The organism is Phaeobacter sp. JH20_08, assembly GCF_048056635.1.
Classification (GTDB): domain Bacteria; phylum Pseudomonadota; class Alphaproteobacteria; order Rhodobacterales; family Rhodobacteraceae; genus Phaeobacter; species Phaeobacter bryozoorum.
Genome location: NZ_JAYMVV010000011.1, coordinates 398,766 through 455,021 on the forward strand (window position 1 = coordinate 398,766; position 56,256 = coordinate 455,021).

General features: G+C 63.8%; 51 protein-coding genes and 1 riboswitch (1 of these 52 cut by a window edge). Of the genes, 19 read left to right on the forward strand and 32 right to left on the reverse strand.

Annotated elements, in window-relative coordinates; translation table 11 throughout:
• The 9 genes from VWY75_RS12420 to VWY75_RS12460 all read right to left on the reverse strand — a co-directional run.
• Window positions 1-123 carry the 5' portion of an aspartate kinase gene (locus tag VWY75_RS12420; protein WP_340546110.1) on the reverse strand. The gene continues 1,116 nt to the left of window position 1, outside the view, so the window shows 123 of its 1,239 coding nt (coding positions 1-123); the start codon lies at window positions 121-123; the stop codon falls past the left edge of the window.
• A 157-nt stretch (window positions 124-280) separates the two neighbouring features.
• A complete protein-coding gene (locus VWY75_RS12425) occupies window positions 281-1,729 on the reverse strand; it encodes a TrkH family potassium uptake protein (protein ID WP_340546111.1) in 1,449 nt (482 codons plus the stop codon).
• A 64-nt stretch (window positions 1,730-1,793) separates the two neighbouring features.
• Complete coding sequence (locus VWY75_RS12430) at window positions 1,794-2,558, reverse strand: hypothetical protein (protein ID WP_416535066.1); 765 nt, start codon at window positions 2,556-2,558, stop codon at window positions 1,794-1,796.
• A gap of 370 nt (window positions 2,559-2,928) precedes the next feature.
• A complete protein-coding gene (folE2, locus tag VWY75_RS12435) occupies window positions 2,929-4,032 on the reverse strand; it encodes a GTP cyclohydrolase FolE2 (protein ID WP_416535065.1) in 1,104 nt (367 codons plus the stop codon).
• Between the two features lie 212 nt (window positions 4,033-4,244).
• The gene (metZ, locus tag VWY75_RS12440; RefSeq protein ID WP_416539077.1) at window positions 4,245-5,435 is read right to left on the reverse strand and encodes an O-succinylhomoserine sulfhydrylase; all 1,191 of its coding nucleotides are present in this window, start codon (window positions 5,433-5,435) and stop codon (window positions 4,245-4,247) included.
• Between the two features lie 60 nt (window positions 5,436-5,495).
• Window positions 5,496-5,574: riboswitch (SAM riboswitch) on the reverse strand.
• Window positions 5,575-5,673: 99 nt separating this feature from the next.
• Window positions 5,674-6,288, reverse strand: a complete 615-nt coding sequence (locus tag VWY75_RS12445) for an inner membrane-spanning protein YciB (RefSeq protein ID WP_416535063.1) — start codon at window positions 6,286-6,288, stop codon at window positions 5,674-5,676.
• Between the two features lie 69 nt (window positions 6,289-6,357).
• Window positions 6,358-7,260, reverse strand: coding sequence for an EamA family transporter (locus VWY75_RS12450; RefSeq protein ID WP_340546116.1), 903 nt, complete (start codon window positions 7,258-7,260; stop codon window positions 6,358-6,360).
• Between the two features lie 97 nt (window positions 7,261-7,357).
• Window positions 7,358-8,572: a signal recognition particle-docking protein FtsY gene (gene ftsY, locus VWY75_RS12455; protein ID WP_416539078.1), complete on the reverse strand. Its 1,215-nt coding sequence runs from the start codon at window positions 8,570-8,572 to the stop codon at window positions 7,358-7,360.
• Between the two features lie 125 nt (window positions 8,573-8,697).
• On the reverse strand, window positions 8,698-9,351 hold the full coding sequence (locus tag VWY75_RS12460) for a lysoplasmalogenase (RefSeq protein ID WP_416539079.1): 654 nt from the start codon (window positions 9,349-9,351) through the stop codon (window positions 8,698-8,700).
• Between the two features lie 266 nt (window positions 9,352-9,617).
• On the opposite strand from VWY75_RS12460, the gene VWY75_RS12465 reads away from it, so the two are divergent.
• Complete coding sequence (locus tag VWY75_RS12465) at window positions 9,618-10,031, forward strand: hypothetical protein (protein WP_416539080.1); 414 nt, start codon at window positions 9,618-9,620, stop codon at window positions 10,029-10,031.
• A gap of 19 nt (window positions 10,032-10,050) precedes the next feature.
• On the opposite strand, the gene xseA is transcribed toward VWY75_RS12465, so the two are convergent.
• On the reverse strand, window positions 10,051-11,643 hold the full coding sequence (xseA, locus tag VWY75_RS12470) for an exodeoxyribonuclease VII large subunit (protein WP_416539081.1): 1,593 nt from the start codon (window positions 11,641-11,643) through the stop codon (window positions 10,051-10,053).
• Window positions 11,644-11,777: 134 nt separating this feature from the next.
• On the opposite strand from xseA, the gene purD reads away from it, so the two are divergent.
• The 3 genes from purD (at window position 11,778) to VWY75_RS12485 (ending at window position 15,121) form a co-directional block, all read left to right on the forward strand.
• Complete coding sequence (gene purD / locus VWY75_RS12475; protein ID WP_416539082.1) at window positions 11,778-13,043, forward strand: phosphoribosylamine--glycine ligase; 1,266 nt, start codon at window positions 11,778-11,780, stop codon at window positions 13,041-13,043.
• Window positions 13,044-13,403: 360 nt separating this feature from the next.
• A complete protein-coding gene (locus VWY75_RS12480; protein WP_340546122.1) occupies window positions 13,404-14,285 on the forward strand; it encodes a bestrophin family protein in 882 nt (293 codons plus the stop codon).
• 221 nt (window positions 14,286-14,506) lie between these two features.
• Window positions 14,507-15,121, forward strand: coding sequence for a LuxR C-terminal-related transcriptional regulator (locus tag VWY75_RS12485; protein ID WP_416539173.1), 615 nt, complete (start codon window positions 14,507-14,509; stop codon window positions 15,119-15,121).
• A 286-nt stretch (window positions 15,122-15,407) separates the two neighbouring features.
• On the opposite strand, the gene VWY75_RS12490 is transcribed toward VWY75_RS12485, so the two are convergent.
• The 3 genes from VWY75_RS12490 to VWY75_RS12500 form a co-directional block, all read right to left on the reverse strand.
• Complete coding sequence (locus VWY75_RS12490; RefSeq protein ID WP_416539083.1) at window positions 15,408-17,183, reverse strand: DUF1217 domain-containing protein; 1,776 nt, start codon at window positions 17,181-17,183, stop codon at window positions 15,408-15,410.
• 191 nt (window positions 17,184-17,374) lie between these two features.
• Window positions 17,375-18,244, reverse strand: a complete 870-nt coding sequence (locus tag VWY75_RS12495; protein WP_416539084.1) for an FG-GAP repeat domain-containing protein — start codon at window positions 18,242-18,244, stop codon at window positions 17,375-17,377.
• Window positions 18,244-18,567 (reverse strand): 2Fe-2S iron-sulfur cluster-binding protein, encoded by a 324-nt coding sequence (locus VWY75_RS12500; protein ID WP_340546125.1) that lies wholly within the window; start codon window positions 18,565-18,567, stop codon window positions 18,244-18,246. Before VWY75_RS12500 ends, VWY75_RS12495 begins: the two co-directional genes overlap by 1 nt.
• Before the next feature lie 333 nt (window positions 18,568-18,900).
• On the opposite strand from VWY75_RS12500, the gene VWY75_RS12505 reads away from it, so the two are divergent.
• Window positions 18,901-19,476, forward strand: a complete 576-nt coding sequence (locus tag VWY75_RS12505) for a peptidoglycan-binding domain-containing protein (RefSeq protein WP_416539085.1) — start codon at window positions 18,901-18,903, stop codon at window positions 19,474-19,476.
• A 39-nt stretch (window positions 19,477-19,515) separates the two neighbouring features.
• Window positions 19,516-20,268, forward strand: coding sequence for a Crp/Fnr family transcriptional regulator (locus tag VWY75_RS12510; RefSeq protein ID WP_340546127.1), 753 nt, complete (start codon window positions 19,516-19,518; stop codon window positions 20,266-20,268).
• A 617-nt stretch (window positions 20,269-20,885) separates the two neighbouring features.
• On the opposite strand, the gene VWY75_RS12515 is transcribed toward VWY75_RS12510, so the two are convergent.
• The 7 genes from VWY75_RS12515 to VWY75_RS12545 all read right to left on the reverse strand — a co-directional run bounded on the left by VWY75_RS12515 (window position 20,886) and on the right by VWY75_RS12545 (window position 28,275).
• Window positions 20,886-22,400 (reverse strand): Do family serine endopeptidase, encoded by a 1,515-nt coding sequence (locus VWY75_RS12515; protein ID WP_416539086.1) that lies wholly within the window; start codon window positions 22,398-22,400, stop codon window positions 20,886-20,888.
• Window positions 22,401-22,655: 255 nt separating this feature from the next.
• The gene (gene hflC, locus VWY75_RS12520) at window positions 22,656-23,546 is read right to left on the reverse strand and encodes a protease modulator HflC (RefSeq protein ID WP_340546129.1); all 891 of its coding nucleotides are present in this window, start codon (window positions 23,544-23,546) and stop codon (window positions 22,656-22,658) included.
• Window positions 23,546-24,700 (reverse strand): FtsH protease activity modulator HflK, encoded by a 1,155-nt coding sequence (hflK, locus tag VWY75_RS12525; protein WP_416539087.1) that lies wholly within the window; start codon window positions 24,698-24,700, stop codon window positions 23,546-23,548. Before hflK ends, hflC begins: the two co-directional genes overlap by 1 nt.
• 68 nt (window positions 24,701-24,768) lie before the next feature.
• A complete protein-coding gene (gene gor / locus VWY75_RS12530; protein ID WP_340546130.1) occupies window positions 24,769-26,124 on the reverse strand; it encodes a glutathione-disulfide reductase in 1,356 nt (451 codons plus the stop codon).
• A 165-nt stretch (window positions 26,125-26,289) separates the two neighbouring features.
• Window positions 26,290-26,856, reverse strand: coding sequence for a hypothetical protein (locus VWY75_RS12535; protein ID WP_416539088.1), 567 nt, complete (start codon window positions 26,854-26,856; stop codon window positions 26,290-26,292).
• 61 nt (window positions 26,857-26,917) lie between these two features.
• On the reverse strand, window positions 26,918-27,706 hold the full coding sequence (rpiA, locus tag VWY75_RS12540) for a ribose-5-phosphate isomerase RpiA (protein ID WP_340546131.1): 789 nt from the start codon (window positions 27,704-27,706) through the stop codon (window positions 26,918-26,920).
• A gap of 176 nt (window positions 27,707-27,882) precedes the next feature.
• Window positions 27,883-28,275, reverse strand: coding sequence for a hypothetical protein (locus tag VWY75_RS12545; RefSeq protein WP_416539089.1), 393 nt, complete (start codon window positions 28,273-28,275; stop codon window positions 27,883-27,885).
• A 200-nt stretch (window positions 28,276-28,475) separates the two neighbouring features.
• Here VWY75_RS12545 and VWY75_RS12550 point away from each other — a divergent pair, with 200 nt between their 5' ends.
• From VWY75_RS12550 to VWY75_RS12560, 3 genes are all read left to right on the forward strand, one after another.
• Entirely contained in the window at window positions 28,476-29,207 is a 732-nt protein-coding gene (locus VWY75_RS12550; RefSeq protein WP_416539090.1) for a glutathione S-transferase family protein, read from the forward strand.
• Window positions 29,207-30,580 carry an L-serine ammonia-lyase gene (locus VWY75_RS12555; RefSeq protein ID WP_416535053.1) on the forward strand — a complete coding sequence of 458 codons (1,374 nt, stop codon included), beginning with the start codon at window positions 29,207-29,209 and terminating at the stop codon, window positions 30,578-30,580. The genes VWY75_RS12550 and VWY75_RS12555 overlap by 1 nt, the downstream gene beginning before the upstream one ends.
• Window positions 30,581-30,689: 109 nt before the next feature.
• Window positions 30,690-31,652, forward strand: coding sequence for a DMT family transporter (locus VWY75_RS12560; protein WP_340546135.1), 963 nt, complete (start codon window positions 30,690-30,692; stop codon window positions 31,650-31,652).
• Window positions 31,653-31,662: 10 nt separating this feature from the next.
• Here VWY75_RS12560 and VWY75_RS12565 read toward each other — a convergent pair whose 3' ends face one another.
• Entirely contained in the window at window positions 31,663-32,325 is a 663-nt protein-coding gene (locus tag VWY75_RS12565; RefSeq protein WP_416539091.1) for a thiamine diphosphokinase, read from the reverse strand.
• A gap of 139 nt (window positions 32,326-32,464) precedes the next feature.
• Between VWY75_RS12565 and VWY75_RS12570 the strand changes: the two genes are divergently transcribed.
• Window positions 32,465-34,783, forward strand: coding sequence for a chemotaxis protein CheA (locus VWY75_RS12570; RefSeq protein ID WP_416539092.1), 2,319 nt, complete (start codon window positions 32,465-32,467; stop codon window positions 34,781-34,783).
• Between the two features lie 170 nt (window positions 34,784-34,953).
• Here the strand turns inward: VWY75_RS12570 and VWY75_RS12575 are convergent, their stop codons facing one another.
• The 5 genes from VWY75_RS12575 to nthA all read right to left on the reverse strand — a co-directional run bounded on the left by VWY75_RS12575 (window position 34,954) and on the right by nthA (window position 38,864).
• Window positions 34,954-35,199: a DUF2842 domain-containing protein gene (locus VWY75_RS12575; RefSeq protein ID WP_340546138.1), complete on the reverse strand. Its 246-nt coding sequence runs from the start codon at window positions 35,197-35,199 to the stop codon at window positions 34,954-34,956.
• Window positions 35,199-36,512 (reverse strand): adenylosuccinate synthase, encoded by a 1,314-nt coding sequence (locus VWY75_RS12580; protein ID WP_416535050.1) that lies wholly within the window; start codon window positions 36,510-36,512, stop codon window positions 35,199-35,201. The genes VWY75_RS12575 and VWY75_RS12580 overlap by 1 nt, the downstream gene beginning before the upstream one ends.
• Window positions 36,513-37,174: 662 nt before the next feature.
• On the reverse strand, window positions 37,175-37,516 hold the full coding sequence (locus VWY75_RS12585; RefSeq protein WP_416539093.1) for a nitrile hydratase accessory protein: 342 nt from the start codon (window positions 37,514-37,516) through the stop codon (window positions 37,175-37,177).
• On the reverse strand, window positions 37,513-38,241 hold the full coding sequence (nthB, locus tag VWY75_RS12590; protein WP_416539094.1) for a nitrile hydratase subunit beta: 729 nt from the start codon (window positions 38,239-38,241) through the stop codon (window positions 37,513-37,515). Before nthB ends, VWY75_RS12585 begins: the two co-directional genes overlap by 4 nt.
• Entirely contained in the window at window positions 38,238-38,864 is a 627-nt protein-coding gene (nthA, locus tag VWY75_RS12595) for a nitrile hydratase subunit alpha (protein ID WP_416539095.1), read from the reverse strand. Before nthA ends, nthB begins: the two co-directional genes overlap by 4 nt.
• A 245-nt stretch (window positions 38,865-39,109) precedes the next feature.
• Here nthA and secG point away from each other — a divergent pair, with 245 nt between their 5' ends.
• From secG to VWY75_RS12610, 3 genes are all read left to right on the forward strand, one after another.
• Window positions 39,110-39,472, forward strand: coding sequence for a preprotein translocase subunit SecG (gene secG / locus VWY75_RS12600; RefSeq protein WP_340546143.1), 363 nt, complete (start codon window positions 39,110-39,112; stop codon window positions 39,470-39,472).
• A gap of 262 nt (window positions 39,473-39,734) precedes the next feature.
• The gene (locus VWY75_RS12605; protein WP_416539096.1) at window positions 39,735-41,378 is read left to right on the forward strand and encodes a CTP synthase; all 1,644 of its coding nucleotides are present in this window, start codon (window positions 39,735-39,737) and stop codon (window positions 41,376-41,378) included.
• 249 nt (window positions 41,379-41,627) lie between these two features.
• Complete coding sequence (locus VWY75_RS12610; protein WP_416539097.1) at window positions 41,628-42,530, forward strand: fructose bisphosphate aldolase; 903 nt, start codon at window positions 41,628-41,630, stop codon at window positions 42,528-42,530.
• Window positions 42,531-42,633: 103 nt separating this feature from the next.
• On the opposite strand, the gene VWY75_RS12615 is transcribed toward VWY75_RS12610, so the two are convergent.
• Window positions 42,634-43,419 carry a crotonase/enoyl-CoA hydratase family protein gene (locus tag VWY75_RS12615; protein WP_416539098.1) on the reverse strand — a complete coding sequence of 262 codons (786 nt, stop codon included), beginning with the start codon at window positions 43,417-43,419 and terminating at the stop codon, window positions 42,634-42,636.
• Between the two features lie 127 nt (window positions 43,420-43,546).
• Between VWY75_RS12615 and VWY75_RS12620 the strand changes: the two genes are divergently transcribed.
• Window positions 43,547-44,656, forward strand: coding sequence for a pyridoxal phosphate-dependent aminotransferase (locus VWY75_RS12620; protein WP_416539099.1), 1,110 nt, complete (start codon window positions 43,547-43,549; stop codon window positions 44,654-44,656).
• 24 nt (window positions 44,657-44,680) lie between these two features.
• Here VWY75_RS12620 and VWY75_RS12625 read toward each other — a convergent pair whose 3' ends face one another.
• Entirely contained in the window at window positions 44,681-45,937 is a 1,257-nt protein-coding gene (locus tag VWY75_RS12625) for a pyridoxal-phosphate-dependent aminotransferase family protein (protein ID WP_416539100.1), read from the reverse strand.
• A gap of 375 nt (window positions 45,938-46,312) precedes the next feature.
• Here VWY75_RS12625 and VWY75_RS12630 point away from each other — a divergent pair, with 375 nt between their 5' ends.
• The 3 genes from VWY75_RS12630 to VWY75_RS12640 all read left to right on the forward strand — a co-directional run bounded on the left by VWY75_RS12630 (window position 46,313) and on the right by VWY75_RS12640 (window position 49,621).
• Complete coding sequence (locus VWY75_RS12630; protein ID WP_416539174.1) at window positions 46,313-48,154, forward strand: ABC transporter ATP-binding protein; 1,842 nt, start codon at window positions 46,313-46,315, stop codon at window positions 48,152-48,154.
• 55 nt (window positions 48,155-48,209) lie between these two features.
• Window positions 48,210-48,950, forward strand: coding sequence for a YgfZ/GcvT domain-containing protein (locus tag VWY75_RS12635; RefSeq protein WP_416539101.1), 741 nt, complete (start codon window positions 48,210-48,212; stop codon window positions 48,948-48,950).
• A 101-nt stretch (window positions 48,951-49,051) separates the two neighbouring features.
• Window positions 49,052-49,621 (forward strand): hypothetical protein, encoded by a 570-nt coding sequence (locus VWY75_RS12640; protein ID WP_340546150.1) that lies wholly within the window; start codon window positions 49,052-49,054, stop codon window positions 49,619-49,621.
• A gap of 92 nt (window positions 49,622-49,713) precedes the next feature.
• Here the strand turns inward: VWY75_RS12640 and efp are convergent, their stop codons facing one another.
• A complete protein-coding gene (efp, locus tag VWY75_RS12645) occupies window positions 49,714-50,277 on the reverse strand; it encodes an elongation factor P (RefSeq protein ID WP_340546151.1) in 564 nt (187 codons plus the stop codon).
• A 216-nt stretch (window positions 50,278-50,493) separates the two neighbouring features.
• Between efp and VWY75_RS12650 the strand changes: the two genes are divergently transcribed.
• The gene (locus tag VWY75_RS12650) at window positions 50,494-50,811 is read left to right on the forward strand and encodes a DUF6280 family protein (RefSeq protein WP_008207990.1); all 318 of its coding nucleotides are present in this window, start codon (window positions 50,494-50,496) and stop codon (window positions 50,809-50,811) included.
• Between the two features lie 187 nt (window positions 50,812-50,998).
• Window positions 50,999-52,459, forward strand: a complete 1,461-nt coding sequence (locus VWY75_RS12655; RefSeq protein WP_340546152.1) for a cobyric acid synthase — start codon at window positions 50,999-51,001, stop codon at window positions 52,457-52,459.
• A 62-nt stretch (window positions 52,460-52,521) separates the two neighbouring features.
• Here the strand turns inward: VWY75_RS12655 and VWY75_RS12660 are convergent, their stop codons facing one another.
• The 3 genes from VWY75_RS12660 to VWY75_RS12670 form a co-directional block, all read right to left on the reverse strand.
• Window positions 52,522-53,850, reverse strand: coding sequence for a hypothetical protein (locus VWY75_RS12660; protein ID WP_416539102.1), 1,329 nt, complete (start codon window positions 53,848-53,850; stop codon window positions 52,522-52,524).
• 129 nt (window positions 53,851-53,979) lie between these two features.
• The gene (locus tag VWY75_RS12665) at window positions 53,980-55,398 is read right to left on the reverse strand and encodes a TolC family outer membrane protein (RefSeq protein ID WP_340546154.1); all 1,419 of its coding nucleotides are present in this window, start codon (window positions 55,396-55,398) and stop codon (window positions 53,980-53,982) included.
• Between the two features lie 139 nt (window positions 55,399-55,537).
• Window positions 55,538-56,191 (reverse strand): protein-L-isoaspartate O-methyltransferase family protein, encoded by a 654-nt coding sequence (locus VWY75_RS12670; RefSeq protein ID WP_340546155.1) that lies wholly within the window; start codon window positions 56,189-56,191, stop codon window positions 55,538-55,540.
• Window positions 56,192-56,256: the final 65 nt, after the last annotated feature.

The following is a 56,256-nucleotide window of genomic DNA, read 5'->3' on the forward strand; positions in this document are numbered from 1 at the left end:
AGAGACGATAACGATCACGTCATAGCCCTTGGCCACCTCAACGCCCACGCGTTTCGCCGCGCGGCGGATGCGGTCCAGATTGGCGACAGATGTACCGCCGAATTTCATCACAAGAACGGGCATTGGGCAAAACTCTCCGTGCGCTTGCGGGTTTCAACTCCCCGCCTCTTATGCGAGCGGCCCCACAAGGGCAAGCCTGCGGATTGTAGCGATACACGCAGAAACGCCGGTGCAACACGCAATTTTGATGCGTCAAAGCGGCGCGTTTCGGTCGATCTGCCTAGTTGCGCCAAAAACGGATGGTCAGAATGGCATAGACCGCCATCAGCTCCAGCCGCCCGATCAGCATCGCTGCGCTCAGGATCCACTTGGCCCCATCGTTTAGCGTGGAGAAGTTGCCCGCAGGCCCGATCCGGTCGCCAAGGCCGGGGCCGATATTGGCCACAGCCGTTGCCGCCCCCGACACCGCCGTCACAAAATCAAGCCCGGTCAGCGCCAGCGCCCAGGCCACGATCCCCAGCGTGACCACAAAGAACATGAAAAAGGAGATCACCGAGCTCAGCACCTCGGCGTCCACCGCCCTGCCCTGATAGCGCGGGACAAACACCCCATGCGGCGAATGAATGCGCTGGATCTGCACCCGGATCGAGGCGAACAGCAGCTGATAGCGGAAAATCTTGACCGAACAGGCGGTTGACCCCGCACAGCCGCCAATCAGCCCGATAAAGAAGAACAGCATCACCAGAAAGCTGCCCCACTGCATGTAATCAACGCTGGCGTAGCCGGTGCCGGAGATGATCGAGGTGATATTGAACAGCGCCTCGCGCACCGCCTGCTCGGGGTGGTGAGGAAACACATAGACCAGCACACAGGCCGTCACCACGACAAGGATCAGGATGGTGGCCAGAAAGGTCTGGATCTGGCTGTCACGAAACAGCGGCTTGGAATGGCCGTTGACCATCTGCACATAGCGCACAAAGGGCAGCGCCGCGAGGATCATGAACACCGATGCAGCATATTCAGGCGCGCCGGTAAAGGTGCCGAAAGACGCATCATAATTGGAGAAACCACCGGTGGAACATGTGGTCAGCGCATGCACCAGCGCGTCAAAGGGCTGCATCCCCAACAGCATATAGACCACCATGCAGGCCACGGTCAGGCCGACGTAGATCAGCGAAATCTGCTTCGCGATTGCCTGCGCGCGTGGCAGGATTTTACCCATCGTATCAAAGGCTTCGGAGCGGAAAATCTGCATGCCGCCAACCCGCAGCTCCGGCAGGAACACCATGGCCACCACGATGATGCCGATGCCGCCCAGCCATTGCAGGATGCCCCGCCACAGCAGCAGTCCGCGCGGCAGACCATCAAGGCCCGAAATCACGGTGGAGCCGGTGGTGGTAAGGCCGGACATCGCCTCGAAGAACGCATCGACAAAGCGCAGTTCAGTGGCGCCCAGCATCAGGGGGATCGCCCCGAACACCGGCAGCGCCACCCAGACCAGCGTCGTCAGCAGAAAGGTCTGCTGGATCGTCAGCCCCTCGCGCACCCCATTGGCACAGGACAGCGCAATCAGCCCGCCGCCGAGGATGGTGATGACGGCACTTTCGAGAAAGACCGGCCATTCCCCCTGCCCGTCGTATAGATCGACAGCCAGCGGGAACACCATGGTTGCCCCAAGGATGGCCACCAGAAGGCCAATGACATATCCAACCGGACGCAGATCCAACATGCGCGCAGCGTTGGCCTCCACCGGGCGGAGTGTCAAGAGACTGCGCGACTGTTGCGACCCGGGGTTAGGGTTTTGTCGACTTCTGTGACACCGTGCCGACTTTCGCCGTCATCGCACTGGCCGACGTGCCGCCCCCCCCGCCCTGACCGGTCATCAGCGCCTGAGTGCTGGTGGTTCCGGCCTGTTTCGCGCCAACCGGCGACAGCTGAGCCCGCGCAGCGGGCTGCGATGCAGGCGAAGATGCCGGGGCCGGATCCTTGGCGGGCATCGCTGCCGGTTTCGACGGCGCGCGGGTGGTTTTGCGGCTTGGTCCGGCGGCGGCGGCCTTGGCGGCGGGCGTATCGGGTGTCACGGCGGCAGCAGCGGCAGGGGCCGCAGGTTTTGCCACATCCGCTTCGCTCGTCGCGACCTTGCGCTTGCTGGAAAAATCGGACGCCCCGGCTGTATCCGCCTTGTCGGTGGGCTGCGGCGTTGGCGCAACCGTCGGCGTGCTGGTCGCCGCCTTGGTCCGTGCCGGGCGGGTTTTCTTGCGGGCAGGCTTGCGCTGCGGGGCGGGCTTTGGTTTTGCGGCCGCAGGTTTCTCCGCAGCGGTTGCGGCAGGCTCGGCACTGCGGCTGGCTGCCTCCGTGCTGCGCGCGGCGGTGGTCTTGACACGGGTCTGGTTCAGCCCCACTGCAATCGCATGGCTGGCAACCGCCATCTGCGCGGCGGGCATTGCCCCCATCAGGGCCACGGCCCCACGCCAGAACCGCATCTGGCGCCCAACAAGCGTACCTGCCAATGCAGCAGGTGTCCGGGGAAGGTCGGTGAAGTCGAGTAGAGGGATCATCAAAATCTCCTGTTTGGCGGGTGGCATCCGCCGCGATATGGCTGCGCCAGACATCAGGGCCAGCGATCAGACGGCCTTGCTGGCGCAGATGAACAAGAGACATTGGTCTGACCATCTTCCGAACCCGGTAAGCTCGGCGCGACAGCCCTGGCACGAGGCCCCCTCCGCCCCTCGGACAGGGGGAACGACGCAGCGCGCACCCCCACAGGTTGCAACTCTATCTGATTCCTTTTGCATTGCAGCATAAATAATGCCGCATTGCAGAGGCGCCCGTAAAAAGCGCGAAAAACCGCCGCCTAATCAGGCAGCGGTGTCGGGTCTATGTCGGAAAATGGGGCCACAGGCACGATTGGCGTCCTGCGCGCCCGGATCACCCCTGATGGATCAGGGTTGCGAACATCCGCGGGTCGATGCTGCGCGCCGCAAAGGTCGGCCCCTGCGTCAGCACGCTGATCGCATCATGGCTGTGCAGGCTCTCCTGATGGCTGGCCACCACCCGGAAGTCGCCGATACGGGAATCCGATTGCAGCGCCTCGCAGAACAGCCGCGCGGCATCTTCGACAAAGATCGGATTGGCCGCGTTCAGCTCGGCAAAGGCCTGCTCATCCTCGCGCTTGACCATGACCTGGGTCTCGGTCGGCACCGCGCGGCGGCAATGGTCGATCACATCCTCGAACCACAGAACCGGCGCGCCCGGCTCCTGCACCAGCGAAATCCGCGCCACCGAGCGCTGCGAATGCGGCGTCGCCAGCTGGCCACGGGCACTGCGGGCATGTTCACTCAGCTCAAGCGAACAGGGACAGGTCGAGGAATAGACGTAATCCAGATGGATGATCTTCGTCCGCTCGCCATCGTGATCCACGATTTCCAGAGCGATATCATAGTATTGATAGCCCGACAGGCCAGAACGCAGGCTTTGCACCTTCACCGGGAAGGAAAACCGCATCTGCAAACGTGCATCAAGGCTTTCGAGATCGGTGAGGTAATCATCAAGCGCCGCTTCCATCACTTCAAAGCTGAAAGTGCGTTCAGCGTGTTTGTAAAACGACCGCATGATCCGGGACATATTGATGCCCTTCTTGTCGGCATCCAGGCTGACGGTGCCGGTCACGCTGGTTTCCAGCGTCAGATCGCCATTGTCGCGGGTGTGAAAGCGAATCGGCAGGCGAAAATTGGAAATTCCGACGTGCTGGATCTGCTCATGGGCGCCGCGGATCAGGCTGGACGGCCCGTTCTGCAGGTCCGGCAATGTCGCACGATAGCTGCTATCGGCCTCAAACTCCTCAGGGTAGTGGCGCGACAGATCGGGATAGTTACCAACGGGTGCATCCGGCAGAAGCCGTGCAACCACAGGGTTTAGTTGAGCAATTTCGGTCTCGGTTGCCGTGCTGGCCCATTTGCGCAACAGCTCGAGTGCATCCTCTGCATCTGCTCGATCAGGCGCCTTGGTCAGATTACGCGAGTGAGAGTTCATGAAACAGAGACCTCCGCTGACGCTGCCCGATCATCAGGCAGCAGGATTAGTTTTAGTCTGTTACGCAGCAGATCGCAAAACAGATCATTCAAAAGCGTCGTGTTTTGCGCATTTACGGCGATTGACGCCAGATCCTTTTGGATCACGCTTGGCATCGGGGGCAGCGGCGACGCGCGCGCCCTGCCCCCTTATCGCCGTCGCTATTCAGCCGATCAGGCCTCCGCCACCGCCAGGGCCTGTGTCAGATCCGCGATCAGATCGGCGGCATCCTCAAGCCCGACCGAAAACCGGACCAGACCGGGCGTAATGCCCAGTTCGGCCTTCAGCTCATCAGACAACCGCTGATGGGTGGTGGTGGCCGGATGGGTGGCGATGGATTTCGCATCGCCCAGATTGTTGGAAATCACCGGGATGGTCAGCGCGTTCAGGAACCTGAATGCAGCCTCTTTGCCGCCCTTGAGGTCCAGCGACAGCACCGTGCCGCCTTTGCCGCCCAGCTGGCGCTGCACCAGTGCGTATTGGGCATGGGTCTCCAGGCCGGGATACATCAGCCGGCTGAGTGCGGAATGACCGCTCAGCGCCTGCGCCAGTTCCAGCGCTGTATCGGCCTGGGCGTTGACCCGCAGGGAAATCGTCTCCAGCCCCTTCAGCAGCGTCCAGGCATTGAACGGGCTGAGGCTGCCGCCGGTGTGCTTCATATAGGGTTCAACGGTGCCCCGGATGAACTCGCGCGTGCCAAGGATGACGCCGCCCAGCACCCGTCCCTGCCCGTCGATATGTTTGGTCGCGGAATAGATCACCACATCCGCGCCCTGCGCGATGGCATTGGAAAACACCGGCGTCGAAAACACGTTATCGACCACCACAGTGGCCCCGACCTCATGGGCCAGCTCGGCCACTGCGGCGATATCGATCACCTCAAGTGTCGGGTTGGACATCGACTCGAAAAACACCGCCTTGGTGTCAGGGCGCAGCGCTGCGCGCCACTGTTCAAGGTCGGTGCCATCGACAAAGGTCACCTCAACCCCGAACCGGGTCAGGATCGTCTCGAGAATATAGAGACAGGAGCCAAACAGAGCCTTGGCCGAAACCACATGGTCGCCTGCCTTCAGCATCGAGGTCAGCGCGCCATTGACCGCAGCCATGCCGGATGCGGTGGCAAAGGCGTCCTCGGCCCCTTCCAGCGCGGCAATGCGCTCTTCGAACATCGCCACCGTCGGGTTGCCATAGCGGGCATAGATGAATTCATCGGGGCCGGTCTCGATAAACCGCGCCTCGGCCTGTTCGGCGGTGTCATAAACAAAACCCTGCGTCAGGTAGATCGCTTCGCTGACCTCATTGTACTGGCTGCGGCGGGTGCCGCCATGCACCAGTTTCGTGCGCTTGTTCCAGGTCTCGCTCATCTTCTGTCTCCTTGCGCGCGTTGCGCATTAAAAAACCCCCGTTCGGCCAAGCGAAAGGGGGTCCTTCACATCCTGACCTCTTTAGCGGGATTGTTTTACGTGGCCCGCAATCCGGTAACAAATCGCCACGATATATCCGTCCCGGATAAGCCCAAACCGCCGTTTGGTCAAGTCCGCTGCGCGCAGATCGCGACACGCAGCGACACCACCGGGACGGGTCGCTGCGGCCCTGCCCGCGTCACTCGCTCTCGTCCACCTCGGCGTCCGGCATCGCATAGGCCTGAAAGACCCGCGCCTGTGTCATGAAAAAGGCAAACATCGCCAGCGACAGGCCAAAGGTCTTGAAATAAACCCAGGTGTCGGTGCTCTGCGTGCGCCAGATCAGCTCATTCAGGAGCGCCAGCGCGAAGAAGAAATAACACAGCCGCCGCGTAAGGATCATCCAGCCTGCGTCCTGCAGCGGCATCAGCTCATCCATCGCCACCTTCAGATAGCTTTCCCCCCGGATCAGACCAATCGCCAGCGCACCGCCCAGCAGCACATAAAGGATCGTCGGCTTCATCTTGAAGAACCGCTCATCATTGAACCAGACCGACAGCCCGCCAAACAGTATCACAATCACCAGCGTCCCGACCTGGAGTCTGGAAATATGACCGGTCAGCCGCCACAGTGCCAGGCTCGACAGCACCATCAGCGGAATGAAGGCCGCCGTCACCACGATAAAGCCCTTGTACTCCTGCCCGCCGATCATCAGCAGCTCATCGCGCAGGCGCAGGTAGCCGACAAAGAACAGCACCAGCGGGCCGTATTCCAGCACCAGTTTAAGGGTTCGGTTGATCGGTTTTCCCGCCATTTCTATTCCTGTTCCTAACCTGAATTCACCGGCGGTGATCGCCGAGGCCTGGCCGCTGTGCCAGCCGGATCAGCCGCCCATCTCCACTATCACGGCCCCCAGCGCGATCAAAGCCATCAGGGCAATCCGTCGCGGCCCCACGGTTTCCTTCAACACCAGCCAGCCGATAAGCGCAGCAAAGACCGTGGAGGTTTCGCGCAGCACCGCCGCCTCTCCCACCTTGTCCAGCCGCGTGGCCAGCATGACCGCCCCAAAGGAGCCAAAGGCGATAAGCCCGCCCAGCAGCCCCTTGGCCATGAGAGGGCCGGGGTCTGGGCGCGGCACCATCGCCCGCCAGCGCAGATAGGCATAGGGCGGCATCGCCAGCCCGTCGATGAAGAAGAACCAGGCAAGAAAGGTGAACGGATCCGCCGTCGCGCGAATGCCATAGGCGTCATAGGTGGTATAGAGCGCCACAAAGACGCCGGTCGCCACCGCCAGCGCCAGGGCGCTGCCCAGGGTTTCGCGATTGTCGGTCAGATTGCGGTAATTGTAGAGCGCCAGTCCGAAAATCCCCGCCAGCAGCACCAGAACCCCCAGCCACTGCACCGCTGTAAAGCCTTCGTCAAACAGCATCGACGCGCCCAGCACGGTGAACAGCGGCCCGGTGCCGCGCACCACCGGATAGACCACCGTGTAGCTGCCCTTGCTATAGGCCAGCCCCTGCAGGATCTTGTAGAGCACATGGATCAGCCAGACGCCCGCAAAGATCGGCCACATATGCGGCTCGGGCCAGGGCACCACAAACAGCGCCAGCGGCAGGGCCATCAACCCATAGGAGAAATCAATTGCACCGCGCGACAGCCAGGGGTCATATCGCCCCTTTTGCAGCGCTCCGAACACCGCGTGCAGGATCGCCGCCATCAGCGCCAGCGCAAGCGCCGCATGATGCCCCGCCTCGGTCCCCTCCAGAGAGATCAGCCAGTCGCTCAACCGCAGTACCTTTGCTCCAGAACAGATCGCCGGGGGTTTTCCACCCCCGGACCCCCGAGGATATTTTCAGCCAGAAGATGCGGCTGGCGCGCGCGGCTCAGGGGGTTTCCAGCCCGGTCAGGGCGGCCGCAAATTCTTCGGGATCAAACGGGGCAAGGTCGTCGATCTGCTCGCCCACACCGATGGCATGGATCGGCAGGCCGAATTTATCCGCCAGCGCCACCAGCACACCCCCCTTGGCGGTGCCGTCCAGCTTGGTCATCACCAGCCCCGACACATCGGCCAGTTTCTGGAAGGTTTCCACCTGATTGAGCGCATTCTGCCCGGTGGTGGCATCCAGAACCAGCAGGGTGTTATGCGGCGCGGTCTCGTCCTTCTTGCGGATCACCCTCACAATCTTTGCCAGTTCTTCCATCAGATCGGCGCGGTTCTGCAGGCGGCCGGCTGTGTCGATCATCAACAGATCCGCCCCCTCTTCCTGCGCCCGTGTCATCGCATCAAAGGCAAGGCTGGCAGGATCCGATCCCTCGGGCGCGGTCAGGACCGGCACACCTGCACGGTCGCCCCAGACCTGCAACTGCTCCACTGCCGCGGCGCGGAAAGTGTCGCCTGCGGCGATCACCACCTTCTTGCCCGCGGCCTTGAACTGGCTGGCCAGCTTGCCGATTGTGGTGGTCTTGCCGGAGCCATTGACGCCCACCACCAGCACCACCTGCGGGCGTTTCTGGTAGATTGGCATCGGGCGGGCGACCGGTTCCATGATGCGGGCCACCTCTGCGGCCAGCAGCTCCTTGATCTCACGCGTCGAAAGCCGCTTGCCAAACCGGCCCTCGGCCATATTGGCAGTGACACGCAGCGCGGTATCGACCCCCATGTCGGCGGCAACCAGAAGATCCTCCAGCTGCTCCAGCATGTCGTCATCCAGCGCGCGGCGCGGCTCATCCGCCTTACCGCGCCCTATCAGACGCCCCAAAAGCCCAGGCGTTGCCGAAACCGGGTCCGGGGTCGGCGCGGGCATCGGCTTCATCGCCGGTTTCGCCATCGGCTCTGCTATGCGGGCGGGCTGTTCGGGTGTCTCTGCGGGGATCTCGGACGGCGCTTCAGACGGCACCTCCACTGGCGGCGCCTCTGGTGCCTCAACAGGCTGTTCAGACGGCACCTCCACTGGCGGTGCGGATGGCGGCACCTCGGGCGTCTTCTCCGGTGTGGGCTGTTGTGCGGCTGCGCCCTCTTCGACGATGGCATCAAGCCCTTCCTCAAGCTTGTTCGACGACTTGAACAGCCGGTCCTTCAGTTTTGAGAAAAACGCCATGTCGGTCTCCGCATATTGGGTCTGTGCGAGTTGTCACGCGGACACCTAATGCGGTTTTGCGGCAAGTGCAAAGCACCTCGGTGCGCCGGCTGCCACAAAACCGATGCAAGAACCGGCCTAAGCCGCTACAGAAACGCCAGCAGAAACCCCGCCTGCGCCCCCCAGTAGAGCGGCCAGACCGCATAGGGCGTGAACCGCCGCGCCGGGTGATCCTCGGCCAGCACAAAGGTTTCAAAGGCCAGAACGATATCGGACGCCATGAAGGCGAGCGCCGCAGGCAGTACCAGCGCCAGCCCTTGCAGACTGCCCCCCAGCGGCAGGGTCAGGGCTGCCAGCCCCATGCTGATGATGATCGGTACATAGGCCAGCACCGGAGCTTTCAGGGCACCGGCACGCGGCGCCAGCAATCGCGCCATGGCAATGCCCGCCAGCGCCAGCACCACAACGCCGATCAACTGCGGCATCTGCAATAGCCGCGCGGCCTCGCTGCTGTCCTGACCGAGGAACAGAAACACATAGACCAGATGCCCCGCTGCAAAGGCCCCGACCCCGGCCATGAAGGCGCCTTCGCCATCCCGCGACAGGCAGAAATCGCCAATGGCACAAAGCCCAAGCGCGAGGGTCAGCAGCACTGGCCCACCGCCAAGCCAGGCGGCAATCGCCAGCAGCAGCACCGCCAGGGTCTTGGTCGCGCTGCGCAGCACGCTGGTCGGCCGCGCCGTGAGCCCCAGATACACAAGCGCAAATAGCGCCGCCGCGCCGATCAACGCATCCCCCATAGGTACTGTTTCCCAATTCCGACATCCCACTCTCTCCCCTCGCTCTGGCCAATGACCTCAGCCGCACCGATCTGCACCGGGCAACCACCTGAGGCTGCGGCTTTTTTCCGCACCGATGTTGCCCAGCACACCGGCCCCGGTCAAAGGTGACGCCGCGCAACCCTGCGCCCGCGCCGCCGTGCCCGAGGCATCGCGCGATTCTGCCTGTCATCGCCCCCGCTGCGGAAACCATGGTCAGGGCGATACGGGTCTGGCACAGTCGATCCATGCGAATGCTCTGTCTGATTCTCTCGGCGATCCTGTTGAGCAGCGCCCTGCAGGGCCGTCCGGCCGCCGCCGGTGCGCCTCTGACAGCGGATCAGTTCGACCGCTACACCCAGGGCCGCACCCTGTTCTACGGTTTTGATGGCGTGCCCTATGGGGTTGAGCGCTATCTGCCCAACCGCCGGGTGATATGGTCGTTTCTGGATGGCCGCTGCCAGAACGGCGAATGGTATCCGCAGGCCGATCAGATCTGTTTTGTCTATGACGAGATCGGCACGCCGCAATGCTGGCAGTTTTCATTTGGCGACAACGGGTTAATTGCCCAGTTCGAAGGCGACCCGGAGGCAACCGAGCTTTACGAGGCGGAGGAGCTGGGCCGGGAGATGCTCTGCCTCGGCCCGGACGTCGGCGTCTGAGCACGCGCCAGAGGCCAGCTCAGAACAGGGAGCCTTGATCCCCCGGGTCTGATGTGTCGCTCTTCTGGCTGGTGGATTTGGACCGGTCGTCCGCCGATGGCGCGGCGGCGACCGCATCGGATTTGACGGCAGGGGCTGCTTCGCCGCCTGCGGTCGTTGTTGCGGTCGTTGTCACGGTTGGGGTCACCTCTATCTCGGCGTCGGCAAATTCGATATGAAGCCGCGCCTGCGATGCCGCCTCTGCGGCGCGGGTGATCACCGTCTCAGCGCTGCGCACCACCGCATAGCCGCGCCTCAGCGTGGCCTTGTAACTCAGAATATCCAGCTGACGCCCGGTTGCCTCCAGCCGTTGCCGCTGCCGGTCCAACCGCTGTGCCTGCACGGTATCGAGCCGCTGGACCAGCTGGCCGAGGCGGTCCTGCTGACGCGCAAGATCCTGCCGGATCGGGCGCAGGCTCAACCTTGAAGAGAGGTTGCGCAGCCGGTCGCCACGGGTGCTGACCAATTGGCGCAGGGTGCTGGGACGCAGCGCAGCTGCCGCCTCGCTCAGCCGCAGGCGGCGACGCTCAACCCCCCGGATCAGCGCATCGGGCAATTTGTCCCCCCACAGATCCAGCCGCTGACGTGGGGTTTCCAGCAATGTGTCGGGTTTGGGCAGCGCGCGGGCCAGATCATTGAGCCGCTGGCGCCGCTGCTGCACCGCCAGACCAGCAGACCGCACCAGCCGCGCGCCCTGATTTTCGGTCCAGCCCATCAGCTCCAGCCGCACCGGCACCGCCAGCTCTGCCGCCGCCGTCGGTGTCGGCGCACGGCGGTCGGACACAAAATCAATCAGCGTGGTATCCGTCTCATGCCCCACGGCAGAGATCAGCGGAATCTGCGAGGCTGCGGCGGCGCGGGCGACGATTTCTTCGTTGAACCCCCAGAGATCCTCGATCGAGCCACCACCCCGGGCCACGATGATCAGATCGGGCCGCGGCAGCGCGCCCCCCGGTGTCAGCCGGTTGAAGCCGTCGATGGCGCGGGCCACCTCCGGCGCGCAGGCCTTGCCCTGCACGGCGACCGGCCAGACCAGCACCTTGCGCGGGAAGCGGTCGCGCAGCCGGTGCAGGATATCGCGGATCACCGCACCCGATGGCGACGTGACCACGCCGATGATCTGTGGCAGATAGGGCAGCGGCTTCTTGCGTTCCGGCGCAAACAGCCCCTCGGCCTCCAGCTGCATCTTGCGCTTTTCCAAGAGCGCCATCAGCGCTCCCTGCCCGGCAACCGCCACCTCGTCGACGTTCATGTTGTACTTGGACTGCCCGCCAAAGGCCGTCAGCCGACCGGTGACCACGACTTCCAGCCCCTCCTCCGGCACCACCGAAAGGCTGGAAATCTGCCCCTTCCAGGTGGTGCAGGCCAGCACCGAGCGGTCGTCCTTGATGTCATAGTAAAGATGCCCGGACCGCGCCTTGAATACCCGGCCCACCTCGCCGCGCACCCGGATCCGCCCGAAAGTGCCCTCCAGCGTGCGTTTCACCTCGCCGGAGATTTCCGAAACGGTGAATTCGGGGGCATTCTGCCCGGGCCGGTCAGCCGGGGTGGGATCGTCAAACAGGTCGGACATCGGCGGGCTGCTCTCCTGCGTCACAGGTGGTTCTTGTTTTGAAGTCGCGCGCAGCATAGAACCCGCCGCAAGCAAGGCAAGCCCCGGCAACCGCCGACGGCGCCATTGGTGCAGGCAGATCGGAGAACACGGACATGAACATCCTTATCCTCGGCAGTGGCGGGCGGGAACATGCGCTCGCCTGGGCGGTGATGCAGAACCCCAAATGTGACAAGCTGATCGTGGCACCGGGCAACGCGGGCATCGCCCAGATCGCCGATTGCGCCACCTTTGATATCGAGGACGGCGGCACCGTGGTGACCTTTGCCGAGGAAAACGCCATCGACTTCGTCATCGTCGGGCCCGAGGCACCGCTGGCCGCAGGTGTTGCCGACCGGCTGCGCGAGGCGGGCCTTCTGGTGTTCGGCCCCTCCGAGGCCGCCGCAAAACTGGAAGCCTCCAAAAGCTTCACCAAGGAAATCTGCGACGCTGCAAACGCCCCGACCGCAGGCTACGGCCATTTCACCGACGCGGACGCCGCCAAGGCGCATGTGCGCGAGCACGGCGTGCCCACCGTGGTTAAGGCCGACGGTCTGGCCGCAGGCAAAGGCGTCATCATCGCGATGACCGAGGAGGAGGCCATGGCCGCCATCGACGACATGTTCGGCGGCGTCTTCGGCGGTGCCGGCGCCGAGGTGGTGATCGAGGAATTCATGGAAGGCGAAGAGGCCTCCCTCTTCGTGCTGGTGGATGGCGAGGACGTGCTGGCAATCGGCTCCGCGCAGGACCACAAGCGCGTCGGCGAAGGCGATACCGGCCTCAATACCGGCGGCATGGGCGCCTACTCCCCCGCGCCGGTGCTGTCGGCTGAGGTCGAGGCAAAGGCGATGGAAGAGATCGTGAAGCCCACCATGCGGGTGATGGCGGAACGCGGGATGCCCTATCAGGGCGTGCTCTATGCGGGTCTGATGATCAAGGACGGACAGCCCCGGCTGGTGGAATACAACGTCCGCTTCGGCGACCCGGAATGCCAGGTGCTGATGATGCGCCTCGGCGCCCAGGCGCTGGACCTGATGCAGGCCGCCGCCGAGGGCCGCCTGGGTGACGCGCAGGTGAACTGGGCCGATGACCATGCGATCACCGTGGTGATGGCGGCAGAGGGCTACCCCGGATCGTACGAAAAATTCACCGAGATCAAAGGCCTGGACGCGCTGCCCGAAGACAGCAGCAATATGGTGTTCCATGCGGGCACCAAGGAACAGGACGGCAAGGTACTGGCCGTCGGCGGCCGGGTGCTGAACGTGACCGCCCGTGGCGCTTCACTGCAAGAGGCCCGCGACCGCGCCTATGCGATGGTGGAGGGTGTCAGCTGGCCGCAGGGCTTCTTCCGCCGCGACATCGGCTGGCGCGCGCTGAAGTAAGACCGACCGAGCAGGCACTCCCGTCTGTTTCAGAACCATCACAGATGGCTCGACACAGTTGGGCATTGCCGGGCGCTGCTGCGCCCGGCGCCGCAAGCGGCAAGCCCCGACGCCCAGTGAGGATACCGCACGCCGGGCTGTCCAGACCCGCCCGGTCGAATCCGACAGGACACCGCGCAAAATCCCCCCAGTCTGACGTTTTCGGCCACGTGCAGCGGTGGGGCGGGCCCTAGGTTGCAGGCGCGCCAAGGCGAGCCTCCCCTTTCGGGACCGGCACTCTCAGTTCCCGGTCTCGGATCCCCGTCAGCAGCTGCGCAATTGCCCTAGTCCCGCCTTTGAGCGAAGCGGAGTTCACTTTCGATGATCCTACGCGACAAACCCGGCCTGATGCAGCTGCTGTTTGCGCTGCGCGGCTCTGTCCTGCCCCGCATATTGCCCCGTATCCTCGGCCTCTCCGCCCTGTCGGCGCTGGTGCTGTGGATTGACGCCGATATCACCCGCCTGCCCCATACCAATGCCGCGCCGTTTGCGGTCTTTGGCATCGCGCTCTCGCTGTTTCTGGGGTTTCGCAACAATGCCGCCTATGACCGCTGGTGGGAAGGTCGCAAGCTCTGGGGACAGCTGGTCGCGGACCTGCGCAGCCTCAGCCGTGAGGTGGACCTGTTTGTTGCCGACCCGCAGAGCCGACGCCGGATCCTGCGGCTGGCCCTTGCGTTTTTGCATCTGCACCGCATCAACCTGCGCAAAGAACGCGACACCAGCGCCGCAACCCGCTGGGCAGGCGACGATTTCACCACCGCGCCACATCCGCCCTGCGCAGCGCTCGATGCCCTTGCCGCGACGCTGGCCACAGCCGCCGACGATGGGTTTGCCCGCAAGGCGCTGGCCGAACGCACCGCCAGCATGGCGCTGGCTCAGGCGGGCTGCGAACGCATTGCCACCACGCCGCTGCCCTATGTTTATTCGCTGCTGGTGTTTCGCACGACCTACCTCTATTGCCTGCTGCTGCCCTTTGCGCTGATCGACAGCGCGGGCTGGCTGACGCCGATTTTCGTCGGCATTGTCGCCTATGTCTTCTTCGGCCTTGCAGAGGTGACCGAGGAGCTGTCTCACCCCTTTGGCGAAACGGTGAACGGCCTGCCGCTGGATGCCATCTGCCGGACCGTTGAACGCAGCCTGGCCCCAAAGCTGGGCGAGGAGGTACCGCCACCGCTGCAACCGATCGACTATTACCTCTCCTGACACCCCGACAGGATCAGCATGCCGGCTGGCAAGCACCTGTTTTCACGCTGCCTTCACTCCGCTAAGATCCTTGTAACAGCGACCGCACCCACTCCCGAAGGCTCAGCCCTGCCGCGGAGCTGCGGTCGCCGCGACAGGCAGGACATATGCAGGAACAGCAGGACCAGATGACGGCCAATAGCCAGCAGCCCCGCCCCGGCCTCGACGTCGGCACAGCGCCCATGGGCGATCCCGGCGCCGAGACGCTCGACCAGCTCTTTGCCACCCGTGACCTGATGCAGCTCGCCTATGATTTCCTGCCGGTGGGGATCGTTGTCACCGAAAACCGGGTCCTGCGCGACTGCAACCGGCGGTTCTGCGAGATGTTCGGCTACACCCGGCTGGACCTGCTCGATCAGCTCTTTGCCTTTCTCTACCCATCGCAGGAAGAATTTCTCAACCTGCGCAACCGGGGAAATGACACATTGGGAGCCGGCGCGCCCTATTGGGACGAACGGGTGATGCGGCGCAAGGACGGCAGCCTGTTCTGGGTCCGGGTCCGTGGCCATAGCTTCACACCGCAAGAGCCGCTGGCACGCGCGGTCTGGAGCTTTGCCGATCTGTCCCGATCCCGGCCCTATCAACCCCTGACCCGGCGCGAACGCGAGGTCTATTCGCTGCTGTGCGAAGGCAAGACCAGCAAGGAAATCGCCCGAAGTCTGGAGCTGAGCTACCGTACGGTCGAGGTTCATCGCGCCCGGCTGTTGAAGAAGGTCGGCGTCAGCAATACCGCCGCGCTTTTCTCCTCTCTGGGTGACATCGACGGCGCCCATGTTGTGGGCACGCCCAGCCCGTGACGGCGTGAAATGCGCTCGCAATCGCACCGGGGCCCGCAAGATCCAACCGCTGTCACGGGCTGGGCGCGGGTTGCTCCACCATAGCCCTCCCCGGTTCCGGTTCCGGCAAAGATCGCGCCTCATGCCGCCGAAGTCGATCACGGGGCCGAGCGTCGGCACAAATTCCGCAGGCGGGGCCGATCAGATCAGCCCGCGTCCCCGATCGTACCGGGTAAGGCGCCAATGTCACGAAGGGTGACCGCAGGGGCCGACGCTGGCCCGGCACCTTTGTCGCACTGCCCGCGCGCTATCGGAACAGCGTGAAGACGGGATCGCTGAAGCCGCTCGACGCCAGATCACTGTTCAGCCCGCTCAGCAGCAGGAAGCGGTTTCTGAACTCGTCCAGCTTGTCAGGCTTCAGAAGATCCGCCGGATGGCTGGTGCCAAAAGACGACTGCGCACGTTCTTTCATTTCATCGACCTGGCGATCCACGTTCAGCTGGCCAAAGCTGGATGGCAGGCCCAATGCCGTCTCAAACACCGCTTTCAGCGGCGGTGAGCCGATGATGCCGAACCAATGGGCATCTTCACTGCCACCGGCATCCGCGATCGCTTGCAGCTCGCGCTCCAAGGCAAGGGCAAGGCGCATGTTCGGGTCACTCTCCCCGATGGCGGCCTCAAAATTCCGATCATTGTATAGACCCGCGATCTCCTCAGCGAAACCAGCGGGATAGGTGCGGTCATTGGTACCGGGGTTAAAAGCAAAGGCATGCGCCATGGCCTTCAGATTCGGATCCCGGTGCAGGTTTGCATAAGAAATTTCGGAGGACAGATCCGATTCAAAAGCCCTGATCATCACGTCAAAATCAAGTTCCCGCTCGCTGATGTTGAACACATCCAGCCCCGCCTCAAAGGCATCGAAATCAAATACGAACCGCCGTGGCAGCTCATAGCCCGCCAATTTGCCGTCGACCTCATCGGCCAGCACCTTCATCCGGCTTGGCGCGGTGGGCCATTCGTTCTGAAACGCCTCGGCAAAATTATGGAACGCAAGATTTCCGGGCTGATTCACAAAAGAGCTTGGGTCCGAGAGATCGGACTCCAGCACATCACGCAGATAATCCTCGCCTGGGTTGCTCAGGTAGAACTGCTCCAGCGCATCCGCGAGCAGTTCAGGCTGAGACAGCAGCTCGTCGGGGCTGGTGAAACTGTTAATATCGGGGATCCCGAAACCAAAGGCGCGCGACATCGCCAGATAGCGCGGATCCTCCTGCTGGTTGACGGGCGATTCCGGATCATAGGGGTTTGATTCCAGCATCCGCTTGAGGAAGATCGAGTTGGTATATTCCAGATCGAAACTGTCCACGACTGCCTTCAGCAGATCCTCATTGGCCAGCAGCTCATCCGCATTGGCCGGACCATTGCCATCGTTCACGGCGAGGAATTCGCCCACCAGCGCCTCCATGCTGGTGCTGTAATCCGGCGGCCGGTTGAATTCGAACGCCTTGGCAAAATCCGCCAGTTTCGTATCGCTCAGCCGGTTCACAAAAGAATTCGGATCGGTGATATCGGATTCCAGGACCCGCATCAGAAAGAACTCGTTACCGGCGTATTTCTTCAGGCCAAAGTCATCCAGAGCCTGATTGAGCAGGGTCTGGTTCGACAGTAGATCCTCCGGGCTGGCGACAGTCACATAGGGTTTTTCTATGCTTGTGCTCGGCAGCTGCGGGCCGCTCTCACTGCCAAAGCCAAAGGTCTGCGCAAGACCAAGATAGCGGCTGTCGTTCAGCCGGTTGGCAAAAGAGGTGGGCTCAGACAGATCTGATTCCAGCACCTTCTTGATGAAGGCGCGGTTGTTGATGTCCTCTTCCAGACCAAAGGCGCCCAGGGCAACCTTCAGCACATTATAGTCGCCGAGCAGCTGATCGGCAGTCTGGATATTGTCGATTTTCCGCGTGAAGTCCTGCACCGCGCGATCAATGATCGGCGATTTTTCAAAAATCTCCTGCTGCTGGGCGCGGGTTCGGTCCAGAAAATTCCATCCGGCGATACCGGTTCCCAGCACATAGGGTGAAAAGGTCACGCGCCTGTCTCCTGCTTGCAAACGGGTTCCGCCACCGGCTGCGACAGCGCAATCCGGGGGGTGTCTTGATCAAGAGAATACGCGCAAAGTGGTGAACAAATCTGCAACGCAGGGGCGCACTGCGGCAACAGCCGGCAAGAAAATAAACCCAACTTTACCGAAGCGGCGCCGAGCATCTGCCGCCTGCCCGCTCAGTCGGCCTGAACCGGCCCCTCGCACCGCAGCGCCGCCGCCAGACCCGTCGCAGGCGAATATGCACCAATTTCCCGGCTGATCACGCGACCAGCCACAAGGGTGCTGACCATGATCCGGCTCCACCCGGCGTCCACAGTCAGCAGCTGCGGGCCATCGCCGCAGTCCCGCAGCCCCGAGGTGATGAAACCCTCCCCGATGCGATGGTTCGTCAGCCCAGACCGCTGTGCGACCTGATGCAGCGCACCGTCGCGATAGCGCCAGATCCGTAGGGTTTTCGCCAGATGAGGACGGTCGATATAGGCGATCTCGATATGGCCGTCGCCATCCAGATCAGCCGCCGCGATCGGGGCCAGCCAGCGAAATCTCGTGCCGATATGCGGCGTCGCTGCCATCTTGCGCAGCGCCCCGTCATGCAGACCATAGATCGCCAGCTGCGCGCCCCTGCCCGGATCGCTTTCGACCACCACCACCTCCGGCAGCGCATCGCCCGTCACATCCCAGAGCCGTGGCGCCAGGTCCTCGAAGACCGCGCCAGCGACAGGCAGGGCCACACGATGGCGGGTGCCCCGGCTGTCCTGCGCCACCAGGGCCGAATACTCGATGTGATCGCCCAGCACCCCATGCGGATAATGCGCGGTGGGTGCGGCGAATTCAGCACTCGTCAGCCGGAGCGGATCCTGCGCCGCCGCAGCCGAAACCATTGCGGACAGCAGCCCGCCTGCACAGATCGCCCGCGCCAATGCGCCAGGAATGGCAGGGCCCGCCCAGGACCCCGCCCGCCACGGGCGCAGCGCCTGACCTGCGCGGCGTCGAGACAGGGGCCAGACGCGCCACAGATGACGCCGCGCCTGCGGCCCCAGCCGCATCAGATCTGTTTTTCGGGCATATGCACCACGAGACCGTTCAGATCATCCGTCACCTTGATCTGGCAGGTCAGACGCGAGCGCGCGGGATCCGGCTCATAGGCGAAATCCAGCATATCCTCTTCCATGTCGTCCTTGGCGGGGAGCTTCTCAACCCAGGCGGCATCGACATAGACATGGCAGGTCGAACAGGCGCAGGCGCCGCCGCAATCCGCTTCGATCCCGGGAATATTGTTGTCGCGCGCCCCTTCCATCACGGTCAGGCCATTGGCCACATCCACAACATGTTCGGCACCATTGTGTTCGACATAAGTGATCTTTGCCATCGTCAGCTGCATCCTTTTTCGCGTTGCGTCCGAGGTTGTAGCCAACCGCTGGCCACCGCGCCAGTCAGAAACCACCCGCGGGGCAAAACTCCTGCACCGCGTTGCACCAGGCCCCCGCCCTCCCTGCGTCCTCCCCCTTTGGGTTGGTGGCCGGTCACGCGCCTCAGCTGAGCCATCAGAGCATAGCACACCAACAGGCCCGGCGATAACGGGGCTTTGCGCTGGGGCGCGAACTGCGGTAGCCTAGCCCCGGATGCGCTCCGACGCGGGGCCATCCCGGCATCACGGCTGCCGGTATTTCGACACAGGTGTTTCGACACGGGGACTTTGTTCATGTCTGACCTCTTGCGCCCGCACGGGCCCTGGCTGGGGCAGGCCTTTTTGCGGCATATCTGCCGAGGCACAGTCCTGCCGGCCACGGCGGGGCTGGTGATGCTGCTTGCGGCCTGTACCGCGCCACAGACCGGTGGCAGCAGCCTGCAGGTGTCGCGCAATGCTCCCGCCGCCCCGCCCGGCGCTGCCCCCGGCAGCTGCTGGGGCACCCATACCACACCCGCCGTGATCGAAACCGTCACCGTTCAGGTGATGACCCGACCGGCCAGAACCGCCGCCGACGGGCAGGTGCTGGAACCGGCGCGGTTTCGCCGCGAGACCCGACAGGACATCGTGCGCCCGCGCCGCGAAAGCTGGTTTGAAACCCCCTGCCCGGTGGATATGACACCGCAATTCGTCGGCTCGGTCCAGCGCGCCCTGGCGGTGCGTGGCCTCTACCAAGGCCAGATCACCGGCATCCTGGATCGAGACACCCGCGCCGCCGTGCGCAAATTTCAGGAACGCGACGGGTTTGACAATGACCAGCTGTCACTGGTCAGCGCCCGCAGACTGGGGTTGGTAGCCGTTGAGAACTGATCCCCGCCCCGCCCCGTCCCCTAGCACCGAAGGTCTGATATGAGCCCATCGCCAGCCACCGGTGCCCTGCACAGTTCGGGCAGCTCCTCCGGCAACAGCACCGGTCGCGCGGCCTCCTCGGCCCGCCGCAAATGGCTGTTGCCCGACCGCGGGTTCCTCTCTGGTGCCTCCGACCGGTTGCTGGAAATGCTTGACAGCCAGGCCAGTGAAGTCCTCCTGCAGGCTGGCGAAGAACTGTTTGAACAGGGGGATGAGGGCGACGCGCTCTATGCCATCGTCAGTGGCGCGATTGAATTCTCCACCCTGTCCTCTGCCGGGCGCAAACTGTCGCTGGACATCATGCGCCCCGGTGCCGTCTTCGGCGAGATCGCCCTGTTTGACCCCGGCCCCCGCACCGCGACCGCAACCGCGCTGGAGCCCAGCCGCCTGCGCCGACTGCGCAGCGGCGACGTGCTCGCCAAGCTGCAACACCATCCCTCGCTCGCCGGAGATCTGCTGCGCCTCGCCGGTCAGCGGATGCGCTGGATGAACACGCAATACAGCGAACAGGTGTTTCTGCCGATGCCGGTGCGGCTGGCGCGCAAACTGCTGTATCTCACCACCGAAGGCGGCGACGGGCGGTTGTCGCTGTCGCAGAGCGAGCTGGCTGAATTTGTCGGCGCCACCCGCGAGGCGGTGTCCAAAACCCTGTCGCAGTGGAAACGCAGCGATGTGATCGACATCAGCCGTGGCGGTCTTACCATCCGCGACCGGGCTGCGCTGCGGCTGCTGTCGGACCCCGACATCGGCTGACAAAGCCGCAGGCTCGGATCTCCGCAGGCCCCGGATCCTCCCGCCGCACCTTTTCCCAAAGACTGCCCTCGCCAGCCGGGGAGCACGCCGCGCGAGGGATCGGCAATCGGACAAATCTTAATCCATTGTGAACTGGGTTACAGACCAGACCGCTCCGGGCAGGGCATGGTCATGACAGGATGCCGTTATCCGTTCCATCCCAACGGCATCCTGTCCCATCAAGAGCCATGTGTCACGGCACATGGCTCGACGGGACCCAGGGACATCCGCCGGGCGCAACCGGGGACCAATGCGCCATCTGGGGCGGCGGATATCTACGAACAGCTTGTTGGATCGAACAGAAGGTGCCTGGGGGGTGCCTGGGGTCATTGGACCCATGTGCAGACGCCTCCCGTCGGCGTGAGTCCGTGACACGCCGGACCTGTGGGCCGGGGGCAATTTCGCCACCCTGTGATGATCCACGCAAAAGGGCCGAGCATCCCTGCCCGGCCCTTTTGTTATTGTATCTGCTTGTTATGGTATCTGCCTTACGCGCACGTCAGGCGCCTGTCTGCGGCCTGTCTGTGGCAGGTGACCGGACAGATCGGGCCGCCCACCGACGGGCGGCCCTTGACGGATCACTCCGACAGGTTCAGCGCCACGAACCGCGGCTCACCGGCACGGCGCACCAGCAAGAGCAGCGACTTGCGACCGGCTTCCTTGGCTTCGTCGATACGCGCTTCCAGCTCACTGATCGAGGTCAGTTTCTGCTGGCCCGCCTCGGTGATCAGATCGCCGGCACGCATACCTTTTTCCCAGGCTTCCGAACTTTCATCCACCGAGGTGATCACCAGACCATCCATGCCATCGGGCACGTTCAGCTCGCTGCGCTGCTCATCGCTCAGACGGCTGACGGTCAGACCCAGCAGCTGTTTCTCCGCCGTATCCGGCGCGCTGTCATCACCAGCGGCAGGCGTGCTCTGGCGCTGCGCATCTTCGCGACGGCCAAGGGTCACCCGCAGGGTTTCGGTCTTGCCTTCGCGGAACACCCGCACCCGCACAGCTTTGCCGACTTCGGTATTGCCGACCTGACGCACCAGACCGCGGGTGTCCTTCACATCGACCCCGTCAAAGGACAGGATGACATCACCCGCCAACAGGCCGGCCTCTTTCGCCGGGCCTTCAGGCACATCAGTCACCAGCGCGCCCTTGGCACTGTCCAGCCCCATTGCCTCGGCCACATCAGTGGTCACATCCTGAATGCGGACGCCCAGCCAGCCGCGGCGGGTTTCGCCGAACTCTTTCAGCTGGTTCACCACCTTGCTGACCACATTGGAAGCCATCGAGAAACCGATCCCGATCGAGCCGCCATTGGGCGACAGGATCGCCGTGTTCACACCGACGACCTGACCATCCATGTTGAACAGCGGTCCGCCGGAGTTGCCCCGGTTGATCGCCGCATCGGTCTGGATGTAGTCGTCATAAGAACCCGACAGCTCGCGGTTGCGCGCCGACACGATCCCGGCAGACAGCGAGAAGCCCTGCCCCAGCGGGTTGCCCATCGCGACAACCCAGTCGCCAACGCGGGCCAGATCACTGTCGCCAAATTTGACAAAGGTCAGCGGCATCGGCGCATCGACCTTCAACAGCGCGATATCGGTGTTGGGGTCAGTGCCGACCACCTTTGCGGGCAGCGGCTGCGACGGCTGGCCTTCACCGGGGAAGAATTCGATCTCGATCTCATCGGCTTCTTCGATCACGTGGTTGTTGGTGACGATATAGCCATCTTCAGAAATCACAAACCCCGATCCCAGCGCCGAAGAGCGGCGCGGACGGTCGCCCTGATCGCCGTTGCGGTCCTGGAACTCCCGAAAGAAATCCTCAAAAGGTGAGCCCTCGGGCACGATGCCCTGCGGACCGGTGCGTCCCTCAACAACAGTTGTCGTGGTGATATTCACCACCGCCCGGCTCACCTTGTCGGCCAGCGGGGCCAGGCTTTCAGGCCGGGCCTGGGCGATGGCCACCTGCGCCAGCACCATCAGGGTGCTGATCATGGCCAGCCAGAGCAGGCGCCACTGCGTCGCCTGCCGCGCGGGGGCGCGGGCAAGGGCGCGGGCGCCGCTGATTGTGTTGTTCTTTGCCTGTGGCTGCACGAAACTACTCCTTAGTTGTCGCCATATTCCATATCCAGCGGCGGGCCTGGGCGGGTGGGCGCCTCTGGATCCGCTGCGGGTCATGGGCGTTAATGTAGTCTTTCCAAGAACCGTCACAACGAATGTTGCACGTATTCAATTCGAAGTGAAACCCGGTGAGCTGCCGCCGGGGAAGCTTTTACAGAAAAGGGGCCAGCCTCACGGCCAGCCCCTGTCTGATGTCTCGTCAATCCACGCAAAGCTTCTGCGGGCCGATCATTGCTGCGCAGCCGCTGCCGGTTTGCCGCTTGAGGATTTCAGATAGTTGAAAAACTCATTGTTCGGCGACAGCACCATGGTGGAGTTCCCGGCCTGCAACGAGGTCGCATAGGCATTGAGCGAACGGTAGAATTCAAAGAACTCCGGGTCCGCGCCATAAGCCTGCGCAAAGATCGCGTTGCGTTCGGCGTCCGCTTCACCGCGGATGATCTCCGCTTCGCGCTGCGCATCTGAGACCAGCTCAACCACGGTCCGGTCAGCCTGCGCCCGGATCCGCTGGGCGGCCTCGTTACCACGGGCACGCTCATCGGTCGCTTCGCGCACACGCTCCGCCCGCATCCGCTCAAAGGTCGCGTCGAGGTTTTCGGTGGGCAGGTCGGTCCGCTTCAGCCGCACGTCGATGATGGTGATCCCCAATGAACGGGCATCGCTGATAGCCCCGTTGCGGATCCGCAGCATCAGCGCCGCCCGGTCCGAGGACAGGATATCGTTTGAGCTGACAGAGCCGAGGATCTCACGGGTTTGCGCCCGCAGGATCGAGTCCAGCCTGTTTTCAGCCGTTGCGATACCACCGGCACCCACCGCCTGACGGAACCGGTTCACATCGGTGATCCGATAGCGGGCAAAGGCATCTACCACCAGACGGCGGTCATCCGACGGGGTGATTTCCAGCGGGTCGATATCCCGGCTCAGAATGCGGTCGTCATAACGCACCACTTCCTGGATCAGCGGGATCTTAAACGCCAGCCCCGGCTCTTCCTTGACCGAGACAACCCGGCCAAACTGCAGAACCAACGCCTTTTCGCGCTCGTCGACGATGAACACCGACGACAGTGCCGTGATCGCCACGATCACCAGCGCGGGCAGCAAGAGAGTTGATTTACGCATCAGTTGCTTCCTCCACGGCGCAGTTCATTAAGCGGCAGATATGGCACCACGCCCTGTCCTTCGCCGGTTTGCTCATCCAGGATGATCTTGTCGACGCGGCTCAGCACCTTCTCCATGGTCTCGATATAAAGACGCTTGCGGGTCACGTCCGGGGCCTTTTCATATTCGGTCAGAACCGCAGAGAAACGGCTGGCTTCACCCTGGGCTTCGTTCACGACACGTGCACGGTACCCTTCGGCTTTCTCCAGCAGTTCCGCCGCCTGACCACGGGCCTCGGCCAGTGCGTTGTTGGCATAGGCATCCGCTTCGTTCTGGCGCCGGTCACGTTCCTGTTCAGCCGCCTGAACATCCCGGAACGCCGCGATCACCGATGCGGGCGGGTCGGCCTTGTCAAAGTTCACCCGGATGATGTTGATCCCACTGTCATAGTCATCCAGCGTGAACTGGATCAGGTCCTGCAAACGCGAGGCAATCGCGCCCCGGTCCCGGTTCAGGATCGGCGCCAGCTCGGACTGGGCGATAATCTCGCGCATTGCCGATTCCGACACCGCGCGGATCGTGGTGCGGGCATCGCGCAGGTTGAACAGGTATTTCGCCGGATCATTGATGTTCCAGACCACCTGAAAGTCGATATCGACGATGTTCTCGTCGCCGGTCAGCATCAGCCCTGCATCGGAGCTGATACCGCCACCGACGCCGATGTCTTCGGTCTGCTCACGGGTCACCGGCAGGATTTCCTTGGTCACCAGCGGCCAGGGCGCGAAGTTCAGGCCCGGCTGCCCGGTTGCGGAATACTCCCCAAGGAACAGCTCAACCGACTGTTCTTCCGGCTTCACCGTGTAAAAGCTGGCAAAAGCCCAGAAGCCAACCGCAGCCAGCGCGCCCAGCGCAAGGGTGCCCTTGGTCAGCTGCGGGCCACCGCCGCCGCCAGCACCACCGCGACCGCCGCCGCCGGTGCCACCACCGCGACCGCCCATCAGAACGCGCAGCTGCTCCTGGCCTTTCTTGACCAGCTCGTCGATCTCGGGGATCTGACCTTCATCAGGACGACGTCCGCCGCCCCGGTTGTCGTCACCGCTCTGGTTGTTGCCTCTGTTGCCTGAGCCGCCAGAAGAGCCGCCGCCCCCCCAGGGGCCACCATTATTGCCCGCCATATGTGTCCAATCCCTATCTTGCCGCCCATCGCGGCTTGGTGTTCTACCTGTGTGTTCTGCCTGAAAAATCAAGCCGTCCGCACCGGTGTCTTCATCGTGACCAGCTCTTCCGACATCGTCGGATGCACCGCCACGGTGCGATCAAAGTCTTCTTTTGTTGCGCCCATTTTTACGGCGATGCCAGCCAGCTGGATCATTTCACCCGCGCCGGGGGCGACAATATGACATCCCAGCACCTTGCGCGTGGCCTTGGAGACGATCAGCTTCATCAGCACCCGCTGCGCCCGCCCGGCAAAGGCCTGCTGCATCGGCTTGAAGGAGGTCGCATAGACCTCGATCTCCTCCTGCTCTGCCGCCGCTTCCTCGCTCAGCCCCACGGTGCCCATTTCCGGCTGGGTGAAGATCGCCGTCGGAATAAGGTCATGGTCCGGGCTGGTCGGATTGCCGTTGAACACCGTCTCGACAAAGGCCATGCCCTCGCGGATGGCGACCGGTGTCAGGTTCACCCGGTTGGTCACATCCCCCACCGCATAGATCGAGGGCACGCCAGTCTGGCTGTACTGGTCAACCACGATGGCGCCCGCGCGATCACGGGCAACGCCCAGATCCTCCAGGCCGAGGTTGTCGGCATTGGGGCTGCGTCCGGTGGCGAACATCACCTGATCGAACAGGTTCTCATCGCCATTGGTCGCTTTCACCCAGATCTTGTCGCCCTCTTTGCGCATCTCCAGCACATTGGTGCCCAGATGCAGATCAATACCGGACTGGCACATCTCTTCGGAGATCAGCCCGCGTGCCTCATCATCAAAGCCGCGCAGGATCTGCGCACCGCGATAATACTGCGTGGTCTTGACCCCCAGCCCGTTCATGATGCCGGCGAATTCGCAGGCGATATAGCCACCGCCGACAATCAGCATGGTTTCGGGCAGTTTCTCCAGATGGAAGATCTCATTCGAGGTGATCGCCAGCTCCGAGCCGGGGAACTCCGGCGTGATCGGCCAGCCACCGGTGGCAATCAGGATGTGTTTTGCCGTCTTGCGGGTGCCATCGGCCAGTTCGACCGTATGGGCATCCGCCAGTTTGGCACGCTGATCAAAGGTCTCGACCTCGTTGTTCTTCAGGATGTTCCGATAGATCCCTTCCAGCCGGTCCAGCTCGGCGTGCAGTTTGGTCTTGAACCGATCCCAGTCAAAGCTGCCGGGCGACAGATCCCAGCCATAGGCCTGCGCGTCCTCGACCATCCCTGCGTATTCGCTGGCAAACACCATCAGCTTCTTCGGCACACAGCCCCGGATCACACAGGTGCCGCCGTAACGGTCTTCCTCGGCCAGCGCCACCTTCACGCCCTGCTGCGCAGCCACCCGCGCCGCACGCACCCCACCGGAGCCGCCGCCGATAACAAAGAGATCGTAATCAAAGCTCATTTAAGTCGCCCTTCTCATATCTTGCGCGAGGTATCCCATAGCGCAGAGGTAATTGCCAGTCTCGCAGGTGGGGACACTGCGCCCTGATTGTTATGCCCAAGGGCGGTTTAGTCGCGAAACCGTGAAAAGCGCGTGAAGAGACCGAGACGCTTGTGACAAAGCAGTCTAATCTACAACCGCCTTGCCGCAAGACGAGGACCAATCCGGCCAGTACGAGGCGAACGCAGCCTGAAACCGCCGTGTTTCAATTGTATCAGCGTTTTCCAATGGGCATCGAAGTTTGGTCAATGAGCCGTCTTCAGCGCGCACGAGAATCGACGCATACCGGTATCGCCGAAAGGGCACGAGACGCAGATCCGATGGCTTTTCCTGAACAGCGACAACTCTCGACCAAGGGATCCTAGCAGAGGATGAGCAGAGGCCTGTGCGTGTCGTAATTCCCTTTGCAGAGACCTCTGCCCAGCTGAGAGGGATCCCATCCCACAGAAAGCACAAAAGCGTCAGCAAATACAGATAGGTCAACGGCGCTAGGTAAGGGACCTCGAAATCGGGCTGATCCAGCACCCACCAATTGTTTTTCTGCGACACCGAAGCGATGAGCAGTGCAAGCGAGAACACAAGGAACGGTGTTGCCGGGACACGCAGCCTCACCGACAGGGAAACCGGCCGGTCCCACGTCTCAGGATCGGCAGCCGATATGTTAGATGTGGTTTGCATGTCGGTGGTCGTCATATGGTTCCAGATATCGCGGTGGCCGACAAAAGCCCAGCCGTCTGGCCCTATCCGTTGCACCTCAATCCATCAGATCCGTGAACAGATTCTCGGTCTCGACAAAATCCAGCCGGTCGATTTCCACCGTGCCCTCATTTATGTCGCGCACCTCGACCCTGCCATCGCCATAGCCGACCACCACGGTGTCACAGATATCGACGAACAGCCCGTTCTCGACCACGCCGGGGATCTGGTTCAGCACCAGCGCCATCTGCCGTACATTGCCGATCCGGTTGAGATGCAGATCCAGAATATGGTTGCCCTCATCAGTCACCAGCGCCGCATCGCCGTTCATCCGCAGCGTTGTCTTGCGGCCCATCACGTCCATCGCCACCAGTGTCTCCTCCAGCAGCGCCTGCGTGGTCTGCCAGCCAAAGGGGATCACCTCCACCGGCAAGGGAAAGGCGCCGAGCGTCTCGACTTCCTTGGCCTTGTCGGCGATCACCACCATCCGGTCCGAAGCAGTGGCGACGATCTTTTCCTGCAACAGCGCACCGCCGCCCCCCTTGATCAAGTTCAGATCGCGGTCGAACTCATCAGCGCCGTCAATGGTCAGATCCAGCCATTTCGCCTCATCCAGCGAGACCACCTCGATGCCCACTTCCAGCGCCAGCTCCGCCGTACGGCGCGAGGTCGGCACACCCTTGATCCGCAGCCCGTCGGTCTGCACCATCTCACCCAGACAACGCACCAGCCAGGCCGCCGTCGACCCGGTCCCGAGACCAACCCGCATCCCGTCCTCGACCATCTCCGCTGCCCGTTTGGCGGCAACGAACTTGGCCTTGTCGATAGGCGATAGTTCTCCTGTCATGGCAGCATCTCCCTGAAGCTATCTTCTGGTGGTATAAGCCTAATCCGCCCCCGGCGCGAGAGGCCAGCGCCCGCGCGCACGTTTTCGCAACACGGTCATAAAATGCAGTTCCAGAATACGGGCAGAAAAACGGGCATGATACCCGGCAGGATATCTGGCCAGACGATCGTGGCAGGTCAGCGCGATGTGCTCAGGATCTCGGCAAGCGTCGCGTAATCCTCCCGGTAGTCGAAGGATCCGAACTGCCCGCCGATCCGTACCGCCAGATAGAACAGCACACTCAACAGCAGGGCCGTCGGCACCGTCACCAGCGCCAGGGGCCAGCGCTGTGTCACCGCGTCATGCAGCATCGCGACAAAGAACTTCCAGTCGCAGCGCGCCCGGTCCCAGCGATCACCGCCCACCGCATAGCCGAAATCATGGTGCCGCCAGCTGGCGTCGCAGAAAAACCAGCTTGCGGTGTCGGTAATCAGCGCCCGCAGGCGATCCGGCAGCCAATAGGGGCCAACCCCATTGCCGAACCGCAGTTTCTGGGCCTCTGTCAGGTCATCAAAAGAAGGGCGCGACATCCGCTCTCACCTGTTTATCCTTGCAGCCAATTCCGCATATTGCGCCGCACAGTAGGATCACGGATATCGGGAATTCAACCGTCCGGCGCATCATTCGCGCCGCCACCTGTGCCAGCTTCTGCGCAAACTGCGTGTTTCCTATTGGAAACGTCGGAAACGGGCGTTACCCATGGCGGCGGAGATCTTAGAATGGTTCCACGATGGACAAGTATCGCCTGCATTACGCCCCCGACAACGCCTCGCTGGTGATCCGGCTGGCGCTGGAAGAGATGGGCCTCAGCTATGACACCGCGCTGGTCGACCGCCGCGCCGGTGCGCAGAATGGCGCTGCCTATCGTGCGCTCAACCCCACCGGGCTGATCCCGGTGCTGGAGACCCCCGACGGTGCGATCTTTGAAACCGCCGCCATCCTGCTGTGGCTGGGCGACACACACCCCGAGACGGCGCTGGTGCCCGCCCCCGACAGCCCGCAGCGCGCCGCCTTCCTGAAGTGGCTGTTTCATGCCTCCAACACGCTTCATGCCGATCTGCGCATGTTGTTCTACCCTGAAAAATACATCGGTGCGGCGCCGGACGACCAGCGCCGGCTTCAGGCCATGCTACAGGTCCGCATCGCGGCGCATCTGCGCAATCTGGACGCCGCCTGCGCAACCGCGCCGACCCTGTTCATCGGTCCCTCCGCCAGCGATGATCGCGCCGGTCCCAGCGCACTTGCGCTCTATCTGGCCTGTATGATGCGCTGGATGGCGCTCTATCCGCGCAACAGCGACCGCAGCTGGTTCCGGCTGAGCGACACCCCGGACCTCGCCCGGCTGCTCTCCCGGCTTGAGACCCGCGCCAGCACAGTTACTGCCGCCAGGGCCGAAGGCCTTGGCCCGACCCCGTTTACACAGCCACATCTCGCGCAGCCGCCAGAAGGATCAGCGACCTAATGTTTCTCTCCGTCTTCGACATGTTCAAAGTGGGCATTGGCCCGTCCTCCTCTCACACGATGGGGCCGATGGTGGCCGCCGCGAAGTTTCTGGACCTGATGCGCGCCTCGCCCTTCGACTTTCACGGGCTGCGCGCCTCGCTGCATGGCTCGCTTGCCTTCACCGGTGTCGGCCATGCCACCGACCGCGCCACCATCCTCGGGCTTGGCGGCTTTGTCGCTCATGACTATGACGACGCCAAGGCCGAGGCCTTTCTGGCGGAGCTGGACAAGACCCATAAAATGCACCCCGAGGGTCTGGGCGCGCTGCATTTCGACCCCAAGGCCGACATGATCTTCGATTATGATCACGCCCTGCCGGGCCACGCCAACGGCATGATCCTGATGGCCACCGATGCCCAGGGCGACGTGATCCTGAAACAGGTCTACTACTCCATTGGCGGCGGCTTTGTCCTCACCGAGGAAGAGCTGGCCGCAGGCAAGGCCACCGACGAAGGCGATCCGGTCCCCTACCCGTTCAAATCCGCAGCCGAAATGCTGGAGATGGCCAAGGCCAGCGGCAAATCCATCGCCCAGATGAAACGCGCCAACGAAATCGCGCGCGGCTGCGAAGAGAGCCTTACCAAAGGCACCGCCCGCATCTGGCAGGTGATGAACGACTGTATCAACCGCGGACTGGAGCGCGACGGCATCCTGCCCGGCGGCCTTAAGGTGCGCCGCCGCGCCAAGGGCATTCACGATGCGCTGCTGGCTGAACGCGGCATGAACATCAACGCGCCGCACACCATCAATGACTGGATGAGCGTCTATGCGATGGCGGTGAACGAGGAAAACGCCGCCGGCGGTCAGGTCGTGACCGCCCCCACCAATGGCGCCGCAGGCACCCTGCCGGCGGTGATCCGCTACTATCTCGACCACGTACCGGGCGCGTCCGAATCCCATGTTGAGGATTTCCTGCTGACCGCCGCCGCCATTGCCGGGCTGGTCAAATACAACGCGTCCATTTCCGGCGCCGAGGCCGGCTGCCAGGCCGAGGTCGGCTCCGCCGCCGCGATGTCGGCCGCAGGTCTCTGTGCGGTGATGGGCGGCACGCCCGAACAGGTGGAAAACGCCGCCGAGATCGCGCTGGAACATCACCTCGGCATGACCTGCGATCCGGTCAAAGGCCTGGTCCAGGTCCCCTGCATCGAGCGCAACGGTCTGGCGGCGATCAAGGCGGTCTCCGCCGCGTCGCTGGCCCTGCGCGGAGACGGCCAGCACTTCGTGCCGCTGGACGCCTGCATCGAAACCATGCGCCAGACCGGCGCCGACATGCACGACAAATACAAGGAGACCTCCCTCGGCGGCCTCGCCGTGAACGTGCCGAACTGCTGAACCATAATCCCACAGGATCGGGCCCATTGCGGCCCGATCCACGCAGGGGTTTCGCAGCCGGGTTCAACCCCTACTTGCATCCCCCCGCCACCACGCCTAGCGTGGCGTTATGACTCATGACCGCCCCTCACTAGGCATCCTGCTCATGCTCGGCTTCTGTATCGTCGCCCCCTTGGGTGACGCGGTGGCCAAACTGCTGGGCGCTCATATCCCCTTGGGGCAGCTGCTGTTTGTCCGCTTTGCCGCGCAGGTCCTGCTGCTGGTGCCGCTGATCTGGGCCACCGGGCGCCTGTGGCGGATGCGGGGCCGCGTGCTCTGGCTTACCTTCCTGCGCACGCTGCTGCATATCGCGGGCATCGGCGCGATGTTCACCGGCCTCAAATACCTGCCGCTTGCGGATGCGGTGGCCATCGCCTTTGTGATGCCCTTCATCATGCTGCTTCTGGGCAAATACGTGCTTGGCGAAGAGGTCGGCATGATGCGCCTCTTGGCCTGCATCGTCGGTTTTGGCGGCACGCTTCTGGTCATTCAGCCCAGCTTTGCCGCCGTTGGCCTGCATGCGCTCTGGCCCCTGATGGTTGCCGTGGTCTTTGCACTGTTCATGCTGGTCACCCGCCAGATCGCCAAGGACACCGATCCGGTTGGCCTTCAGGCGGTCTCCGGCACCATGGCCTGTGTCATGCTGCTGCCGGTGCTGCTGCTGGGACAGGTCACGGACATTCCCGCACTGTCGCTGGTGACGCCGAGCGCCGAACAATGGGGGCTGCTGGCCGCCATCGGCAGCCTCGGCACCGCCGCCCATCTGCTGATGACCTGGAGCCTGCGTTACGCGCCTGCCGCGACTCTCGCCTCGATGCAATATCTGGAGATTCCGGTGGCCGCGCTGTTTGGCTGGTGGATCTTTGCCGACCTGCCCAATGGCATTGCCGCCCTAGGGATTGTGATCACCGTTGCGGCCGGTCTCTTCGTGATCCTGCGCGAGCGTCAGATCCAATCCCGCAAGAGTGCTGCCGAGCGGGCTGCGCTGCTCACCCGCGACCCGCCCATCGCGCCGGAACAGCCGGCCGTCTGACCCGCGAGCCTCAGCCAGCAGCCAGCGCACCCACCACCACGCCCAGCCGCGCCCGTGGCAGGATCACCAGCAGCCCCGGCCCATCGGCCCGGATCCGCACCGGCCCCGTCGCCCGGTTGGAGGTCCCGACCCGCGCCATCGGATCCAGCTGCAAGCCCTCGATGGGCCATTCCAGCCCCTCCGACCAGCCGCTCACCCGCTGCATCGGAAACAGCGAGACCACCTCCCCCGCCACCAGCGGCAGGGCGATCTCGCCGCGCAGATGAAACACCACCTCCTGCGGCCCCAGCAGCACGCAGGGGCTGGGATGTGGCTGCATCAGCGTATTGAACCCGGCCAGCTGATGATCAATCCGCCCGCCCAGAAACCCGACCCCCAGCACCACCGGCGCAGAGATCGCGCGCAGCGCCTTGTCGAAATCCGTCGTGGTCTGCTCGGCCACATGGTGCAGCGTGCCGGGGGCGAGCTGCGCCTGCACATCCGCCGACAGCGAATCCAGATCGCCAATGACGGCGACCGGCCGATACCCCGCCGCCAGCGCATGGGCTGCGCCGCCATCCGCCGCCACCAGCACCGGTGCCAGCGCCAGCGCCGCCTCCAGATCCCCGGGATCCACCGCGCCCGCCCCGACCAGGGTTACCGGCTCAAACCGTTCAACAATCAGCTCTTTCATGCTGGGATTACTCGCAGAAAAGGAAACAGACCACAATGTGGACACAAAATGATACGATCAATTGCACGGATTCGGGCGCAATTTGACCCCCTGGGCGGTCAACGTAGACGGCACTGACTTTGGCGAGGACACCTATCCGATGGTACAGAACAATAAGGTTTTGACAGTCTCCTACGGGACTTTTTCCTGCACATTGGAGGGGTTCGACGATTCATTCGGCACGATGAAGGCCATTGCGGAGTATTTCCGCGATCTGGCCTCCGATGACCGCTACTTCGGGGCCGAACCGCCGCAGCCGGACGCCGAAATGCTGGCGCGCATCGCCCAGCGTGAGGTCGCCCGCCAGGTCGAGGCGCGCACCAGCGCCGAGGGCATCCACCTGCGCGCCGCCACCCTGCCGCCGCCGCCGCAACAGACCGCACCGCCGCAGAGCGAAACACCGCCCCGCCCCGCTGCCCAGCAGCCCAGCGAAGAGACCTCGCAGCATCGCGCCACCGGCGCCCTCGCCGCCCCTGCTGCCCCGGCCCCTGTCAGCGCTGCCGAACCGACAGACCCCACCGCCCGCACCGCCCCGGCCAGCGCGCCCAAAGCCCGCGCGCCGCTGTCAGAGCCCTCGGCGATGCCTGTGGCTGAGGTGAAGTTGCAGCCGGTCCAGCAGGCCGCACCCACCTCTGCCGCCGCCAGAATCGCCGCGGCCCCGGCAGCCGCTGCCGCCTCGGCCCTCGCGGCCCAGGATGCCCCAGACGATAGCGGTACGGCCGCCACGGCCGATGCCGAGACCAACGCCGAAAGCATCGCCGCCAAGCTGCGCCGCATCCGCGCTGTTGTGGCCAAGACCCCGGTTGATGAGTTCACCGAAGACCAGCACGCCGAACAGGCCCGCGAAGAGGCGGTCAAGGAAATCACCAACGCGCTCTCCGCCGATCACGATGCCGTCGACGCTCCGCGCGCCGCAGATGGCCAGATCGCAGCGCAGGAGCTCGACGAAAACGACGAGGATGACGCCGCCATCGCCGCCGCGCTGAACCGGCTCGACCTCGGCAACACCCCGTCAGTTCCTGCCACACCCAGCGTGCCCAACGTCCCCGAAGGCGCCGAAGAATTCTTCGCCGACAGCAGCAGCGCCACGGATGACACCGAGGCCGACAGCCTTGAGGACGATCTCGACGAGAGGGTCGCGCCCCTGTCGGAAACTGCCCAGCCACAGCCTGCGAAGGCAGAGGTCCAGCAGGCAGAGGTCCAGCAGGCCGAGCGCGCCCCGGAAGAAACCTCAAAGAGCGAGACCGCTGCCGAGACCCCAGCCGCGCCCGAAACCGCCGCGCCCCGCAAACGTGGCCGCGTGCTGCGGATCAAACGCCGCGATATCGAAGGCGCCATGGCCGATGGCACGCTGGAAAAACTCGACGACACCGCCGCTGCGACCGTGCCCGATACCCCTCCGGCGACACCCGCCGCCCCGGCGCCCGAGGCCGCCGAAACATCCGAGGCCCGACCAGAGACCCGCCCAGAAACCCGCACGGGTGCAGCGCCCAAAGCCGACCCAGAAACCCACAGCAGCCTCTCACCTGATGACGAGGCCGAACTGCTGGCCGAACTCGCCGCCGTCGAGGCCGATCTGCTGGGCAGCGATGATGATGAGGCCTTCTTTGACGACGAGGATGACGAGGACGAGGACAGCGCCGCACCGGCCGCAGCTGTGCGCGCCTCGCCTCGCACTGACGCACCGCTCAACAGCGCCGCAGAGGCCGCCGCCGCCGTGGCGCCCGGCTCCCGACGCGGCGCCACCAGCACCGCCGACAGCGATATCGCCCGTCTGATGGCCGCCGCTGACGAACGCCTGGAAGACCCCGAAAACACCACCTCGCGCGAAACCTACAGCCAGCTGCGCGCGGTCATGGCTGCGGCCTCGACCGAGCGCTCCGCCGGTGGCGCGCTGGAGGCCGAGGACGACGCCCAGGTCTACCGTGACGATCTGGCCAGCGTGGTGCGCCCGCGCCGCCCCGAATCCCGCGAGACCGCCGACCAGCGGCCCGCCAAACCGGCGAGCCGCCCCGCACCGCTGCAACTGGTCCAGGAACAGCGCATCGACGACAGCGCCGCCGCCCCCGTGCGCCCGCGCCGGGTCTCCGCCGCCGTGCTGGCCGAAGAGGCCCCGCGCAACAGCGGCAGCGAAGGCGGCTTTGCGGCCTATGCTGCGAAATCCGGCGCCGTGGAACTGGCCGAACTTCTCGAAGCCGCCGCCGCCTACATGAGCTTTGTCGAAGGCCGCGATCACTTCTCGCGTCCGCAGCTGATGAACAAGGTCCGCGATGTCGATGGCACCGACTTCAACCGCGAGGACGGGCTGCGCAGCTTTGGCCAGCTCCTGCGCGAGGGCAAGATCGAACGCGCCGACAATGGCCGCTTCACCGCCTCCGGCCAGATCGGCTTCCAGCCTGGCAACCGCGCCGCAGGCTGATCCCCGACCCAGATGACACAAAAAAAGGCGGCCCACAAAGGCCGCCTTTTTAGATTGAGACCAGCCCGGCGTGACACTGCCGACCTGTCATCTTTCCCGAAATACTCCGGGGTGAATTGACCGTCAGGTCAAGAGGGGCAGCGCCCCTCCCCGGCTGTCATCCCGGCGCCTCAGCCCTGATCCTGATCCGCATCATCCGGATCCGCCTTGCCGACACCGCGAAAGACGAATTTGAACGGCAGAATCCACAGGACACCCAGCAGCACATAGACAATCAGCTCAACCAGCAGCGACGGCCGGTCCAGCCAGCTGATCACATTGACCGCCAGCACGATATAGACCGGCATGCCAATCAGCAGGATCACCAGCGCCCAGCGCCGCCGCGCCTTATAGCTCAGACCACCCTCGCCCGACATCAGTCGGCAAAGGGATCGGTCACCAGAATGGTGTCGTCCCGCTCCGGGCTGGTGGACAAAAGCGCAACCGGGCAGTCGATCAGCTCTTCCACGCGCTTGACGTATTTGATGGCATTGGCCGGCAGGTCGTTCCAGCTGCGCGCCCCTTCGGTGCTCTCGCTCCAGCCCGGCATCTCTTCATAGATGGGGGTGCAGCGCGCCTGCTGGTCGGCTGCGGTCGGCAGATAGTCCAGACGCGCGCCGTCCAGCTCATAGCCGACACAGATCTTCAGCGTCTCGAACCCGTCCAATACGTCCAGTTTGGTCAGCGAAATGCCGGTGATGCCGGAGGTGGCACAGGTCTGACGCACAAGGCAGGCATCAAACCAGCCACAGCGGCGCTGACGGCCGGTGGTGGTGCCGAATTCATGACCACGGGTGCCCAGACGCTCGCCATCCGCATCCGGGGTGCCGTCTTCCTTCAAAAGCTCGGTCGGGAACGGGCCTTCGCCCACACGGGTGGTATAGGCCTTCACGATGCCCAGCACATAGTCGATGGAGCCCGGACCAATGCCCACACCGGTTGCCGCCTGACCGGCAATCACGTTGGAGGAGGTCACAAACGGGTAGGTCCCGAAATCAATATCCAGAAGCGCACCCTGGGCGCCTTCGAACAGGATCCGCTTGCCCGCCTTGCGCTTTTCATTCAGCACTTTCCACACCGGTGCGGCAAAGGGCAGGATATCCTTGGCGATCTCTTTCAGCTGCGCGATCAGATCGTCGCGATCCACGGCCTCGATGCCCAGACCCTTGCGCAGCGGATCATGGTGCTGCAACGCACGATCAACACGCGCGACCAGGGTCGCCTCATCCGCCAGATCCGCGACACGGATCGCACGACGGCCCACCTTGTCCTCATAGGCCGGGCCGATGCCACGACCGGTGGTGCCGATCTTGGTGCCCTTGGAGGCCGCCTCTTCGCGCGCCCGGTCCAGCTCGCCATGCAGCGGCAGGATCAGCGGCGTGTTCTCCGCAATCATGAGCGTCTCGGGAGAGATGTCCACGCCCTGGGCGCGCACGGTCTCGATCTCTTTCATCAGATGCCAGGGGTCCAGCACCACGCCATTGCCAATGACCGAGAGCTTGCCGCCACGCACCACGCCCGAGGGCAGCGCGTGCAGCTTGTAGACCTTGCTGTCGATCACCAGCGTATGACCGGCGTTATGGCCGCCTTGAAAACGCGCAATGACATCAGCGCGTTCGCTGAGCCAATCGACAATCTTGCCTTTACCTTCGTCACCCCATTGGGCGCCGACTACCACGACATTGGCCATCTCAGGTCCTCATGTATGCTGGTTGAAACCGACGCTCCGTATAACGAGACCGCGCAGACAGGGGAACCGGTTTTTCGTCGCAGGCGCGGGAATCCACGGCAAAGCCCCCTGCTGCGTGGCGAAAATGGACGATCAGGCGCCGCGCAGCGCCGTTGCGCGTGGAGCGCCCGTCGCAGGGCCGTTGCGTCCGCAGCGCGCGCCCTCTTCACCCCTTCGGGATCAGGATATGTCAGTCTGGACGCGGATCGATCCCCCGCGTCAGGGTCACTTAAGCCCGGCGCACCCACACGCACAGGAGACCGGCCCCGATCCCATCGGGGGCGTGTCAGGATATCCTGCCTGCGCAGGCCCCATCCGGGCCTGTCCACCTCCACCGGCGGCGCCGCCATCCCTGTTCTTGGCACAGCGCGAGACCGCAACCGAGACGAGACCGACAAACAGACCGATAGACTGGGGCGGCGAAACAGAGACAGAAGGGACGCGAGAGAGCGACAGAAGAGACACCCAGACCCGAACGACACAGGCCCGAACGACACAGGCCCGAACGACCCAGACCCGGCGCGGATCTCCCCGCGCCGCGCCATCAGCCGTGGCGGTGGCGCCCCGAACCGGTGCAGCTGCGCCCGGCCCTCCGCAGACGATATTTCCGGCCACTCGCCCGACTAATCCGCAGGCAGCTCAACCGGCATGCCATGTGGCGTCGACAGATAGGCCGCCTCCCAGCGGGCGCGCATCCCCTCGGCATCGACAGGGGCCACCCGGCCTGTCTCTGCCAGAAACATCTCCAGCGTCTCCAGCCAGACGGCAAAGTAATCCTCGCCCCCGTTCAGATCGCGCTCCAGCCCATGGCGGCGCAGGCTGGCAGAAAACCGCGTCACCCAGTCGCCCCAGGACAACGCCCCGCTTTCATTCAGATGCACCGTCAGCGCAAAGACCTGCGCATGCCACGGCTGTTCAAAGGCCGGTTCCGGGCGCTCTGCCACCGGCGTGTCAGTTGTGCTCATGCCGGCTCCAGATAGCTTTGCCACAGGTCCAGAACCACCTCGTCGCGCGGATGCTCCGGCGCGCTCCACAGCTCGGCCGCCGGGAACACCACCGCATAAAGCGGCTCCGGCGCCTCCCCCAGACCATGTGCGGCACTGTCCGGCAGAATATGCGTCCCATGCAGGCGCAGCACGCGACCGCTGGCGCCCACTGCATAGCCGGGCAATCGGGTGTGACCGCCCGCCACCAGCCGGTTGCCACCGGGGCGGCGACAGCGCACCGCATCGCCGGGGGCAAAGACCACCGGCACATCAGAGGGCCGGTCCGCCGGTCCGCCCTTGGCGAGGGTTGCGGCCACATCCGATGCCTTCAGCGCACGGGCAGCGAGCGGATGCGGGGCCACGGCCTCTGCGCCCGTGCCGTCTTTCTGACGCCCCCCTGCCTCGGCTGTCGCCAGATCCGCGCGGCTCAGCACACCCTTTTCCACCAACAGCATCGCCAGACCGGCCAGCCATTTCTCGTAGTAGGAAAACCGCGTGTAATCCTTCGGCGCCAGCCGCTCGCGGGCGTGGCGCGAGGTGTCGATATTCCACTGCCCCAGCGCGCCGCAGGCCAGCGTCACCGCCAGGGCACGGGCGTGCCAGTCTTCGGCAAAGACCTCTTCGGCAAAGACCGGGGCATCCTCTGCCTCGGGCACCACCGGCCCGTCCCCGAATCGCCCGCCCATGTCATGCACCCGGGTCATGCTGGCGCCTCCCCCGGCGCCTTGGCCAGACCGGTGCCGATCATGCTGTCGCGGCTGACCAGCGCCGCCAGCGCGTCCTCGCTCAGCCCCTCACTGCCCGCAGGCCGCATCGGCAGCACCAGATAACGGACCTCAGCGGTGGAATCCCAGACCCGCACCGCGGTGCCGTCGGGCAGGCTCACGCCGAATTCCGCCAGCACCTTGCGCGGCTCGCGTACCGCTCTGGCGCGGTAGGCGTCGGATTTGTACCAGCCCGGCGGGATCCCCAGCAAAGGCCAAGGGTAACAGCTGCATAAGGTGCAGACGACCATGTTATGCTGCTGCGCGGTGTTCTCGACCACCACCATATGTTCACCCTGACGGCCATAATACCCAAGCTCCGCCAGCACCGGATCGGCATCAGCCAGCAGACGCGCCCGAAACTCAGGATCAGCCCAGGCCCGCGCCACCACGCGGGCGCCATTGGCCGGGCCGATACGGTTCTGATAGGTATCGATAATTTCATCCAGCGCCGCCGGATCAATCAGCCCCTTTCGGGTCAGCACCGTCTCCAGCGCCTTGACGCGCAGGGCGGGGTCCGGGGGCAACAGGCTATGCGGGGCGTCTGCGTGATCATGAGGCATAGGGCGAGACTGCCCGCAGCGGCGCAAAGCTGTCCAGTCACAATCCGTCATGATCCCGATCACCAGCGGTGATGCCCGCGCGCAGCCGCAGCAGCCGGACCTCTCATGCGCCGTTTTCTGCGGATTTGATGCACCCGAAACGCCGCAGGCCCGCCTTCTCCGCCCTTCGGCAAACTGAGCCCTTGCCCCTCAGAGCAATCTTCCCTATTTACCGCCCGATACTCAGCCAACCGCCGTAGGATCCTATGGAAAACGTCGTACTCATCATCCATCTTCTTCTGGCCCTGGGGCTGATTGCCGTTGTCCTCTTGCAGCGCTCCGAAGGCGGCGGCCTTGGCATGGGCGGCGGCGGCGGCGGGGCCATGTCAGGCCGTGCAGCAGCCACCGCGATGAGCAAGGTGACTTGGATCCTGGCCGTGGCCTTCATCGCCACATCCATCACGCTGACCATTCTGGCAGCACAGAAATCCGCAGGCTCTTCGGTTGCAGATCGCCTCTCGGCGCCTGCCGCAGAAGGCGCTGCCGATACACCCGACACCCCGCTGGGCAGCGACCTGCTGCCGCCGGTGCAGGGTGACAATGCACCGCTGGTTCCCAGCGCAGACTAATCCGGCCACCCGGCCCGGAGGACCCTCGGATCAGCCCGACAGCCAATTGCGCTTCGGGCAGATCCGGCAAGACCAGAGCGTCTGACGCGGGATTCGCGAGGATCCACTACACTTAGAATGAACAAAAGCAGCCGTAACAGCATCTTGCGGCTTGCTTGCGCATTTTGCGCGAATCCTTTATATGTAAAGCCCCGTGATGCTGCGGTTTCTGCAACCGCCGGGCAGCTGAATTCTGACTTCTCACGGGGGCAGCCGAACAGACATGGCGCGTTTCATTTTCATTACTGGCGGTGTTGTATCATCTCTGGGCAAAGGGCTGGCATCCGCCGCTCTTGGGGCACTTTTGCAGGCGCGCGGCTATTCCGTCCGCCTGCGCAAACTGGATCCCTATCTGAACGTCGATCCGGGCACGATGAGCCCCTTCGAACATGGCGAGGTCTTCGTCACCGATGACGGTGCCGAAACCGATCTCGACCTCGGTCACTACGAACGTTTCACCGGCGTGGCCGCCCGCCAGACCGACTCGGTCTCCTCGGGCCGGATCTATTCCAACGTGCTGGAAAAGGAACGTCGCGGCGACTACCTCGGCAAGACCATTCAGGTCATTCCGCATGTGACCAATGAAATCAAAGACTTCATCTCCATCGGTGAAGATGAGGTTGATTTCATGCTCTGCGAAATCGGCGGCACCGTCGGCGACATCGAGGGGCTGCCCTTCTTTGAAGCGATCCGCCAGTTCGCCAATGACAAGGCGCGTGGCCAGTGTATCTTCATGCACCTGACCCTCCTGCCCTATATCAAGGCCTCCGGCGAGCTGAAGACCAAGCCGACCCAGCACTCGGTGAAGGAGCTGCGCTCCATCGGTCTGGCACCGGATATCTTGGTTTGCCGCTCCGAAGGGCCGATCCCGCACAAGGAACGCGAAAAACTGGCGCTGTTCTGCAATGTGCGCGCCGACAGCGTGATTGCCGCGCAGGATCTGAAGTCCATCTACGAGGCCCCGCTGGCCTATCACCGCGAAGGTCTCGATCAGGCGGTTCTGGATGCCTTTGGCATTGCGCCGGCCCCGAAACCCAATCTGACCCGCTGGGAAGATGTGGCCGATCGCATCTACAACCCCGAAGGCGAGGTCAAAATCGCCATCGTCGGCAAATACACCCAGCTGGAAGACGCCTATAAGTCCATCGCCGAGGCGCTGACCCATGGCGGCATGTCCAACCGCGTGAAGGTAAAGATCGAATGGGTCGATGCCGAGCTGTTCGACAAGGAAGACGCCGCCCCCTACCTGCAAGGCTATAACGCCATTCTGGTGCCCGGCGGCTTTGGCGAGCGCGGCACCGAGGGCAAGATCAAAGCCGCGCAATATGCGCGCGAGCACAAGCTGCCCTATCTCGGCATCTGTCTGGGTATGCAGATGGCCGTCATCGAGGCTGCGCGCAATGTCGCGGGCATCGCGGAGGCAGGCTCCGAGGAATTCGACCATGAGGCAGGCAAGAAACGCTTTGAACCGGTGGTCTATCACCTGAAGGAATGGGTGCAGGGCAACCACACCGTGGCGCGCAAGGTCGATGACGACAAGGGCGGCACCATGCGTCTGGGCTCCTACAACGCCACGCTGGCCGAAGGCTCCAAGGTGGCTGAGGTCTATGGCACCACCCGGATCGAGGAACGCCACCGTCACCGCTATGAGGTGGACACCAAATACCGCGAGCAGCTGGAAGCCTGTGGCCTGAAATTCTCCGGCATGTCGCCGGATGGTCGCCTGCCGGAAATCGTCGAATGGACGGATCACCCGTGGTTCATCGGCGTACAGTTCCACCCCGAGCTGAAGTCGAAACCGTTTGAGCCGCACCCGCTGTTTGACGATTTCGTCCGCGCCGCCAAGGAAGCCTCGCGGCTGGTCTGACCGGCACAGCGCCCGGCGCATCGGGCCTGACTGAAACACACCAAAAGGCAGACCACCCCGGTCTGCCTTTTTTGCGTGCGAACGCCTGACGGATATGCCTGCCTGCGATGTTTCGCCGAACCGCCGCCCGGTCGCGTCACTGTTAGCGGAGGCGTTAGCGCAACCACTTGATACAGATAGTTGTTTCCTGCCGCAGGCGCGGTATAGACGATGCCAGACAGACAATCCCTTTTCGTGGAGACCCGACCTATGGCGCAAGAAACCTCGACCCAGACTGCTCAGCTCGATCGCATCGCAAACGGCAAGGGCTTCATTGCGGCGCTCGATCAGTCCGGCGGGTCCACCCCGAAGGCGCTGGCGCTTTATGGCGTGACCGAAGACGCCTACAGCAATGACGACGAGATGTTCGGCGAAATCCAGAAAATGCGCGCCCGCATCATCACCGCACCGGATTTCAACAGCGAAAAGATCCTCGGGGCGATCCTGTTTGAAAAAACCATGGATGCCGAAATCGACGGCATCCCGGTGCCTGCCTACCTGTGGGACAACTGCGGCGTTGTACCTTTCCTCAAGGTCGACAAGGGCCTCGCGGATGAGGTGGACGACGCCCAGACCATGAAACCGATGCCCGATCTTGATCAGCTGCTGTCGCGCGCGGTACAGGCCGGGATTTTCGGCACCAAGATGCGCTCGGTGATCAAGGGCGCCAATGCCACCGGCATCAAGAACGTCGTCGGCCAGCAGTTCATCGTCGGCCGCCAGATTGCCGCTGCCGGTCTGCTGCCGATCATCGAACCCGAAGTGGACATCAACTCCGCCACCAAAGCCGAGGCGGAAACCCTGCTGAAGGCTGCGATTCTGGACGAGCTGAACGCCCTGCCCGCCGATACCAAAGTGGCGCTGAAACTGACCATCCCGACCGAGGCCGGTCTCTATGACGATCTCGCCGCCCATGCCAATGTGGTGCGCGTTGTTGCGCTGTCCGGCGGCTATACCACCGATGACGCCTGCGAAAAGCTGGCCAAGAACAGCACCATGATCGCCTCCTTCAGCCGCGCCCTGACCGAAGGTCTGAATGTCGCGATGAGCGACAGCGACTACAACGCAGCGCTTGGCTCCAACATCGACAAGATCTACCGCGCCTCGATCTGACGATCACGCCGCCCCTGACGGGGAAAGACACCAAGGTAAAGAGCCGCGCCGGTCAGATCCCGGCGCGGCTCTCTTTCATTGCACTGACTGGCTGACGTCGGCCTCAGTCGAATTTAGGCGCGCGGTTCTGCATCTGGGCGGCGACCACTTCCATCTGCTCAGCCTTGCCGATCAGACCGACCTGAACACGGGATTCCTCCAGCAGCACCTCGGCGCGATCCGCGCTGGCCTCGGCCGTCTCGATCAGCGTTTTTGCCGCGCGGATGGCGGCGGGGCTTTGCCCGGCGATCACTGTCGCCAGTTCATGGGCGCGGGCGATGGGATCCTCGGCCAGCTCGGTGACCAGCCCCCAGTCCAGCGCCTGCGGCGCCGACACTTTCTCCGCCGTATAGGTCAGCCGCCGCAGCACATCGGAGCGCAGCAGCCGCGGCAAGAGCACCATGCCGCCCATATCCGGCACGATCCCCCATTTCATCTCCATGACCGAGAACCGCGCATCGGGCGCAGCAATGCGGATATCGGCCCCCAGTGCCAGTTGCAGACCGCCGCCAAAGGCCACGCCATTGATCGCCGCAATCACCGGCATCGGCAGGCGACGCCAGACCATTGCCACCTGCTGCACCTGATTGGCATCGCCATGAGAGCGGCTCATCAGCCACTCTGTCGGGTCTTTCATCCCCATCTGGGCAAAGCTCATCAGATCAAGGCCGGCGCAGAACGCCTTGCCCTCGCCCGAGAGCACAACCACCCGCGCCTTGCTGTCCATCAGGCTTTCGCCAGCGGCAATGATCTCTTCGATCATCTGGCTGTCCAGCGCGTTCATCTTGTCACCGCGGGTCAATGTCACCCGTGCAATATGGTCTTCGATCTCTACCGATACCCGTGCCATCTCGGCGCCCTCCTTCTTGGAATTTCCGTTGGCGGCAGACTGCCCCGGATCCCGGCAGTGATCCAGCGTAACGCCGGGGCAAAGCGACGCGCTTGCCCGGACGCACCGGATCACGTTATCTCAGCCCATGACACAGCCACGCTACACCCCGCTTGCCCACTCCCTCCCCGCCTCTGTCCCCTTTGTCGGGCCGGAAACCCAGGAGCGCCAGCGCGGCGCGCCCTTCACGGCGCGGCTGGGCGCCAATGAAAACATCTTTGGCCCCTCGCCCAAGGCGATTGCGGCCATGCAGGCCTCGCTGGGCGAAATCTGGAAATATGGCGACGCCGAGAGCCATGACCTGCGCGAGGCGCTGGCCGCGCATCACGGTGTTGCGCCCCATAACATCATGATCGGCGAAGGTATCGACGGGCTGCTCGGCTATCTGGTGCGGCTGCTGATTGGCGAAGGTGATGCGGTGGTGACCTCGCTTGGCGCCTATCCGACCTTCAACTACCATGTCGCGGGCTTTGGCGGCCTGTTGCATACCGTCCCCTACAAGGATGACCACGAAGACCCCGCCGCGCTCTTTGCAAAGGCCGCCGAGGTGGATGCCAAGCTGGTCTACCTAGCCAATCCCGACAATCCGATGGGCAGCTGGCACAGCGGCGCTGATCTGCTGGCCGCGATGAACGCCCTGCCAGAGGGCTGCCTGCTGCTGCTGGATGAGGCCTATATCGACTGCGCCCCCGAGGGCACTGCCCTGCCCATAGATATCGACGATCCCCGCGTGATCCGCACCCGGACGTTTTCCAAAGCCTATGGCATGGCCGGTGCGCGGGTGGGCTACGTGCTGGCAGAGGCCGGGCTGGTCAGCGCCTTCAACAAGGTGCGCAACCATTTCGGCATGAACCGCACCGCTCAGATTGGCGCATTGGCGGCCCTGCGGGATCAGGCGTGGCTGGCCGAGGTGCTGGGCCGCATTGCCACCGCACGCGACCGGATTGCGCAGATTGCCCGCGACAATGGGCTAACACCCCTGCCCTCGGCCACCAATTTCGTGGCCATCGACTGTGGCAGTGAAGGTGCCTTTGCCAAATCGGTGCTGGAGAGTCTGGTGGATCAGGGCGTGTTTGTGCGGATGCCCTTCGCGGCGCCGCAAAACCGCTGCATCCGGGTCAGCTGCGGGCCGGAGGATCAGCTGGACGCCTTTGCCCGCGCGCTGCCCCTCGCGCTGGAGCGGGCGCGCAACGGCTGAGGCTGCGTCAGGGCCTGCTGCGGATCACCCGCAGCAGCTGCCTCTCTCTGATGTGTCTGCAACAGATGCCGCGCCACCCCCGGCGATCACCTGTGAGGCCGCCTCCAGCGCGCCGGATCCATGCCGGATCTCCAGCGCCTTCAGACCGGCATCAACCCCGCCCAGCAGCCCCATGATCATTTGACCGTTCACATGGCCCATATGGCCCAGCCGCAGGAACCCGTGCCACTCCGGGCTGTTCGGCGGCGCCATGCCAAGGCCGATGCCCAGCGTCAGCCCAAGGGTCTGTTCCACCCAATTGCGCAGGCGCGTGCCGCGATCGCCGCCGATATGCAGCGATGTGACCGCGTTTGACCGCAAAGCGACCTCCTGCACATTCATCCGCAGCGGGCCACCTTCGCCCCAGCGGTCACAGGCCGCCCAGATCGCCTGCGCCAACAGGTGATGGCGCGCCCAGACGGCCTCCATCCCCTCACCGTGGATCAGATCCAGTGCGGCCCGCAGACCATAGAGGTGATGCGTGGGCGCGGTGCCGCCGAAATACTGGTAGAATTCCTCCGGGTTGGCGCGCGGCTGCCAGTCCCAATAGCGGCTGACCCGTGGCAGGCGGGCGCGGGCCTCCGCCGCCTTTGGCCCGAAGAAGACAAACCCCATGCCCGCAGGCACCATCAGCCCCTTCTGGCAGGCCGAGACCATCACATCCACGCCCCAGTCGTCCATCTCGAACCGGTCACAGCCAAGCGAGGCAATGCAGTCGACCATCAACAGCGCCGGGTGGCCGCAGGCATCCAGTGCCGCGCGCATTGCCGTCACATCATTGCGGATCGCGCTGGAGGTATCGACATGCACCGTCAGAACCGCCTTGATCCGATGGGCGGTATCGGCGGCGAGATGGCTGGAGATCTGGTCCATGTCCCAGGCCGAGCCGGTGCCGAAATACAAAAGCTCCACCTTGATGCCGAGCGCCTCCGCCATTTCCGACCAGCCAATGCCAAAACGGCCCGAGGCGGCGACCAGCACCGTGTCACCCGGCTGAAGGGTGTTCAGCAACGCCGCTTCCCAGGCGCCGTGACCGTTGGAAATATAGATCGCCACATCATGATCGGTGCGCGCCACCCGGCGCAGGTCCGGGATCAGGGTTGCCGTCATCTCCACCAGTTCACCGGCGTAGATATTCGGCGACGGGCGGTGCATCGCCTGCAACACCGCATCCGGCATGACCGAGGGGCCGGGAATGGCCAGATATCCGCGTCCCGCGGCAAGGGAAACACCCGCTGTCATGCTGCACTCCTATGTTTATCTGGGCAAACTGTGACGCGGGTCTGCGGTGGCTGCAACCCCTTGCAACGGCGCCGCACGCGCATTTGACGCAGCGGTTTTACCGCCGCCCAGAGCTGGCCCATCGGCTGCGAAACCCGCGCCATGCTTGCACCTTTTCCCCCAGCTGCTTAAATGGCTCAGGCCTGACGTGGATGTCAGCGCCAGAAAAAACCACATCGGTTGTGATCCTTGCCCCAGACTGACCCCAAGACGACGCCCCCATCCGCAACGCCGGACACGCCGGACGCCCCTGCGGTGGATGCCGCCCCCTCGCCCAGGCGGGCGGTGGCACCCGCCACGGCAGAGGCCCCGGCCATCAAGTCAAAGCCCGAGCACATGTCCTCGCGCGAGCTGCTGGGCTGGCTGTGGCGCGGCTATCTGCGCCATTACATGGGCCTTCTGGGACTGGCGATCATCTTCATGCTGATCGAAGGCGGCACCGTCGGCGGCCTCAGCTACATGATGCAGCCGATGTTCGATCTGGTGTTTGTGGCGGGCAATACCACTGCGCTGTTCTGGGTCAGCCTGGCGTTTCTGATCATCTTCTCCATGCGCGGGATTTCCAGCGTCTGTCAGAAGGTCATTCTCAGCAAGATTTCCCAGACCTCCGCCGCCCATATGCGCAAGGACATGCTGGCGCGGCTGATCCGGCAGGATCCGTCCTTTCATCAGGTGAACCCGCCCGGTTTCCTGATCCAGCGGGTGCAGAGCGATGTGATGGCGATCAATTCGGTCTGGCAGGCGCTGATCACCGGTGCCGGCCGCGATGTCACGCAGATGGTGGCCGTTCTGGCTGTGGCGATCAGCGTTGACTGGCGCTGGACCGCGATCATGCTGGTCGGCCTGCCGATGCTGCTGTTGCCGCTGGCCGCCGTACAGCGCTATGTGCGGCGCAAAGCCTCGCAGGCGCGCGATCTGGGGGCCTCGCTGTCGACCCGGCTCGACGAGATCTTTCACGGGATCGTGCCGATCAAGCTGAACAATCTCGAAGACTACCAGACTGACCGTTTCGGCGGCCATATGGACCAGTTTGTCCGCTCCGAAGTGCGCGCCTCTTTTGGTGTGGCCTCAACCACCGGGATGATCGACATCATGGCCGGCTTGGGCGTGATGGGCGTGGTGCTTTATGGCGGCGCCGAGATCATCGAGGGCAAGAAGACCGTGGGCGAGTTCATGAGCTTTTTCACCGCCATCGGTCTGGCCTTTGACCCGATGCGCCGGTTGGCCTCGATCAGCGGCACCTGGCAGGCCGCGGCGGCCGCCATGGAACGCATCAAGGAACTGATGGACTCGCCGATCAAACTGGTGTCGCCGGAGACGCCGGTGCCCGCACCCAAGGGCCTGCCCGAGGTGGCGCTGAGCGATGTCACCCTGCGCTACGGCGACTCGGATGTGTTGCGCGAACTGTCGCTGGTGGCAGAGGCCGGCAAGACCACCGCGCTGGTTGGCGCCTCCGGGGCCGGGAAATCCACCATCTTCAACCTACTCACCCGGCTGGTGGACCCGCAGGAAGGATCAGTGACCGTGGGCGGCGTCGCCGTGCGGGACATGGATCTGGATGATCTGCGCGGGCTGTTCTCGGTGGTGACCCAAGAGGCGCTGCTGTTTGACGAGACCCTGCGCGAAAACATCCTGCTGGGGCGCACTGATGTGAGTGATGAGCGGCTACAGGAGGTTCTGGAAGCCTCGCATGTGGCCGATTTCCTGCCGAAACTGGCCAATGGGCTGGACACGCTGGTGGGTCCGCGTGGCTCGGCCCTGTCCGGTGGCCAGCGTCAGCGGGTGGTGATTGCCCGCGCGCTGCTGCGTGACACGCCGATCCTGCTGCTGGATGAGGCGACCTCGGCGCTGGATGCGCAATCTGAAAAGGTGGTGCAACAGGCGCTGGAGAAACTCTCGGGTGGGCGCACCACGCTGGTGATCGCACACCGGCTGTCGACCATCCGCAATGCCGATAAAATCGTGGTGATGGAACGTGGCCGTGTGATGGATCAGGGCACCCACGAGGAACTGCTGGAGCGTGGCGGCATCTATGCCGATCTCTACCGGTTGCAGTTTCAGGACGGCAAAACGCTGGTGGACCGAGCAGGAGTCGCCGCGCAGGCGCCCAGACAGTTCAGCGAAGGCGGCGACCAGCCGCGCTGGTTCCAGAAACTGGCCCGGCGCATGTTCGGCTAGGCCTTGCCCACTTCGCGACCTACATTGCCTTCGTGATCTTTCAGGAGCCTGACCCATGACCAACCGCCGCATCCTGCGTCTTTCCGGCGCTGACACCCGCGACTTCCTTCAGGGGTTGATCACCAATGATGTCGCCAAGGTGGATCAGGGGCTGGTCTATGCCGCCCTGCTGACCCCGCAGGGCAAATATCTGGCGGATTTCTTTGTCGCCGCTGATGGCGATGACCTGCTGGTGGACGTGGACGAAAGCCTCGCCGCGGGGCTGGCGAAACGGCTGACAATGTACCGGCTGCGCGCCAAGGTCACCATCGAGGAAACCGATCTGGCCGTGCGCCGGGGCACCGGGCCGGCGCCTGAGGGCGCGCTGGCGGATCCGCGCCACCCGGATCTGGGCTGGCGCGCCTATGGCACCGAAAGCGGCGAGGACGGCAGCAACTGGGACGCCATCCGGGTCGCCCATTGCATCCCCGAAACCGGCATCGAGCTGGGGCCGGAGAGCTACATTCTGGAAGCCGGGTTTGAGCGGCTGAACGGCGTCGATTTCCGCAAGGGCTGCTATGTCGGCCAGGAGGTCACCGCCCGGATGAAACACAAGACCACCCTGCGCAAAGGTCTTTCCACCGTCGCCATCGAGGGCAGCGCGCCCATCGACACCGAGATCCGCCGCGCCGACAAAGCCGTCGGGACGCTGTTCACCCAGTCGGGCGAACACGCGATTGCCTATCTGCGATTCGACCGTGCGGGCGACGATATGTGCGCGCAGGACGCACGGGTTCATTGGCAGGTTAAGACCTGAGGCGATTCCGTGGCCGCCACCCGAGATCGTGACGCGACGTCACATCGGGATCGCTGTCTCGGGCGGCTATGTCTCAGACATCATTTCACGAGGATAATTTCATGCGATTGCTCCCCTGCCTTGCCCTGACGCTGCTGCCCCTGCCCGCGTTTTCCAGTGACTACTGGGAATATCAGGACTGGTCCGTCGCCGCCGATATGCGCGTCACCGAAGAGCACGACTGGCGCGATTGCACCGCCTGGACCGGCGGCGACGGGCTGCCGCTGCTGCGCCTCACGGTGACCGAAGGCGATGTCGGCCCACCCGAAACCTACCCCCAGCTTGAGCTGTTTGAGAGCGCCGCGCGCCATTATCCGACGCAGGTTCAGAACGGTCAGGCCATCGGCTTTATCATCGACCAGAAGGCGGTGTTCTACGGTATCGCCGATGCCGAGATCAACGAGGAAGGCATTGCCGAAGCGCGCGCCATGGTCCGCTGGATGGATGCGCTGAACACCATTCTCTGGATGCAGGACGGCGATCGGATGGAGGTGCGGACCGTGGTGCCCTATGGCGCGGGCGAGATGGTTCTGGATGCCTCTCTGGCCGGGTTCACCGCTGCCTATGGCAAGATGATGGACGAATGCGGCCACAGCCTGGAACTGCGCAAGATTGAAATCGACTACAACTGATCGGCTCTGCCACCTGTTGTGACACCATGAAAAAACCCCCGCAGGACAGCCTGCGGGGGTTTTCATTTGCTGAAGCTGTTGGCGCTAACCGCTTAGGCGCGCTCAGAATATTCCATGGTCTCGGTATTGACGACGATCATCTCATCCTGACCGACAAAGGGCGGCACCATGACCTTGACGCCATTGTCCAGGATCGCAGGCTTGAAGGAGTTGGCAGCGGTCTGACCTTTGACCACCGGCTCGGTCTCGACAATCTTGCAGGTGACTTTCTGCGGCAGCGTTGCGTTCAGCGCCTCGGATTCATGGAATTCCACAACGATGGTCATGCCGTCCTGAAGGAACGGGCGGCGATCGCCCAGCAGATCGGCGGGCAGCTCGATCTGCTCATAGGTTTCGGCATCCATGAACACCAGCATGCCGTCGCTCTCATAGAGGAACTGCTGGTCCTTCTGTTCCAGACGGACCTTTTCGACCTTGTCGGCGGAGCGGAACCGCTCGTTCAGTTTGGAGCCGTTGCGCAGGTTGCGCATCTCGACCTGGGCAAAGGCGCCGCCCTTGCCGGGCTTCACGTGATCGACTTTGACAGCGGCCCACAGACCGCCGTTGTGTTCGAGAACATTGCCGGGGCGGATCTCGTTACCGTTGATTTTGGGCATGACAAAAATCCCTCTCGGGTGGTTGATGAACTGTTAACCGCCCCTATATCTGGCAGGGAGTCGGCTGGCAAGACAACGATATGTCGTGTGAGGGACCGGGGAGCCATGCAAATTGCGCATAAAAGATATGCGTATGAAGGCTATCCGAATCGTCACAATTCCGCCATAAGGAGCGCTACGCCGAAATTGCAATAGCAAGAACAAAAAGGAAGCACGATGCGAGATTTCGTTGACGGCACCGCATATAACAACGAGCAAGGCAACCGGGCACGCAAGCTGTTTGCGGCGGTGGTATTGGCTGCGCTGGACGATGCGATTGCTGATGACAAGAAATACGGTAACGGCCCCGAGCAGATCGCTCGGTGGGCACGGTCGCGCGACGGGCGCGAAGTGCTGAGCTGTGCAGGCATCGACCCGAACGAACGTGTGGTCGGCGGCCTGATGGAATTTGTGGGCCGGGGTGTCCGTACCTCTGTTGCACTGTCGCGCGAAGAGAGCGAACGCCGCAACGCGGCACAGGCCGAAGCGGCCTGATCAGACCTGCCAGTCTGACGGACAGTTAACCGTCAAAGAAAAGCGCGTCCTGGGGGGCGCGTTTTTTCTTTTGGCGATGGCGGTTTCATGGCGAAATCGGCCGCTCGCCGGGCTTTTCATGGCCCGAAAAATCCGCCATGGCTGACAGGTGACAAATCACACCAGCAACAGCGGGAAAGAGGCGGCCATGACAGCACGGGCCATCATGATCCAAGGCACCGGCAGCAATGTCGGCAAATCAATGATTGTCGCGGGGCTGGCGCGTGCCTTTGTGCGCCGGGGCCTGTCAGTGGCGCCATTCAAACCGCAGAACATGTCCAACAATGCCGCGGTCACCCCCGAGGGCGGTGAGATCGGCCGCGCGCAGGCGTTGCAGGCACGGGCCGCGATGCGCCCGCCTCATACCGATATGAACCCCGTGCTGCTGAAACCGGAGACGGAGACCGGCGCGCAGGTGATCGTACAGGGCAAGCGGCGCGGCACCCAGGCGGCAGGTTCCTTCATGCGCGATAAGACCGGCCTGCTGGAGGCCGCCTTGGAGAGCTTTCGCAGGTTGGCGGCGGATGTCGATCTGGTCCTGATCGAGGGCGCCGGATCCCCGGCGGAGACCAACCTGCGCCGGGGTGATATCGCCAATATGGGATTTGCCTGCGCGGCGGATGTGCCGGTGGTGCTGGTGGGCGACATTCACCGGGGCGGCGTGATTGCACAGATCGTCGGCACCCATACGGTGCTGGAGCCGCAGGATCTGGCGCGGATCAAGGGCTTTGCCGTCAACCGGTTCCGCGGCGACCGCAGCCTGTTTGATGCCGGTCGCGATGATATCGCCGCACGCACCGGCTGGCCGTCGCTGGGGGTGATCCCCTGGTTCTGGGAGGCCTGGAAACTGCCGGCCGAGGATATGATGGACATCGCCTCGCACCGGGGGGGCGCCTGCAAGATCGTGGTGCCGCAGCTGGAGCGGATGGCGAATTTCGACGACCTCGACCCGCTGGCGGCAGAACCCAATGTCACGGTTGAGATCGTGCCCGCCGGGCGCGCCCTGCCCGGCGACGCGGATCTGGTTCTGATCCCCGGCAGCAAATCCACCATTGGCGATCTCACCTATCTGCGGGCGCAGGGCTGGGACATTGATATCCTGGCGCATTACCGGCGCGGCGGCCATGTGATGGGGCTCTGCGGCGGCTACCAGATGCTGGGGCAGACAATTGATGATCCTGATGGTGTCGATGGCCGACCGGGCAAGGTGGCCGGGCTGGGCCTGTTGGATGTGCATACCGTGATGGCGGGCGAAAAGCGGGTGACGCTGACCGAAGCGGTGACCCGCGACGGCAATCTGCCGGTCAGCGGTTACGAGATCCACATGGGCCGCACCGATGGCGCGGATTGCGCCCGCGCCTGGCTCAGCATTGAGGGCCGTCTGGAAGGGGCCGTATCGCCGGATGGGCGCGTGCGCGGCTCATATCTGCATGGTCTGTTCAGCTCGGATGCGTTCCGGGCGTCGGTCCTATCTGGTCTGGGACATGAGAGTGTCGCAGGCTATGACGACGGGGTCGAGGCCACGCTGGATGCGCTGGCGGCCCATCTGGAGGACTGCATGGATCTGGACGCGCTGCTGGCGCTGGCCGAACCGGTTCGGGGCGCATAGGCGCGATGAGCGCAGCTATGGTGCCGCCAGAGACGCGCGCCAGTGGATCGGTCGGGATCTGATCAGAGCAGGTTCTGGGCCGACAGGGCGCGGTGGATCTCGCGGCGCACCAGTTTGCGGACGTTGCGGGTGATCCGCTCACCCAGGGCGCCCTGCAACTCCTCGCGGACGATTTCAGAGACCAGCTCGCGCAGGGCCTGTTCATCCAGAATGCCCTCGTCGGCGCTGAACCCCGCCAGCGCCTCCAGCGCGGTGTCGGTGACAGCGGTTTCGGCCAGATCGCGGTGACCGTCGGGGGGACTGTCAGGGGCCTGCGCCGCAACTGCGCGCTCCGTGACCTCCTCCGTGATCTCTTCCGGGTCTTCGCTGACGGGCGTCTCCTGCGCCTCGCGGTGCGAGCTATCAGCCTCTATCCCCGCCTCCGGTTCTGCGATCTGATTCTCCTCCGGGGTCTCGGCCTGCGGTGCCGAAGCGGCCAGCTGAACCTCCTCAGCGGCCTCCGCGTCACTGTCCTGATCCTCCCAGGCGAGGGTCTCCAGATCGCTGCCGGCATAGGGCGTATCGCGGGAACCATCCGGCTCCCAGAGCACGGGGCGGGCTGAGTTTGCGGCCTCCATCTCGGCGAGTTTCTGCACCACGGCGCCCACCTTCGGGTTCAGCTGGGCATGAGGTTTCACCACAACCGCTGGCGCCTCTGTCTCGGGCCGGCGTTCGGGCCTGTGCTCAGGTGCGTGGCCGGTGGTGGCCGCCGCCTGATAGAGCGTGGCAGAGGGGTCGGTCCAGGGCGCGTCGGCGCTGCGCGCAGCAGCAGCCGGTTGCGGCGCGGGCTTGGCCGCATCAGCGGCAGCCTTGGCGGCATCAGCGGCAGTTGCGGCGGCGATACCGTTGAAAAACGCCAGATCCTCATGGCCGGGATCATTGTCATGCAGCGCCAGCCCCTGCGCGATACGGTCCTGCGGCTCATCCCAGAACTCAATCGCATCAACGGCCATCAGCGCCTCGAAACGCACCTTGCCGGATGTCGCGGCATCAGAGGCCTGCTGCGAAACCGGTGCGGTGTCCGCGTCCTTGGCATCCTGGGTGATCGGCCTGTCGGCCACGAATGTATCGGCAGTCGGCGTATCGGCGATGGGCGCAAGCTTGCTCTCAGGGACGCGCAGGGCCGGAGTCAGAACCAGCCGTGTTACCGGCTGGCTGCTGTTGGCGGTGTCCGTTTTCGGCTGCACGCCCGTGTTGCGGTGGATCCGCTGCGGCTGGGCGATCTGGGCGGCCAATGCCACCTCGCCCCCCTTGCCAAGCCGGGGATCAGCCGTGCGACTGTCCTCACTCACCAGACGGCGGATCGATGACAGGACGTCTTCAATTTCAGCTTGGGTAACCGGTTCGGACATTTTTGCTTATCACTCTCGCCTCTTGAGGCTGAGTGTAGCGATCTGTCCCGGTTCAGACAACCGTGTGAATTAAGCGGTTTTTAAGGAGGCCCGCCGCTGCGGACCCCCGGTCGAGCGCTCTGCGAGGTCTCAGTTCTTGCCCAGAGCGCGCATCACGCGGTCCAGATCCTTGCTGCGCTGGCTGACATGGGCCGGCGCATCCTTGACCAGATTGTAATAGAGCGTCGGATCGTAGATTTCGACAGCCAGACCAAGGTGTTCTGCGGTCAGAAGCCCCTGCGCCTGCAACAGCGCATAGGCCGCCAGCACCTGATTGGCGCGGGACTGCACGCGGTCGGTCTGGGCGTTCAGCAGCTCCTGCTCGGCTTCGAGCACGTCGAGCGTGGTTCGCGCGCCCAGCGTTGCCTCCTCGCGGACACCGTCAAAGGCGACCCGCGCGGCGCGGACGCGCTCATTCGAGGACACCAGGCTGGCGCGCGCGGTTTCCAGTGCCACAAAGGCCGCCGATACATCCTGTGTCACGCCGCGCTGGGTGGTGATCAGGGCACCGCGTTCGGCCTGAAGACGGGCAATGCTGGCACGGCGCGCCGAGGCCAGAGAGCCGCCGGAATAGAGCCGCTGTGACAGCGTCACGCTGGCGCCGGAGGTGTCGCGCGTTCCCGGCCCGCTGGCGTCAGAGGCATGGGTGGCATTGGCTCGCAATGTGACCGATGGCCCGAGGTTGCGGGTGTTGCTCTGCGAGGCGTAATCCGCAGCCTTTACCGCGTGTTGCTGCGACAGCAGGCTGGGGTGATTGCGCATCGCGATGGCTTCTGCCGATTGCAGCGAGGCCACGCGCTGCGGCAGCGGCGGCTGGCCGGCAATCGTCCCCGGCGCATTGCCAACAGCCTGAACATAGGTCGCACGGGCATTGCGCAGGTCGCCCTGGCTTTCGATCAGGCTGGCCTGCGCGCCGGCCACGCGGCTTTCGGCCAGAGCCACATCGGTCCGGGTGACTTCGCCCACTTCAAAGCGGTCATTGGCGGCGCGCAGTTCCTCGCGCAGCAGCCGCAGGTTGTTGCTGCGCAGCGCCACGGTCTCCTGTTGCAGCAGCACGTTCACATAGGCCTGGACGGCGGCAAAAAGCACCTGCTGTTCAACGTCGAGCAAGGCCTGCCGCGTCGCCAGAACGGTCTCCTGCGCGGCGAGCTGGCTGAGCCGGGAGACCCCGTTGTCAAACAGCAGCCAGCTGACATCAATACCGGTAGAGAGGGTCGAATCATGGTTGGAGCTGGCAATGGTGCCATTGCCATTGCGCACATACTGACGCTCTGCCCGGGCAACCCAGTCGACCACCGGACGCAGGCGCGCCACTGCGGCGGCAACGTTTTCGTCCTGCGCGCGCAGCAGGGCGCGGTTCTGTTCCAGCAGGCCGCTGGTCTTATAGGCGCCGATCATCGCATCCGAGAGATTGTCGGCAGCAGCCTGTTTCGGAGCACCCAGCAGCAATGCCGCGCTTCCTGCGAAGACGAAGGCCTTAACCAGGTTTGCCGTCAGTTTATTGCGCATCTTAAGCCTCTTGTGATCCGGCCTACCGACGCGGCAGTGCCGTTCTGCTCTCTCTGGCGCACAGGGGTCTCAGGCGCCGATCTGTCACGATCCGCCCGGACCAAGGTCAGCGCGGATCACCTGTGAACTCTCTGACGGATCAGAGAGCGAATTCTTCAACAGCCGCAAAACCGGGCAGCACCGGGGCACCCGCATTAAAGGCCAGACGCCAGGAGATCTGGCCGCCGGTCTTATAGCCGACTTTGACCTCTCCCAGCGGACCGGACATGAAGATTGCTGCCATCCGGCCGCCATCCTTCAGCTGATCCAGCAGCGCCTCCGGCAGGGTTTCCACCCCCCCCTCGACGATCATGACATCATAGGGGCCGTGTTCTGCGGCGCCCTCGACCAGCGCACCGGTGTGCACGATCGCATTGTCGGCGCCAACGGCCGACAGCTGGCCCTGCGCTTCGCTCGCCAGGGTCTCGTCTTCCTCGACGCCGATCACCATCTGCGCCACCCGCGCGATCACCGCGGTGGAATAGCCCAGACCGCAGGCCACATCGAGCACCAGCTCATCCGGCTGCACGTCAACCGCATCCAGGATCTTGCCCAGGGTGCGCGGCTCCAGCAGCACCCGACCGGGTCCGATATCCAGATTGCCATCGGCATAAGCCGCCTCGCGCTGCGCATCGGCAACAAAGGCTTCGCGCGGCACGGCCAGCATGGCTTCGATGATCGGGAACTTGGTGACATCCGACGGGCGGATCTGCGTGTCGACCATCATGCGGCGACGTTCGGCAAAGTCAGTCATATGCTAAACTCATCTGTTCAGTCAGTTGCTGTGGTTGTGCCACATCCGGGACAGGGCGGCAACGG

Coding starts and splice junctions, on each gene's coding strand:
- rpiA (WP_340546131.1), bottom strand. CDS start 27,706: ATGACAGGAGAACTATCGCCTATCGACAAGGCCAAGTTCGTTGCCGCC.
- VWY75_RS12670 (WP_340546155.1), bottom strand. CDS start 56,191: ATGACTGACTTTGCCGAACGTCGCCGCATGATGGTCGACACGCAGATC.
- VWY75_RS12575 (WP_340546138.1), bottom strand. CDS start 35,199: ATGTCGGGCGAGGGTGGTCTGAGCTATAAGGCGCGGCGGCGCTGGGCG.
- VWY75_RS12650 (WP_008207990.1), top strand. CDS start 50,494: ATGCGAGATTTCGTTGACGGCACCGCATATAACAACGAGCAAGGCAAC.
- metZ (WP_416539077.1), bottom strand. CDS start 5,435: ATGAGCGAGACCTGGAACAAGCGCACGAAACTGGTGCATGGCGGCACC.
- VWY75_RS12570 (WP_416539092.1), top strand. CDS start 32,465: ATGGTACAGAACAATAAGGTTTTGACAGTCTCCTACGGGACTTTTTCC.
- VWY75_RS12505 (WP_416539085.1), top strand. CDS start 18,901: ATGTCTGACCTCTTGCGCCCGCACGGGCCCTGGCTGGGGCAGGCCTTT.
- VWY75_RS12625 (WP_416539100.1), bottom strand. CDS start 45,937: ATGACAGCGGGTGTTTCCCTTGCCGCGGGACGCGGATATCTGGCCATT.
- efp (WP_340546151.1), bottom strand. CDS start 50,277: ATGCCCAAAATCAACGGTAACGAGATCCGCCCCGGCAATGTTCTCGAA.
- nthB (WP_416539094.1), bottom strand. CDS start 38,241: ATGACCCGGGTGCATGACATGGGCGGGCGATTCGGGGACGGGCCGGTG.
- folE2 (WP_416535065.1), bottom strand. CDS start 4,032: ATGAACTCTCACTCGCGTAATCTGACCAAGGCGCCTGATCGAGCAGAT.
- VWY75_RS12465 (WP_416539080.1), top strand. CDS start 9,618: ATGCGAATGCTCTGTCTGATTCTCTCGGCGATCCTGTTGAGCAGCGCC.
- gor (WP_340546130.1), bottom strand. CDS start 26,124: ATGAGCTTTGATTACGATCTCTTTGTTATCGGCGGCGGCTCCGGTGGG.
- ftsY (WP_416539078.1), bottom strand. CDS start 8,572: ATGGCGTTTTTCTCAAAACTGAAGGACCGGCTGTTCAAGTCGTCGAAC.
- VWY75_RS12430 (WP_416535066.1), bottom strand. CDS start 2,558: ATGATCCCTCTACTCGACTTCACCGACCTTCCCCGGACACCTGCTGCA.
- VWY75_RS12495 (WP_416539084.1), bottom strand. CDS start 18,244: ATGCGGCTGGGGCCGCAGGCGCGGCGTCATCTGTGGCGCGTCTGGCCC.
- VWY75_RS12535 (WP_416539088.1), bottom strand. CDS start 26,856: ATGACGACCACCGACATGCAAACCACATCTAACATATCGGCTGCCGAT.
- secG (WP_340546143.1), top strand. CDS start 39,110: ATGGAAAACGTCGTACTCATCATCCATCTTCTTCTGGCCCTGGGGCTG.
- xseA (WP_416539081.1), bottom strand. CDS start 11,643: ATGTCCGACCTGTTTGACGATCCCACCCCGGCTGACCGGCCCGGGCAG.
- VWY75_RS12560 (WP_340546135.1), top strand. CDS start 30,690: ATGACTCATGACCGCCCCTCACTAGGCATCCTGCTCATGCTCGGCTTC.
- VWY75_RS12485 (WP_416539173.1), top strand. CDS start 14,507: ATGGGCGATCCCGGCGCCGAGACGCTCGACCAGCTCTTTGCCACCCGT.
- VWY75_RS12460 (WP_416539079.1), bottom strand. CDS start 9,351: ATGGGGGATGCGTTGATCGGCGCGGCGGCGCTATTTGCGCTTGTGTAT.
- VWY75_RS12510 (WP_340546127.1), top strand. CDS start 19,516: ATGAGCCCATCGCCAGCCACCGGTGCCCTGCACAGTTCGGGCAGCTCC.
- VWY75_RS12425 (WP_340546111.1), bottom strand. CDS start 1,729: ATGTTGGATCTGCGTCCGGTTGGATATGTCATTGGCCTTCTGGTGGCC.
- VWY75_RS12555 (WP_416535053.1), top strand. CDS start 29,207: ATGTTTCTCTCCGTCTTCGACATGTTCAAAGTGGGCATTGGCCCGTCC.
- VWY75_RS12640 (WP_340546150.1), top strand. CDS start 49,052: ATGCGATTGCTCCCCTGCCTTGCCCTGACGCTGCTGCCCCTGCCCGCG.
- VWY75_RS12630 (WP_416539174.1), top strand. CDS start 46,313: ATGTCCTCGCGCGAGCTGCTGGGCTGGCTGTGGCGCGGCTATCTGCGC.
- VWY75_RS12500 (WP_340546125.1), bottom strand. CDS start 18,567: ATGGCAAAGATCACTTATGTCGAACACAATGGTGCCGAACATGTTGTG.
- VWY75_RS12655 (WP_340546152.1), top strand. CDS start 50,999: ATGACAGCACGGGCCATCATGATCCAAGGCACCGGCAGCAATGTCGGC.
- VWY75_RS12620 (WP_416539099.1), top strand. CDS start 43,547: ATGACACAGCCACGCTACACCCCGCTTGCCCACTCCCTCCCCGCCTCT.
- VWY75_RS12550 (WP_416539090.1), top strand. CDS start 28,476: ATGGACAAGTATCGCCTGCATTACGCCCCCGACAACGCCTCGCTGGTG.
- VWY75_RS12580 (WP_416535050.1), bottom strand. CDS start 36,512: ATGGCCAATGTCGTGGTAGTCGGCGCCCAATGGGGTGACGAAGGTAAA.
- VWY75_RS12480 (WP_340546122.1), top strand. CDS start 13,404: ATGATCCTACGCGACAAACCCGGCCTGATGCAGCTGCTGTTTGCGCTG.
- VWY75_RS12545 (WP_416539089.1), bottom strand. CDS start 28,275: ATGTCGCGCCCTTCTTTTGATGACCTGACAGAGGCCCAGAAACTGCGG.
- VWY75_RS12660 (WP_416539102.1), bottom strand. CDS start 53,850: ATGTCCGAACCGGTTACCCAAGCTGAAATTGAAGACGTCCTGTCATCG.
- VWY75_RS12445 (WP_416535063.1), bottom strand. CDS start 6,288: ATGGCGGGAAAACCGATCAACCGAACCCTTAAACTGGTGCTGGAATAC.
- VWY75_RS12605 (WP_416539096.1), top strand. CDS start 39,735: ATGGCGCGTTTCATTTTCATTACTGGCGGTGTTGTATCATCTCTGGGC.
- purD (WP_416539082.1), top strand. CDS start 11,778: ATGAACATCCTTATCCTCGGCAGTGGCGGGCGGGAACATGCGCTCGCC.
- VWY75_RS12615 (WP_416539098.1), bottom strand. CDS start 43,419: ATGGCACGGGTATCGGTAGAGATCGAAGACCATATTGCACGGGTGACA.
- hflK (WP_416539087.1), bottom strand. CDS start 24,700: ATGGCGGGCAATAATGGTGGCCCCTGGGGGGGCGGCGGCTCTTCTGGC.
- VWY75_RS12635 (WP_416539101.1), top strand. CDS start 48,210: ATGACCAACCGCCGCATCCTGCGTCTTTCCGGCGCTGACACCCGCGAC.
- VWY75_RS12610 (WP_416539097.1), top strand. CDS start 41,628: ATGGCGCAAGAAACCTCGACCCAGACTGCTCAGCTCGATCGCATCGCA.
- hflC (WP_340546129.1), bottom strand. CDS start 23,546: ATGCGTAAATCAACTCTCTTGCTGCCCGCGCTGGTGATCGTGGCGATC.
- VWY75_RS12665 (WP_340546154.1), bottom strand. CDS start 55,398: ATGCGCAATAAACTGACGGCAAACCTGGTTAAGGCCTTCGTCTTCGCA.
- nthA (WP_416539095.1), bottom strand. CDS start 38,864: ATGCCTCATGATCACGCAGACGCCCCGCATAGCCTGTTGCCCCCGGAC.
- VWY75_RS12565 (WP_416539091.1), bottom strand. CDS start 32,325: ATGAAAGAGCTGATTGTTGAACGGTTTGAGCCGGTAACCCTGGTCGGG.
- VWY75_RS12585 (WP_416539093.1), bottom strand. CDS start 37,516: ATGAGCACAACTGACACGCCGGTGGCAGAGCGCCCGGAACCGGCCTTT.